This window comes from Streptomyces sp. NPDC107500 (assembly GCF_055582785.1).
Genome location: NZ_JBVJPF010000003.1, coordinates 1 through 57,671, shown reverse-complemented (window position 1 = coordinate 57,671; position 57,671 = coordinate 1). Strand labels below are relative to the sequence as shown.

At 70.5% G+C, this 57,671-nt stretch carries 46 protein-coding genes and 1 pseudogene (1 of these 47 running past the window's edge); 21 read left to right on the top strand and 26 right to left on the bottom strand.

Annotation, left to right across the window (positions count from 1 at the left end; all coding sequences use genetic code 11):
- Together scy and mce are read right to left on the bottom strand one after the other, a co-directional pair.
- A protein-coding gene (gene scy, locus ACZ67M_RS11830) for a polarized growth protein Scy (protein ID WP_469850755.1) crosses the window boundary here: on the bottom strand, positions 1-2,575 show its 5' portion. The gene continues 1,340 nt to the left of window position 1, outside the view; the window shows 2,575 of its 3,915 coding nt (coding positions 1-2,575); it begins with the start codon at positions 2,573-2,575; the stop codon falls past the left edge of the window.
- A gap of 233 nt (positions 2,576-2,808) precedes the next feature.
- Positions 2,809-3,249 (bottom strand): methylmalonyl-CoA epimerase, encoded by a 441-nt coding sequence (gene mce / locus ACZ67M_RS11825; RefSeq protein WP_361351535.1) that lies wholly within the window; start codon positions 3,247-3,249, stop codon positions 2,809-2,811.
- Positions 3,250-3,398: 149 nt separating this feature from the next.
- On the opposite strand from mce, the gene ACZ67M_RS11820 reads away from it, so the two are divergent.
- From ACZ67M_RS11820 to ACZ67M_RS11810, 3 genes are all read left to right on the top strand, one after another.
- On the top strand, positions 3,399-4,604 hold the full coding sequence (locus tag ACZ67M_RS11820; protein WP_125494641.1) for an acetyl-CoA C-acetyltransferase: 1,206 nt from the start codon (positions 3,399-3,401) through the stop codon (positions 4,602-4,604).
- Positions 4,605-4,675: 71 nt separating this feature from the next.
- Positions 4,676-5,632, top strand: coding sequence for a methylmalonyl Co-A mutase-associated GTPase MeaB (gene meaB / locus ACZ67M_RS11815; protein ID WP_125494640.1), 957 nt, complete (start codon positions 4,676-4,678; stop codon positions 5,630-5,632).
- A gap of 190 nt (positions 5,633-5,822) precedes the next feature.
- On the top strand, positions 5,823-7,133 hold the full coding sequence (locus ACZ67M_RS11810) for an MFS transporter (RefSeq protein ID WP_469850753.1): 1,311 nt from the start codon (positions 5,823-5,825) through the stop codon (positions 7,131-7,133).
- Here ACZ67M_RS11810 and ACZ67M_RS11805 read toward each other — a convergent pair.
- Complete coding sequence (locus ACZ67M_RS11805; protein WP_469850751.1) at positions 7,054-7,782, bottom strand: PepSY domain-containing protein; 729 nt, start codon at positions 7,780-7,782, stop codon at positions 7,054-7,056. The genes ACZ67M_RS11810 and ACZ67M_RS11805 overlap by 80 nt on opposite strands.
- 126 nt (positions 7,783-7,908) lie before the next feature.
- Here ACZ67M_RS11805 and ACZ67M_RS11800 point away from each other — a divergent pair, with 126 nt between their 5' ends.
- Positions 7,909-8,577, top strand: coding sequence for a response regulator transcription factor (locus ACZ67M_RS11800; RefSeq protein ID WP_392010761.1), 669 nt, complete (start codon positions 7,909-7,911; stop codon positions 8,575-8,577).
- Positions 8,574-10,016, top strand: a complete 1,443-nt coding sequence (locus ACZ67M_RS11795) for a sensor histidine kinase (protein WP_469850749.1) — start codon at positions 8,574-8,576, stop codon at positions 10,014-10,016. The genes ACZ67M_RS11800 and ACZ67M_RS11795 overlap by 4 nt, the downstream gene beginning before the upstream one ends.
- Before the next feature lie 13 nt (positions 10,017-10,029).
- On the opposite strand, the gene ACZ67M_RS11790 is transcribed toward ACZ67M_RS11795, so the two are convergent.
- From ACZ67M_RS11790 to ACZ67M_RS11775, 4 genes are all read right to left on the bottom strand, one after another.
- Positions 10,030-10,506, bottom strand: coding sequence for a MarR family winged helix-turn-helix transcriptional regulator (locus ACZ67M_RS11790; RefSeq protein WP_125493318.1), 477 nt, complete (start codon positions 10,504-10,506; stop codon positions 10,030-10,032).
- A gap of 101 nt (positions 10,507-10,607) precedes the next feature.
- A complete protein-coding gene (locus ACZ67M_RS11785; RefSeq protein WP_361351515.1) occupies positions 10,608-11,384 on the bottom strand; it encodes an AIM24 family protein in 777 nt (258 codons plus the stop codon).
- Positions 11,381-12,031 (bottom strand): AIM24 family protein, encoded by a 651-nt coding sequence (locus ACZ67M_RS11780; RefSeq protein WP_122616282.1) that lies wholly within the window; start codon positions 12,029-12,031, stop codon positions 11,381-11,383. The genes ACZ67M_RS11785 and ACZ67M_RS11780 overlap by 4 nt, the downstream gene beginning before the upstream one ends.
- A 2-nt stretch (positions 12,032-12,033) precedes the next feature.
- Entirely contained in the window at positions 12,034-12,666 is a 633-nt protein-coding gene (locus ACZ67M_RS11775) for an AIM24 family protein (RefSeq protein WP_469850748.1), read from the bottom strand.
- Positions 12,667-12,837: 171 nt separating this feature from the next.
- Between ACZ67M_RS11775 and ACZ67M_RS11770 the strand changes: the two genes are divergently transcribed.
- The 5 genes from ACZ67M_RS11770 to ACZ67M_RS11750 all read left to right on the top strand — a co-directional run bounded on the left by ACZ67M_RS11770 (position 12,838) and on the right by ACZ67M_RS11750 (position 16,279).
- Positions 12,838-13,182 (top strand): DUF3817 domain-containing protein, encoded by a 345-nt coding sequence (locus ACZ67M_RS11770; protein ID WP_307015159.1) that lies wholly within the window; start codon positions 12,838-12,840, stop codon positions 13,180-13,182.
- Positions 13,179-13,472, top strand: a complete 294-nt coding sequence (locus ACZ67M_RS11765; RefSeq protein WP_114529225.1) for an MTH1187 family thiamine-binding protein — start codon at positions 13,179-13,181, stop codon at positions 13,470-13,472. The genes ACZ67M_RS11770 and ACZ67M_RS11765 overlap by 4 nt, the downstream gene beginning before the upstream one ends.
- A 77-nt stretch (positions 13,473-13,549) precedes the next feature.
- On the top strand, positions 13,550-14,059 hold the full coding sequence (locus ACZ67M_RS11760) for a MarR family winged helix-turn-helix transcriptional regulator (RefSeq protein ID WP_361351511.1): 510 nt from the start codon (positions 13,550-13,552) through the stop codon (positions 14,057-14,059).
- Between the two features lie 106 nt (positions 14,060-14,165).
- Positions 14,166-14,504: a DUF3817 domain-containing protein gene (locus tag ACZ67M_RS11755; RefSeq protein WP_163015798.1), complete on the top strand. Its 339-nt coding sequence runs from the start codon at positions 14,166-14,168 to the stop codon at positions 14,502-14,504.
- A gap of 74 nt (positions 14,505-14,578) precedes the next feature.
- Positions 14,579-16,279, top strand: a complete 1,701-nt coding sequence (locus ACZ67M_RS11750) for an acyl-CoA mutase large subunit family protein (RefSeq protein WP_125493326.1) — start codon at positions 14,579-14,581, stop codon at positions 16,277-16,279.
- A gap of 497 nt (positions 16,280-16,776) precedes the next feature.
- Here the strand turns inward: ACZ67M_RS11750 and ACZ67M_RS11745 are convergent, their stop codons facing one another.
- Positions 16,777-17,076, bottom strand: coding sequence for a hypothetical protein (locus ACZ67M_RS11745; protein ID WP_469850746.1), 300 nt, complete (start codon positions 17,074-17,076; stop codon positions 16,777-16,779).
- Between the two features lie 196 nt (positions 17,077-17,272).
- Positions 17,273-22,777: a DUF6531 domain-containing protein gene (locus ACZ67M_RS11740; protein ID WP_469850745.1), complete on the bottom strand. Its 5,505-nt coding sequence runs from the start codon at positions 22,775-22,777 to the stop codon at positions 17,273-17,275.
- A gap of 954 nt (positions 22,778-23,731) precedes the next feature.
- Here ACZ67M_RS11740 and ACZ67M_RS11735 point away from each other — a divergent pair.
- Complete coding sequence (locus tag ACZ67M_RS11735) at positions 23,732-23,965, top strand: hypothetical protein (protein ID WP_469850744.1); 234 nt, start codon at positions 23,732-23,734, stop codon at positions 23,963-23,965.
- 165 nt (positions 23,966-24,130) lie between these two features.
- On the opposite strand, the gene ACZ67M_RS11730 is transcribed toward ACZ67M_RS11735, so the two are convergent.
- Both ACZ67M_RS11730 and ACZ67M_RS11725 read right to left on the bottom strand, forming a co-directional pair.
- Positions 24,131-24,535, bottom strand: coding sequence for a hypothetical protein (locus tag ACZ67M_RS11730; protein ID WP_469850743.1), 405 nt, complete (start codon positions 24,533-24,535; stop codon positions 24,131-24,133).
- Between the two features lie 418 nt (positions 24,536-24,953).
- Complete coding sequence (locus tag ACZ67M_RS11725) at positions 24,954-25,586, bottom strand: TetR/AcrR family transcriptional regulator (RefSeq protein WP_469850742.1); 633 nt, start codon at positions 25,584-25,586, stop codon at positions 24,954-24,956.
- A 247-nt stretch (positions 25,587-25,833) separates the two neighbouring features.
- Here ACZ67M_RS11725 and ACZ67M_RS11720 point away from each other — a divergent pair, with 247 nt between their 5' ends.
- The 4 genes from ACZ67M_RS11720 (at position 25,834) to ACZ67M_RS11705 (ending at position 30,227) form a co-directional block, all read left to right on the top strand.
- Entirely contained in the window at positions 25,834-26,811 is a 978-nt protein-coding gene (locus tag ACZ67M_RS11720; protein WP_361351505.1) for a tetratricopeptide repeat protein, read from the top strand.
- Positions 26,812-27,429: 618 nt separating this feature from the next.
- Complete coding sequence (locus tag ACZ67M_RS11715) at positions 27,430-28,062, top strand: DUF6230 family protein (RefSeq protein ID WP_352158034.1); 633 nt, start codon at positions 27,430-27,432, stop codon at positions 28,060-28,062.
- 121 nt (positions 28,063-28,183) lie between these two features.
- Complete coding sequence (locus tag ACZ67M_RS11710; protein WP_376304444.1) at positions 28,184-28,822, top strand: DUF6114 domain-containing protein; 639 nt, start codon at positions 28,184-28,186, stop codon at positions 28,820-28,822.
- Positions 28,812-30,227, top strand: coding sequence for a hypothetical protein (locus tag ACZ67M_RS11705; protein WP_469850740.1), 1,416 nt, complete (start codon positions 28,812-28,814; stop codon positions 30,225-30,227). The genes ACZ67M_RS11710 and ACZ67M_RS11705 overlap by 11 nt, the downstream gene beginning before the upstream one ends.
- A gap of 99 nt (positions 30,228-30,326) precedes the next feature.
- Here the strand turns inward: ACZ67M_RS11705 and pyk are convergent, their stop codons facing one another.
- From pyk to pta, 3 genes are all read right to left on the bottom strand, one after another.
- On the bottom strand, positions 30,327-31,757 hold the full coding sequence (gene pyk, locus ACZ67M_RS11700; RefSeq protein WP_234960925.1) for a pyruvate kinase: 1,431 nt from the start codon (positions 31,755-31,757) through the stop codon (positions 30,327-30,329).
- A 74-nt stretch (positions 31,758-31,831) separates the two neighbouring features.
- Positions 31,832-33,064 (bottom strand): acetate kinase, encoded by a 1,233-nt coding sequence (locus ACZ67M_RS11695; RefSeq protein ID WP_469850738.1) that lies wholly within the window; start codon positions 33,062-33,064, stop codon positions 31,832-31,834.
- Positions 33,061-35,154, bottom strand: a complete 2,094-nt coding sequence (pta, locus tag ACZ67M_RS11690; RefSeq protein WP_469850737.1) for a phosphate acetyltransferase — start codon at positions 35,152-35,154, stop codon at positions 33,061-33,063. Before pta ends, ACZ67M_RS11695 begins: the two co-directional genes overlap by 4 nt.
- A 197-nt stretch (positions 35,155-35,351) precedes the next feature.
- On the opposite strand from pta, the gene ACZ67M_RS11685 reads away from it, so the two are divergent.
- Positions 35,352-36,377: an ATP-dependent 6-phosphofructokinase gene (locus ACZ67M_RS11685; RefSeq protein ID WP_064729906.1), complete on the top strand. Its 1,026-nt coding sequence runs from the start codon at positions 35,352-35,354 to the stop codon at positions 36,375-36,377.
- Positions 36,378-36,436: 59 nt separating this feature from the next.
- Here the strand turns inward: ACZ67M_RS11685 and ACZ67M_RS11680 are convergent, their stop codons facing one another.
- The 6 genes from ACZ67M_RS11680 to ACZ67M_RS11655 all read right to left on the bottom strand — a co-directional run bounded on the left by ACZ67M_RS11680 (position 36,437) and on the right by ACZ67M_RS11655 (position 43,480).
- Positions 36,437-37,150: a helix-turn-helix domain-containing protein gene (locus ACZ67M_RS11680; protein ID WP_469850736.1), complete on the bottom strand. Its 714-nt coding sequence runs from the start codon at positions 37,148-37,150 to the stop codon at positions 36,437-36,439.
- 98 nt (positions 37,151-37,248) lie between these two features.
- The gene (locus ACZ67M_RS11675; protein ID WP_469850735.1) at positions 37,249-38,088 is read right to left on the bottom strand and encodes a carbohydrate ABC transporter permease; all 840 of its coding nucleotides are present in this window, start codon (positions 38,086-38,088) and stop codon (positions 37,249-37,251) included.
- 14 nt (positions 38,089-38,102) lie between these two features.
- Positions 38,103-39,065, bottom strand: coding sequence for a carbohydrate ABC transporter permease (locus ACZ67M_RS11670; RefSeq protein WP_469850733.1), 963 nt, complete (start codon positions 39,063-39,065; stop codon positions 38,103-38,105).
- On the bottom strand, positions 39,062-40,432 hold the full coding sequence (locus tag ACZ67M_RS11665) for an extracellular solute-binding protein (protein ID WP_361351484.1): 1,371 nt from the start codon (positions 40,430-40,432) through the stop codon (positions 39,062-39,064). The genes ACZ67M_RS11670 and ACZ67M_RS11665 overlap by 4 nt, the downstream gene beginning before the upstream one ends.
- A 77-nt stretch (positions 40,433-40,509) precedes the next feature.
- Positions 40,510-42,456 (bottom strand): tetratricopeptide repeat protein, encoded by a 1,947-nt coding sequence (locus ACZ67M_RS11660; protein WP_469850732.1) that lies wholly within the window; start codon positions 42,454-42,456, stop codon positions 40,510-40,512.
- Between the two features lie 148 nt (positions 42,457-42,604).
- Entirely contained in the window at positions 42,605-43,480 is an 876-nt protein-coding gene (locus tag ACZ67M_RS11655) for a 5'-methylthioadenosine/S-adenosylhomocysteine nucleosidase (RefSeq protein ID WP_469850730.1), read from the bottom strand.
- A 27-nt stretch (positions 43,481-43,507) separates the two neighbouring features.
- Between ACZ67M_RS11655 and ACZ67M_RS11650 the strand changes: the two genes are divergently transcribed.
- Complete coding sequence (locus tag ACZ67M_RS11650) at positions 43,508-44,047, top strand: hypothetical protein (RefSeq protein WP_385803081.1); 540 nt, start codon at positions 43,508-43,510, stop codon at positions 44,045-44,047.
- A gap of 31 nt (positions 44,048-44,078) precedes the next feature.
- Here the strand turns inward: ACZ67M_RS11650 and ACZ67M_RS11645 are convergent, their stop codons facing one another.
- Positions 44,079-44,765 carry a response regulator gene (locus tag ACZ67M_RS11645; protein ID WP_385803079.1) on the bottom strand — a complete coding sequence of 229 codons (687 nt, stop codon included), beginning with the start codon at positions 44,763-44,765 and terminating at the stop codon, positions 44,079-44,081.
- Positions 44,762-46,432 carry a sensor histidine kinase gene (locus ACZ67M_RS11640; protein ID WP_467319166.1) on the bottom strand — a complete coding sequence of 557 codons (1,671 nt, stop codon included), beginning with the start codon at positions 46,430-46,432 and terminating at the stop codon, positions 44,762-44,764. Before ACZ67M_RS11640 ends, ACZ67M_RS11645 begins: the two co-directional genes overlap by 4 nt.
- A gap of 154 nt (positions 46,433-46,586) precedes the next feature.
- Between ACZ67M_RS11640 and ACZ67M_RS11635 the strand changes: the two genes are divergently transcribed.
- The 4 genes from ACZ67M_RS11635 (at position 46,587) to ACZ67M_RS11620 (ending at position 51,249) form a co-directional block, all read left to right on the top strand.
- A complete protein-coding gene (locus ACZ67M_RS11635) occupies positions 46,587-47,981 on the top strand; it encodes a cation:dicarboxylate symporter family transporter (RefSeq protein ID WP_469850726.1) in 1,395 nt (464 codons plus the stop codon).
- A gap of 143 nt (positions 47,982-48,124) precedes the next feature.
- The gene (locus tag ACZ67M_RS11630; RefSeq protein ID WP_361351461.1) at positions 48,125-48,523 is read left to right on the top strand and encodes a MerR family transcriptional regulator; all 399 of its coding nucleotides are present in this window, start codon (positions 48,125-48,127) and stop codon (positions 48,521-48,523) included.
- 11 nt (positions 48,524-48,534) lie between these two features.
- Positions 48,535-48,849: a thioredoxin family protein gene (locus tag ACZ67M_RS11625; RefSeq protein WP_122616377.1), complete on the top strand. Its 315-nt coding sequence runs from the start codon at positions 48,535-48,537 to the stop codon at positions 48,847-48,849.
- 177 nt (positions 48,850-49,026) lie between these two features.
- Positions 49,027-51,249 carry a HelD family protein gene (locus ACZ67M_RS11620; protein WP_469850724.1) on the top strand — a complete coding sequence of 741 codons (2,223 nt, stop codon included), beginning with the start codon at positions 49,027-49,029 and terminating at the stop codon, positions 51,247-51,249.
- A 48-nt stretch (positions 51,250-51,297) separates the two neighbouring features.
- Here the strand turns inward: ACZ67M_RS11620 and glgB are convergent, their stop codons facing one another.
- The 4 genes and pseudogenes from glgB to ACZ67M_RS11600 form a co-directional block, all read right to left on the bottom strand.
- Positions 51,298-53,829 (bottom strand): 1,4-alpha-glucan branching enzyme, encoded by a 2,532-nt coding sequence (gene glgB, locus ACZ67M_RS11615; protein WP_469850722.1) that lies wholly within the window; start codon positions 53,827-53,829, stop codon positions 51,298-51,300.
- Positions 53,830-53,870: 41 nt separating this feature from the next.
- A complete protein-coding gene (locus ACZ67M_RS11610) occupies positions 53,871-55,265 on the bottom strand; it encodes a maltokinase N-terminal cap-like domain-containing protein (protein ID WP_361351455.1) in 1,395 nt (464 codons plus the stop codon).
- 88 nt (positions 55,266-55,353) lie between these two features.
- A complete protein-coding gene (gene treS, locus ACZ67M_RS11605) occupies positions 55,354-57,072 on the bottom strand; it encodes a maltose alpha-D-glucosyltransferase (RefSeq protein WP_376362108.1) in 1,719 nt (572 codons plus the stop codon).
- Positions 57,069-57,671, bottom strand: a pseudogene (locus tag ACZ67M_RS11600) (alpha-1,4-glucan--maltose-1-phosphate maltosyltransferase); the annotation flags it as partial. The pseudogene ACZ67M_RS11600 and the gene treS, both read right to left, overlap by 4 nt.

The window sequence follows — 57,671 nt, the reverse complement described above, 5'->3', positions numbered from 1 at the left end:
ACACCGTCCGCTCGGCCAGCGTCTTGGCGGCCTCGGTCTCCTCGCGTGCCTCGCGCCGCAGCCGTCCGGCGTCCTCGGCGGCCCGCTCACGCTCGGCGTGGGCGTCGGCGCGGACCCGGTCCGCCTCCTGCTCGGCCTCGTGCCGGGTGCGCTCCGCCGCGTGCTCGGCGGCGCTGCGCAGTCCGGTGATCTCCTCCTGGGCCTGCTCGTGCAGCCCGGCGACGGAGTCCCGCACCTGCTGCGCGTGCTGCTCGGCGGCCGACACCATCTCGGTCGCGCGCCGGTCGGCCTCCTCGACCAGCCGGACCGCCTCGGTCTGCGCCTCCTCCACGCGGTTGCGCGCCGAGGCCAGCAGCTCCTCGCTCTGCTCGCGGGCCCGCTCGCGCTCCTGGTCGGCCTCCTGCCGGGCGGACCCGAGCAGTTCCTCCGCCTCGCGGCGGCGCCGGGCGGCCTCCTCCTGGGCGGCGCCCAGCGCCTCCGACGCCTCGGCGGCGATGCGCTCGGCGGCGGTCTGCGCCTCCGCGCGCACCCGGTCGGCGCTCTCCTGCGCCTCCGACTTCAGCCGCTCGGCCTCGGCGGCCGCCTCCGACCGCAGCCGTACGGCGACGGACTCGCCCTCCGCGCGGGAGGCGGACGCGTCGGCGGCGGCCTCGGTGCGCAGTCGCTCGGCCTCCGTCTCGGCCTGCTGCTGGAGCGTACGGATCCGCTCCGCGGCCTCGGTGCGCAGCCGTTCGCTCTCCTCGGCGGCCTCCCGGCGCAGCCGCGCACCCTCCTCGCGGGCCTCGGTCAGCGCCTCCTCGGCGGCCGTGCGGTGCTCCTCGGCCTCCGTGTGCAGCCGCGTCAGGTCCTCGGCGGCCTCCGCCCTGCGGGCCTCGACGGCGCGCTCGGTCTCCTCGCGCAGCTCGCGGGCGGCCCGCTCGGCCTCCGCCTGGAGCTCCTCGGCGCGCTCGGCGGCCTCCGTGCGGTGCCGCTCGGCCTCCGCGCGGGTGCGCTCCAGGGTCTCCTCGGCCTGCCGGCGCAGGGTGGTGGCCCGCTCGATGGCCTCGGTGCGGACCTTCTCGCTGTCCGTCGTCGCGGTCTGCCGCAGTTCGTCCGCGTCCGCCTTCGCCTTGGCGAGCAGCTCCTCGGCGGTCTTCGCCGCCTCCTCGATCTGCGCCACGGCCTCCTTGCGGGCCTCGGCGCGGATCTTCTCGCCCTCGGCGACCGCGTCGGCGCGCAGCTGCTCGGCCTCGCCGCGCAGCCGGCGCGCCTCCTCCTGAAGCTCGACCGTCTTGGCGCGGTACTCCTTGGTGTCGTCCTTCGCGGCGCCCTTGAGTTCCGTGGCGATGTCGTGCGCCTCGGCGCGCAGCCGGTCCGCCTCGGCCTCGGCCTCGGTGCGGATCCGCTCGGCCTCCTCGGTGGCGGCCTTCGTGGTCCGCCTGGCGTCCTCGGACGCCTTGTTCAGCACGTCCTCGGCGGTCTTGGCCGCCTTCGACAGCTGGGTGGCCGACTCCTCGGCGGTGAGCGTACGGGCCTTCTCGGCGGCCTCGGCGACGATCCGCTCGGCCTCGGCGCGGGCGTCCGCGACCAGCTGCTCGGCCTCGGACTTGGTGTTCTCGGCGTCCTTGGTGGCCTCGCCGACCAGCCGGGCGACCTGCTCCTTGGCGGTGCGGGTGCGCTGCTCGTTGGTGGCCTCGGCGCCGGCCAGCGCCTTGGCGGCGGCCTCCTTCGCCTCGGCGACGACCTTCTCGGCCTCGGTCTGCGCCTTGCGCAGCGCCTCCTCGGCCTCCGCCATGCGCCGCTCGGCGGTCCGGCTCAGCTCCTGCGACTGGCGCCGCGCGGACTCCGACTCGTCGGCGGTGGAGGTGCGCAGCTGCTCGGCGTGGTCGGTGGCCTCCTGGGCCTGCGTGGAGGCGGCGTTCAGCAGCCGCTCCGCGTCGGTGCGGGCGCGGCGCAGCAGCTGCTCGGCCTCGGCGCGGGCGCTCTCGGCGTCGTCGGTCAGCCGCTGCCGGGCCTCGGAGGTCAGCCGCTCGGCCTCGGCGCGGGCGCTGGCCAGGGACTGCTCGGCCTCGGTGCGGGACTCGTCGAGGAGGCGGCGGGCCTGCTGCTCGGTACGGGCGCGCAGCTGCTCGGCCCAGGCCACATTCTCGTTGACGTGCGACTCGACGGTCTGCCGGCGCTCGGCCAGCTCCTGGTCCAGCTGCTGGCGGCGGGTGACCGCCTCCTGGTGCAGCTCCGCCTGGAGCCGGGCGGCCTGCTCGGCGTGCTCCTGGAGGATGCGCTGGGTCTGCGCCCTGGCCTGGCTCAGTTCCCGCTCGGCGTCCGAGCGCAGCTGGTCGGCCTGCGTCTGCGCGTTGCGGAGCAACTGCTCGGCCTGGTACCCGATGTCACCGCCGTCGAAGGCGGGCCGGGACATGATGGTGCGCCGCGCCTCGTGCAACTTGGCGCGCAGCACCTCGACCTGGTAGCCGAGGTCCTCGGCGTGCTGGATCGCCTTTTCCCGCTCGGTCTTCAGCCGCTTCATCTCGGCCTCGAACCGAGAGAGGTGGTCGACGTCAGCCGCCGGCTCTCGCTCCTGGCTCTCGTAGCCCCGCACTGCGCGGTCCCATCCGTCCCCTGGTCGCAAATCTTCCCGACTGAGCTCCGTCCGTCCGACGGACGGGGCCCCCGGGGAATGGTGTCAGATCAACGGCGGGGCATGTGCCGCTGCCCCGTCGCCCGCCCCCCGAAACACGACCCCGGCGATCCCGCCGTCGCCGACGACAGGACCGGGTCACCCTGGATTGAGCGGCGACCGCACCCAACCCTACCGGCCCCTATGTACGGGAGTCAGTGCTCAGGTGACTCAACGGCCGCCGAAGTGACCAGTTCTGTCAGTACGCCATGGCAGTCCTTGGGGTGCAGGAAGGTGATCCGCGACCCCATGGAACCCCGCCGCGGCTCGTCGTACAGAACGCGTACGCCCTTCTCCCGGATGTCCGCGGCGTCCGCGTCGACATCCGCCGTACCGAAGGCGATGTGGTGGACGCCCTCGCCGTTCTTCGCGAGCCACTTGCCGACCGCGGAGTCCTCGCGGGTGGGCTCGAGAAGCTGGAGGTACGACGCGCCGCCGTCCGACGTATCGTTGATCTTGAGCATGGCCTCGCGGACACCCTGCTCCTCGTTGACCTCGGTGTGGAACACCTCGAAGCCGTAGGTGGCACGGTAGAACTCGACGGTGGAGTCGAGGTCGTGGCAGGCGATTCCGATGTGGTCGATTCGCGTCAGCATGGAACCAGTGCAGCGCTCCGGAGGTGGTTACGCAACGTGCGCGCGATCACACCGACCGCCGGGTGACGGGCGGGATACCGCTCAGTACATTCGAGTAAACCCTCGTTCACTCCTCGGCCTGTGCGGGCCGGAAAAGGGGATCGCAGCTCATGTCTTCTGCAACGAACGGCACGACCTCCGTCATCGTCGCGGGTGCCCGCACCCCGATGGGACGGCTGCTCGGCTCGCTGAAGTCCTTCTCCGGGGCCGACCTCGGTGGTTTCGCGATCAAGGCGGCCCTGGAACGCGCGGGCGTCACCGGTGACCAGGTCCAGTACGTGATCATGGGCCAGGTGCTCCAGGCCGGTGCCGGGCAGATTCCCGCCCGCCAGGCCGCCGTCAAGGCCGGCATCCCCATGAACGTCCCGGCGCTCACGATCAACAAGGTGTGCCTCTCCGGCCTCGACGCCATCGCCCTCGCCGACCAGCTCATTCGCGCAGGTGAATTCGACGTGGTCGTGGCCGGCGGCCAGGAGTCCATGACCAACGCCCCGCACCTGCTGCCGAAGTCCCGCGAGGGCTACAAGTACGGCGCGGTCCAGATGATCGACGCCATGGCGTACGACGGCCTGACCGACTCCTTCGAGAACATCGCCATGGGCGAGTCCACCGAGAAGCACAACACCCGCCTCGGCATCGAGCGCGGCCCCCAGGACGAGATCGCGGCCCTGTCCCACCAGCGCGCCGCCGCCGCCCAGAAGAACGGCGTGTACGACGCCGAGATCACCCCGGTCGAGATCCCGCAGCGCAAGGGCGACCCGGTGGTGTTCAGCAAGGACGAGGGCATCCGCGGCGACACCACCGCGGAGTCGCTGGGCAAGCTCCGGCCGGCGTTCTCCAAGGAGGGCACGATCACCGCGGGCTCCTCCTCGCAGATCTCCGACGGCGCCGCGGCCGTGGTCGTGATGAGCAGGGCCAAGGCCGAGGAGCTGGGCCTGGAGTGGATCGCCGAGATCGGCGCGCACGGCAACGTCGCCGGGCCGGACAACTCTTTGCAGTCGCAGCCCTCCAACGCCATCCGGCACGCGTTGAAGAAGGAGGGCCTGGAGGTCGGCGACCTCGACCTGATCGAGATCAACGAGGCGTTCGCGGCCGTCGCCGTGCAGTCAATGAAGGACCTCGGTGTGTCCACCGAAAAGGTGAACGTCAACGGTGGGGCCATCGCGCTGGGCCACCCGATCGGCATGTCCGGCGCCCGGCTGGTGCTGCACCTGGCCCTGGAGCTGGGCCGGCGCGGCGGCGGGGTCGGCGCGGCGGCCCTGTGCGGCGGCGGCGGCCAGGGCGACGCGCTGATCATCCGGGTTCCGAAGGCCTGAGCGCCCGTACGGCGTCTCAGGAACGCAGTCAAGGCAGTCAAGGCAGTCGGACGGAGCTGAACGGAGCTGTGATGCAGGACGTCTCCTCACTGGTGGCCCAGGCCAGGGAAGGCCGACCGCGGGCCGTGGCCAGGCTGATCTCTCTGGTGGAGGGGGCGTCCCCGCAGCTCAGGGAGGTCATGGAGACGCTCGCGCCGCTGACGGGCCAGGCCTACGTGGTCGGTCTGACCGGTTCGCCGGGCGTCGGCAAGTCCACCTCCACCTCGGCCCTGGTGACGGCGTACCGCAAGCAGGGCAGGCGGGTCGGCGTCCTCGCCGTCGACCCCTCCTCCCCGTTCTCCGGCGGGGCGCTGCTCGGCGACCGCGTCCGGATGTCCGAGCACGCCTCCGACCCCGGCGTCTACATCCGCTCCATGGCGACCCGCGGCCACCTCGGCGGCCTCGCCTGGGCGGCCCCGCAGGCGATCCGCGTCCTGGACGCGGCGGGCTGCGACGTGATCCTGGTGGAGACGGTCGGCGTCGGCCAGTCGGAGGTCGAGATCGCCTCCCAGGCCGACACCTCGGTCGTCCTCCTCGCCCCCGGCATGGGCGACGGCATCCAGGCGGCCAAGGCCGGAATCCTGGAGATCGGCGACGTCTACGTCGTGAACAAGGCCGACCGGGACGGCGCCGACGCCACCGCCCGCGAGCTGAACCACATGCTGGGCCTCGGCGAGGCCCGCGCCGCCGGCGACTGGCGTCCGCCCATCGTCAAGACGGTCGCCGCCCGCGGCGAGGGCGTCGACGAGGTGGTCGAGGCCCTGGAGAAGCACCGCGCGTGGATGGAGGAGCGGGACGTCCTCGCCGAACGCCGTCGCGCCCGCGCCGCCCGCGAGGTCGAGACCATCGCCGTCACCACCCTGCGCGAACGCATCGGCGACCTGCACGGCGACCGCCGCCTCGGCGCCCTCGCGGAACGGATCGTGGCGGGCGAACTCGACCCGTACCGCGCGGCGGACGAACTGGTGACGGGGCTGACGAACGGCTGACGTCCGGCTCAGGCGTCAGGCGTCCGGCACCCGACGTCCGAAAATGGCCGCGCGCGCCCGGAGCCGCGCTGCTACCTTGACCCGCATGTTCCTCCTCTTGGCATAGGGCCCGCCCCGCACGCGACCGCCGCATCCGGCCGTCGCGCGCCTCGGCGTCCCCTCGTTGCCTCCCTGTAGAGGAACCCTTCGCGTGTCCACGCCCTTTCCGCGGCCCTCGTACGCCGCCGTGCTCCGTGTCCCCCATGCCCGCCGTACCTTCGCGGCCGCCCTCGTCGGCCGGCTCTCGTACGGCACGGTCTCCCTCTCCCTGATGCTCGCCCTGACCCGGTCCACCGGGTCGTATGCCGTGGCCGGCCTGGTCATGGCGCTCTTCGGCGCGACGAGCGTCCTCCTGTCCCCCTACCGCGCCGGCCTGGTCGACCGGCACGGTCCGCGCCGGGCCCTGCTCCCCATGGCCCTGCTGTACGCCGCCCTGCTCTGCGTGACGGCGGCGGCCTGCTGGCGCCCGGGTGTGCCCGCGGCCGTGCTCGCCGCGACCGCCGCGTTCGCGGGTGCCTGCACACCGCCGCTCGGGCCCTCGATGCGGGCGGTGTGGGCCGACATGCTCCCCGACCGCGCCATGCTGCAACGCGCCTACAGCCTGGACGGAGTCGCCGAGGAACTGCTCTTCGTCTCCGGACCGCTGCTGGTCGGCGTGGTGGTCGGCGTCGCCCCGCCGGCCGTCGGCGTCGTGCTGAGCGCGGTGCTGGTGGCGGTGGGCACCCTCGGTTTCGTCACGTCGCCGGCGGCGGACCGCCCGCGGGCGGTGGAGCGGGCGAAGGACGCGACGCCTCCCCGGCACGGGCGAGGCGGAGCCGGACAGGGGCGGGCCCTGCTGCAACCGGTCCTCGTCGCCGCGGGGGTCGGCGTCTCGGTGAGCGCCGTCGACCTCCTCGCCGTCGCCTACGCGGTCCAGCGCGACCTCGGGGGCTCCACCGTCGCCTGGGTCCTCGCGGCACTGTCGGCGGGCAGCGCGGTCGGCGGACTGCTGAACGGCGCCGTCACCTGGACCTCGTCCGCCCGCGCCCGGCTGCCGTTCCTCGCGGCCGGTCTCGGCGTGAGCCTGGCCGCCGCCGGCCTCGCCCCGGGCGTCGGCACGCTGGTCGCGGCCGTCGCCTGCGCGGGGCTCTTCGTGGCACCGGCGCTCACGACGGCGTACCTGATCGCCGACGAGAGCGCCGCGCCCGGCTTCCGGACCCGGGCGGGCGCCTGGTGCAACACGGCCGTGAACGCCGGCATGTCCGCCGGCGCCGCCGCGGTGGGCCTGCTGGTGGAACGGCTGCCGCTGCCGGTGTGCTTCGCGGTGGCGGGCGCGGTCGCGGTGGCGGCGGCGCTGGTGCCGGGGCGCCGCCGCGGCGCGTCCGCGGGGTCGGCCGGACCGGTCAGTCGTCGTCCGAGCCCGAGTCGTCCGGACCCGAGTCGTCCGAGCCGGAACCGTCCGAGTCCGAGCGGTCGGCCGTGACCTTGCCGGTCTTCAGGTCGACCCGCCAGTCCTGCTCGCCCTTGCCGTCGGCACGGGTCTCGACCTCCCAGGCGGCCGGGCCGTCGTCGCCGTCGTCGTCCAGGTCCACGGAGGTCACCGTGGACTTGCCGGCCGCGGCCCGCGCCGCCTCGGCCGCGCTGACGGAGGTGCCCTCGAGGGCGGCCCGCGCCTCGGCCGTGTCGTCCTCGTCGGTGTCCTTGTGGGAGCCGAGGACCTTGCCGGAGGCCGGGTCGATCCGGACGCTGTGCCAGGTGCCGTCGCCGGAGAGGACGTCGACCTCCCAGGCGGCGCGCTCACCGCGGTCGTCGCCGTCGTCGTCCGCGTCGTCGTCCTCGTCGTCCAGGTCGGCGGAGACGGCGGTGCCCGGTGTGTCCCGCAGGGCGGCGGCGATGGCGTCGGCCGCCGTCACCTTGGCGGCGGACGCGCGGGCGGCGTCGTCGCGGTCGTCGGCCGAGTCGTCGTCGTGGTCGTCGGACTCGTCCCGGACGCCACCGTCGTCCGACACGCTCACGTCCGCCCGGGGCGTCGCGCTCCGGCCGTCGTCGCCCGTGGTCGCGAGGGCCGTCGCCGTACCCCCTCCGATCAGTGCGGCGGCGGTGACGGCGGCGATGACGATGTTGCGCCTCATGCTGGTTCCTCCCGAGTCGTCCAGAGTGCTGTCGTTTTCCGACCTCTGTACTGTCGCGGACCGACGCTGAGCCGAAGCTGAAGCCTCCTGAAGGGATCTTCAGCCTGGTTTTGCCACTCTTTACCCATGCGCCTGTTGATCGTGGAGGACGAGAAGCGGTTGGCCCTGTCGCTCGCGAGGGGCCTCACCGCCGAGGGATACGCCGTGGACGTCGTCCACGACGGCATGGAGGGCCTGCACCGGGCCGGCGAGGGCGACTACGACCTCGTCATCCTCGACATCATGCTGCCCGGCCTCAACGGCTACCGGGTCTGCGCCGCCCTGCGCGCCGCCGGCCACGAGGTGCCGATCCTGATGCTCACCGCCAAGGACGGCGAGTACGACGAGGCGGAGGGCCTGGACACGGGCGCGGACGACTACCTCACCAAGCCCTTCTCGTACGTCGTCCTGGTCGCCCGCGTGAAGGCGCTGCTGCGGCGTCGCGCGCAGGGCGGCGGGGCCTCGCCCGTGCACGTGCACGGCGACCTGAAGGTCGACACCGCCGCCCGCCGGGTCTTCCTCGGCGAGGACGAGGTCACCCTCACCGCGAAGGAGTTCGCGGTCCTGGAGCAGCTCGTGGTGCGGGCCGGGCAGGTCGTGTCCAAGGCGGAGATCCTGGAGCACGTCTGGGACTTCGCCTACGAGGGCGACCCGAACATCGTCGAGGTGTACGTCAGCGCCCTGCGGCGCAAGCTGCGCGCCGGGCTCATCCGGACCGTGCGCGGCGCCGGGTACCGCCTGGACGGCGGGCGATGAGCCGCCTCTTCGGCTCGGTCCGCGCCCGCGCCACGCTCGCCGCGACCCTGGTGGTCGCCGTCGCCCTGGTCGCGGCCGGCGCCGCCGTCCTGCTCTCCCTGCGCTCCAACCTGCTCGGCGAGGCCGGTACCCAGGCCGAACGCTCCGCGCGGGACGTCGCCACCGAGCTGGCGGTCGGGACGCCGTACGCCGACCTGTCGCTGGACGTGGACGACCGCCCGGTGCAGGTGGTCGACGAGGACGGCACGCTGGTAGCCGCCAGTGACGACCTGGAGCGGATCACCGGCACCGGCGTCGAGACGGTCGAGCCGCGGCCGGCCGCCTCGCCCGACGGCACCGGCGACGCCGGCGACACGGATGACGCGGACGACGATGACGACGCGGGCGAGCCGCTCGAAGCGGGGGAGATCGGCGAACGGACCACCGTCAGCGACGGTTCGGCGACCATCGACGGCGACACCGAGGACTACCGCTTCGCCGCCGTCCCCGTGAAGACCGAGGACCGGGGCCGCCTCACCGTCTACGCCGGCGCCCCGCTCTCCGCCGAGCACGGCGCCGTGAACACCGCGCTGACCGTCATGCTGATCGGCTTCCCGGTGCTGCTCGCGGTCGTCGGGTGGGTGACCTGGCTGGTGACCCGGCGCGCGCTGCGTCCGGTGGAGGGCATCCGGCGGGAGATGGCCGCGATCACCGCCAGCGAGGACCTGGCCCGGCGCGTCCCGGTGCCCGGCACCCACGACGAGGTGGCCAGGCTCGCCTCGACCACCAACGAGACGCTGGCCGCGCTGCAGACCTCCGTGGAGCGGCAGCGGCGGTTCGTCGCCGACGCCTCGCACGAGCTGCGCAGCCCGATCGCCTCGCTGCGCACCCAGCTGGAGGTGGCCGCCGCCCATCCCGAGCTGCTGGACCTGGACGGCGCGGTGGAGGACACCGTACGGCTCCAGCACCTCGCCGCCGACCTGTTGCTGCTGGCCCGGCTGGACGCGGGGGAGCGGCCCGCCGACGCGCGGGTCGACCTCGCGGCGCTGGCGCGGGAGGAGGCCGGGGGACGGGCCGGGGTGAGCGTGCGGGAGGACGCCGGTGCCGCCGGCGGGGTGTCGGTGGCCGGCTCGCGCGGGCAGCTGGGCCGGGTGCTGGCCAATCTGCTCGACAACGCCCAGCGGCACGCCCGCTCGGCGGTGGAGGTGTCCGTGCGCAGGGACGGCGACCTGGCCGTGGTCGGGGTGGCCGACGACGGGGAGGGGGTGCCGGAGGCCGACCGGGAGCGGATCTTCGAACGGTTCGTACGGCTCGACGCCGCCCGCAGCCGCGACGACGGCGGGGCGGGTCTCGGGCTGGCCATCGCCCGCGACGTCGCCGTGCGGCACGGCGGCACGCTCACCGTGCACGACGCGCCGGCAGGCGGAGCCCTGTTCGAGCTCCGCCTGCCGGCCGCCTAGATCAGGGCCTGGATCAGGAACGTCCGCGCTGTCCGCGCAGGTGCTCCGCGATGGGTTTGAGTGCCTTGTCCAGTTCGGTCAGGGTCTCGGGGGCCAGCAAATCGATGAAATGCCTGCGGACGGAGGCCACGTGGTGCGGCGCGACCTTCCGCATCGTCTCCAAGCCGTGCTCGGTGAGGACGGCGTAGAGGCCGCGGCGGTCGGACTCGCAGTTCTCCCTGCGCACCAGGTCCGCGTTCTCCATGCGGGTGATCTGGTGGGAGAGGCGGCTCTTGGACTGCATCGTGGCGGTGGCCAGGTCGCTCATCCGCATGCGGTCGCCCTCCGACTCGGAGAGGTTCACCAGGATCTCGTAGTCGTTCATTGTCAGGCCGAACGGCTGCAGGTCCTTCTCTAGCTGGTGCGTCAACAGCCTGTTGACCTCCAGGTGGGTGCGCCAAGCACACTGCTCCGTATCGGTCAGCCAGCGGGTGGCCGTCTCGGTCTCCATGAATGAAGTCTACCTAAAAAGTTGAAAGGCGAACTAGTGAGGGGTTTTCCGTGACGGTGACGGTGCGCACGCGTTCGATGTCACACTCCGCAGATTACCGCTCACAGCCCGAAGCGGCGCTGGAGGTCCCCCAGCTGTCCGGGAAGCCCCGGTACCCCGGAACGCCCTCCATGCGCTCCCGTCGGCCCGCCGCCGGGCACCCCCGCCTGCTGCGGCGGAGCTCCCGTGGCCTGCTCCGCCATCAGCGCCTCGCTCGACTGGAGGAGCACCGTCCCCGCTCCCACGAACTCGAACTGGTGCTCCTCTCCGGAGGCCCCGCCGAGCCCCGTCATCGCACGTAGGCCGCCCATCAGGCCGGTCATGTACCCGTGGTCGTAGTGGTGGCACGGGGACGGGCAGTCGGCCCAGCCGACCAGGGCCTGCGGGTCGACCCGGATCGGCGGTTCCATGAACACCACCGGACCGTTCGACGCGGCCACGAACTTTCCGGTTCCGATCAGCGTCAGAAAACCCGGCACGATCGACTGCTTCAGCGCGAGACTTGGCTGAAAAGCGAGCAGGTTGCCGGAGCGAATGGTCAGGTTGCCGTCCTCGAGGTCGTACGAATTCACGTCGAAGGCCCGGTCGGCGAGGAGCATCTTGCCCGAACCCTCGGCCACGACCCAGTCGCTCGCGTGCAGTGGCGAATGGAACGACGTACGCACCAGACGGTCCAGCCGGCCGTGCCCGACGCCGTTGAAATCGATCGTCCCGTAGTAGGCGATCATCTTCCCCTTCTGAAGGAACCACTGACCGCCCTTCAGCTCCACGCAGAAGGTGTACGCGTTCACGTTGTCGTCGGCCGGCAGGGTCGACGGGTCGTGGTGGACCGTGCTCACAGCTTCTCCTCCGACGCCTGGACGAACACCGTGCCGCTGCCGCTCAGCTCCAGCTGGAACGCCTCGCCCGAGCCGCGCCCCACCATGTCCCGCCAGCCCATGGCGGTGGACAGCTTGTTGCGCACGTCGCCGTGGTGGGCGACGTACGCCTGGGGGTCGACGCGCACCGGCCGCTGCGGGGTGATCGGGACCTCGAAGACGCCGCCGTGGGCCATCACCGCGACCGAGCCGTGGCCCTTCAGCGTCGTGGTGAACAGCCCCTGCCCGCTGACCTGCCCGCGCACCATGCCCATGACGCCGCCCTGGGAGCCCAGGAACACCGTGCCCTGCTCCAGGGTGCCCTCGAAGGCGAGGAGGCGGTCCGCCTCGACGTACAGGGTGTCGCCGGCGAGGTTGATCACCTGGACGTGGTGACCGCCGTGCCCGAAGAGGACCGTGCCGCTGCCCTCCACGGTCATCAGCGGGGTGTCCTCGTTCGCCACCCGGCGGCCGATCATCGACATGACGCCGCCCTGGCCGCCCCGCAGATTGGGGGTGAAGGACACCTCGCCCCGGTACGCGAGCATGGCACCGCGCTGACTGAACAGCCGCTGCCCGGGCGCCACGGTGGCCTGCACCATCTTGTGGTTGATCTCCTGGAAGGCCATCGTCAGACATCCCCCGCGATCGTGTTCCGCTCGCTCGGCTGCACGTACACCAGTCCGTCGCCCTCGAAGCGGATCTGGAACGCCTCGCCGCCGCCCTCCCCGAGCAGGGTGCGGAAGGTCACACCCGACTGGAAGGACTGCCGCAGGTTCCCCTGGTGCGCCACGTACGCCCCCGGGTCGACGGTCAGCGGGTACTGCGCGCTGACCCGCAGCGCCACCGCCGGGCCGTCCGACATGATCGCCACCTGCCCGTGCCCCTCGACGGTCGTGGTGAACAGCCCGTTGCCCTGTGAGGCGCCGCGCGTCCCCGTGAAGCTGGTGCCGGTGCGCAGTCCGGCGTCCGCCGCCAGGAAATTGCTCGACTCGACGTACAGCTTGTCGCCCTGGAGACCCACGAGGTTGATCTCCGAGGCCCGGTCCGCGAACCAGCAGGTGCCCTGCCCCCTCACCTCCATCACCGTCATCTGCTCGCCGGTGATCCGCCGGGTCACCATCCCCCGGATGCCCTCACCGCCACCGCTCAGCTTCCTGAAGGCCATCTCCCCGTCGTACGCGACCATCGAGCCGTTCTTCGCCTTCACGGCGTCTCCGGTCATGTCGACGGCGAGTACCTTGCTTCCTTGAAGTCGGAACATCGCCACAAATGTGAAGGTAGCCCGCCGGGCGGGTGCGCCGACAGGGATCGACCCCCTCACTCGGGCGCGTCGGGGGGTTTGCCACAATGGCCGTGCGCTTGTGCGTGCGTTCACAAACCGCCGCCCGGCGGTGCGCCCGAGTACCGACTCCTCTCCCACCGAAGGTGACCCGTGGACCTCAAGACCGCCTCCGCCCTCCGCCGCCTCCGCCTGGTCTCGGGCCCCGAGGCGATCTCCTTCCTGCTCCTGCTCGTCTGCTCGGTGCTGAAGCGGACCACCGACTTCAACGCGGTGCCCGTGATGGGCGCGGTCCACGGCATCCTCTTCGTCCTCTACGTGCTCTTCTGGGCGGACGCCTGGAACCGCGCCAAGTGGCCGCTGAAGACCGCCGCCCTCTACTTCGTCCTCTCCGTCCTGCCCACCGGCGGCTTCTTCGCGGAGCGCATGCTCAAGCGTGAGGCCGAGAGCGCGGTCATCGCCTCCCGCGCCCGCCAGGAAGGGATCGTCGGCGCATGATCGTCGCCTTCTCCGTGACGCCGCTCGGCGTCGGCGAGGACGTCGGGGAGTACGTCGCCGACGCCGTCCGGGTGGTCCGCGAGTCGGGGCTGCCGAACCGCACCGACGCGATGTTCACCTCCGTCGAGGGCGAGTGGGACGAGGTCATGGACGTGGTCCGGCGCGCCGTCGCGGCCGTCGAGGCGCGGGCGCCGCGCGTATCCCTGGTCCTCAAGGCGGACATCCGCCCCGGCGTGACGGACGGCCTCACGTCGAAGGTCGACACGGTGGAGCGGCACCTCGCCGAGTAGCCGTCCGCCGCGGGCGGTGGTATCGAAGAGCGAGACGGGGCTGACCGGCATATGACCGGCCGGTAAGGTCTGGTGCCGTGTCCAAGCCCCTCAGTCTCTCCTTCGACCCCATCGCCCGTGCCGACGAACTCTGGAAGCAGCGCTGGGGCGGCGTGCCCTCGATGTCCGCGATCACCTCGATCATGCGGGCCCACCAGATCCTGCTGGCCGAGGTCGACGCCGTGGTCAAGCCGTACGGGCTGACCTTCGCGCGCTACGAGGCGCTGGTGCTGCTCACCTTCTCCCAGTCGGGCGAACTGCCGATGTCCAAGATCGGTGAGCGCCTGATGGTGCACCCCACGTCCGTGACGAACACCGTCGACCGGCTGGTGAGGTCCGGCCTGGTGGACAAGCGCCCCAACCCCAACGACGGCCGGGGCACCCTGGCCTCCATCACCGGCCGGGGCCGCGAGGTGGTCGAGTCCGCCACCCGTGACCTCATGGCGATGGACTTCGGCCTGGGCGCGTACGACGCCGAGGAGTGCGGCGAGATCTTCGCGATGCTCCGCCCGCTGCGGGTCGCCGCCGGGGACTTCGCCGAGGACTGAGGCGGGGTCCGGGACGAGGGTCCGGGGCGAGGTTCCGGGACACGGTCCGGGCGAGTCGCCGGGGCCGCCCGAAGATCGCGCGAAACGGGCGGTTACGCTCGGACGCATGAAAAAGAGCGTGCTGACCCGCTACCGGGTCATGGCGTACGTCACCGGTGTGCTGTTGATCGCGCTGTGCCTTGGCATGATCGCCAAGTACGCCCTGAAGATGGACGGCGCCGCGGACTTCACCCAGGTCGTCAGCATCGCCCACGGCTGGCTGTACGTCGTCTACCTCATCTTCGCCTTCGACCTGGGGTCCAAGGCGAAGTGGCCGGTGAAGAAGCAGCTCTGGGTGCTGCTCGCCGGGACCGTTCCGACGGCCGCCTTCTTCGTGGAGCGCCGGATCAGCCGGGAGCTGGACGCCAAGGTCGCCGGGGCCGAGCCGGTGGCCGCCAAGGCCTGAGCCCACCGCCGCGCGGACACCCGTGCGGCGGTCTCCCATCGACATTTACTTGGACGTCCTAGTAAATTGGGAGCATGGACGCTCACGCCATAGAGGAAGGCCGCCTTCGCTGGCAGGCCCGGTACGACGCGGCGCGCAAGCGCGACGCGGACTTCACCACGCTCTCCGGCGACCCGGTGGAGCCGGTCTACGGGCCCCGGCCCGGGGACGAGTACGAGGGGTTCGAGCGGATCGGCTGGCCGGGGGAGTACCCCTTCACCCGGGGCCTGCACGCGACCGGCTACCGGGGGCGTACATGGACCATCCGGCAGTTCGCCGGGTTCGGCAACGCCGAGCAGACCAACGAGCGCTACAAGATGATCCTCCGCAACGGCGGAGGCGGGCTCTCCGTCGCCTTCGACATGCCGACGCTGATGGGCCGCGACTCCGACGACCCGCGCTCGCTCGGCGAGGTCGGGCACTGCGGGGTGGCCATCGACTCGGCCGCCGACATGGAGGTCCTCTTCAAGGACATCCCGCTCGGCGACGTGACGACCTCCATGACGATCAGCGGGCCCGCCGTGCCCGCGTTCTGCATGTACCTGGTCGCCGCCGAACGGCAGGGCGTGGACGCGTCCGTCCTCAACGGCACGCTCCAGACCGACATCTTCAAGGAGTACATCGCGCAGAAGGAGTGGCTCTTCCAGCCGGAGCCGCACCTGCGCCTCATCGGTGACCTGATGGAGCACTGCGCGGCCGGCATCCCTGCCTACAAGCCGCTCTCCGTCTCCGGGTACCACATCCGCGAGGCCGGGGCGACGGCGGCGCAGGAGCTGGCGTACACCCTGGCGGACGGCTTCGGGTACGTGGAGCTGGGGCTGTCGCGCGGGCTGGACGTCGACGTCTTCGCCCCCGGCCTCTCCTTCTTCTTCGACGCGCACCTCGACTTCTTCGAGGAGATCGCCAAGTTCCGCGCGGCCCGGCGCATCTGGGCCCGCTGGATGCGGGACGTGTACGGCGCGAAGACCGACAAGGCGCAGTGGCTGCGCTTCCACACCCAGACCGCCGGTGTCTCGCTGACCGCCCAGCAGCCGTACAACAACGTGGTGCGTACGGCCGTGGAGGCGCTCGCGGCGGTGCTCGGCGGCACCAACTCCCTGCACACCAACGCGCTCGACGAGACCCTCGCCCTGCCCAGTGAGCAGGCCGCCGAGATCGCCCTGCGCACGCAGCAGGTGCTGATGGAGGAGACCGGCGTCGCCAACGTCGCCGACCCGCTGGGCGGTTCCTGGTTCATCGAGCAGTTGACGGACCGGATCGAGGCCGACGCCGAGAAGATCTTCGAGCAGATCAAGGAGCGGGGGCTCAGGGCGCACCCGGACGGGCAGCACCCCATCGGGCCGATCACCTCCGGCATCCTGCGGGGCATCGAGGACGGGTGGTTCACCGGCGAGATCGCCGAGTCCGCCTTCCGGTACCAGCAGGCGCTGGAGAAGGACGAGAAGAAGGTCGTCGGCGTCAACGTGCACACCGGTTCCGTCACGGGTGACCTGGAGATCCTGCGGGTCAGCCACGAGGTGGAGCGGGAGCAGGTGCGGGTGCTCGGCGAGCGCAAGGCCCGCCGGGACGACGCGGCGGTGCGCAGCGCCCTGGAGGCGATGCTGGGCGCCGCCCGGTCCGGGGCCAACATGATCGGGCCGATGCTGGACGCGGTGCGCGCGGAGGCGACGCTCGGGGAGATCTGCGGCGTGCTGCGGGACGAGTGGGGGGTGTACACGGAGCCGGCGGGGTTCTAGCGATCTGGTGGTTCGGAGGTGCGTGAGCGTGGTGGCAATCGTGGTGGAGGATCTGGGCGGTGCCCGGAAAGGCGCTCGAAAGTCGGAAAGAACGCCCACCTAATTCCGCAGGCCTGAGTTCGCAGCGAAAGCAGGGCTGCTCGAATTCGGATAGCTGCAGACTTTCGACGCGCTCAGAACCTCTCCGTCAGAAGGCCTTCGTTTCGCACGCTGAACGCTGCTCCGAGTCCCTGTGACACGTTCCCGCCTGGCGCGTCTGATCGTGGACGAGCGATAGCCGCTCGCCCGAGCGCTACGACATGTCCTGACCTACCGCTTTGCAGTGAGCCAGGACGGTGCCGAGGGGCCTTACCGGATCCCGGCCCGGGTCCCGCAGCCACAGGTCCGCAAGATCGTGCACCTGGGCTGGAAAGCAGCAACGGGACCCGGTCCAGATCGCCGGACGGCTGGGCATGGCCGACTCGACGGAGGCAACGTCCAATCGGAGTGAGTATTAGTCACCAAAGGTCAGGGGACAAGTTGGCCGCAGCGATTCGACGAAATGCCTGAAGCCGAACCGCCTCGTCGTCAATCAGTGCCAAGATCTCAAAGGCGTACGAGGCGGAGTCGATGTTTCGACCTGATGCGATTTCTTCGTAGAGAACCCAAGAGCCTCTCTTGGTCACATCAAGGCACCTGTCCGCAACGTCATCCTGTTCTCCGTTGACCAATGTGGCCAAGACGATGAAAAGCTGACGTCGATGTTCGTCATGATCTCCGCCTGCCAGAGCCGCCATGACCATGGACGCGGTGGCCACAGCCGGCTGCATCAAATTGGACTGGACATATGCATGCCCTTCAGCCCATCCCTTTCCCGTTCGGTCAGGCGGGGGATTCCGCAGAGCATTTTGGAAATCCGTCGGAATGTGACTGGCGCTCTGGCCACACCCGCAAGCCATTTCGGACCACTTGTGCAATGTGATCTCAATGGCCAACATGTCGAATTCTTGCACTCTAACGCAACCCTTCCCAGCGGCCACCTGGCTCAGCTTTCGCCCCTGGAATGAACTGAGAGGGATCGTAATCACGCTGGCAGCCCACGCATACATCTTTTGGTCGGGCAGTTTTGACTCCGTTCACCTTCTCCACCGTTTTGGCGTTGGTGAAGATGATCTTCGATGCGTCGCCGCCCAGGGCAAAGCATACGTTGCCTTCGGCGCAGTAGCCGTACCAGTTGGGGTATCCACCTGACGACGCGAGTGCTATCTGCCCCGTTTCGGTGTTATATCCGCCTACGTACGTACGTGAATTCGTCCGGCTGGTGTAGTTGTTTACTGCGAAGTCGTCGACCATGGCTTCTGCTTGGGCAAGTTGCCCATCATGCGTCCACCCTTGCGGGGCGTCGTACACCTCTACTGCAGGGGCAGGCTTCCTCGCACCCGTGTGTCCCCGAATTGACGGCTGCTGAGGGAGGTCGAGGGTCAGACCGGGCGACTTCGGGCCGAAGAACTTTCCCTTCAGTGCCCTCCACGCCGGCCCCACCAGGGCGTTGAGTCCGCCGGTGGCGGCCCCGATGAGGAGGTCTGTTGGTGTGGTGGGCTGGCACAGGGCTGTGTTGATGGCCCAGGTGAGGCCCGCACCGATGGCTGCGTCGGTGACGACGGCGACACCGAGGGCTCGTCCGCCTTGGAGGCCGAGCTGGGTGGCGAGGGCGGTGCCGGCGGGAGCGAGGAAGCCTCCGACTGCTCCGACAGCTGCGCCTTGTGCGGTGGAGGCGGCGAAGTCGCCCCAGTCGAAGTCGTCGCGGTGGGTGAGGGCGTAGACGCTGCCGCTGAGGACGGCTCCGATGCCGGCGCCGATGCACATCGGGCACTGGCCGGTGGGGTCGGAGAGGTTGGCCGGGTCGTTCTCGGCGTAGTTGTACGACGACTGGTTGGGGTTGTCCGCGGCTGCCGAGATCGGGTCTTGTGTGGTGAAGCGCCGCTGTTCAGCATCGTAGGAGCGGGCGCGGAGCTGGAGGCGGTCGGGGAGGTAGGGGTCTGTGTACTGGCCGGTGTAGCCGTAGGGGCTGGTCTGGCCGCCGGTGATGGTGGCCTTGCCGGTTGGCTGGCCCCAGGGGCTGTAGGTGTAGCGGTAGTTGTCCTTGCCAGCGGCGTCGTAGACGGTACTGACGGAGTTCTGGCGGTCCTGGGTGAAGTAGTAGGTGCCGGCGGTGCGGTCCATGGAGCGGGCCGTGCCATCGGGGTCGTAGTGGTAGTCCGCGACGGCGGCGCCTGAAGCGTTGGTGTCGGTGGCTATCTGCGGCAGGGCGTTGTTGATGTCCCACAGCGAGGTACCGGCGAGGGTGTTGTTCTTCTTGACGCTGGTGCGGTTGCCGTCGGCGTCGTGGGTGAAGGCGTAGTTGCTGGTGCCGATGGTGGCGGTTTTGAGGCGGCCGGCGGGGTCGTATGTGTAGGTACCGTCGTCGTCCTTGGTCTGGTTGCCGTCGGCGTCGTAGGTGTAGCTGGTGGTGGCCGAGCCGGTGGTGGTCGCGGACAGCTGGTCGCCGGCGTCGTACCCGTACGTGGTGGACTTGCCGGCTTCGGCGGCGGTCTTGAGGTTGCCGACCTTGTCGTAGGTGTAGGTGCTGCCCGTGATTCCGGTCAGGCAGGAGGTGGCCGCGGTGTCGGTGCAGGTGCGGGTCATGCGGCCCGCGTCGTCGTAGGCGTAGCGGGTCGCCTTGCCGGTGGCGGGCGTCTCGGCGATCAAACGGTTGTTGTCGTCGTAGGTGAAGGTGTTGGCGAGGGTCGGGGTGGTCAGTGAGGCCAGGCGGCCGGCTTCGTCGTAGGTGCGGGTCTCGGCGCGGGCCGTGGTGGTGGGCAGGGTGACGGTGGCGAGGTTGCCGGCCTTGTCGTAGGCGTAGGAGACGGCCTTGCTGTTGGTCGTCTGGGTCTTGGTCCGGCCGGTCTTGTCGTAGGTGTAGCTGGTGGTGCGGCCGTCGGGGTAGGCGCGTGACTTGAGGGTGTCGTCGGTGTTCCAGCGGTAGGTGAACGGCTTGCTCGCACCCGGCGCGCTGATCGTCTCGATCTTGTCGTCGTTGTCGTAGGTCAGGTTGCGGGTGCCGGTGGCGTCCGTGACCTGCTTGATGCGGCTCGCGTCGTCGTAGACGTAGGTCTGTGCCGGGGTGCCGTCGGAGTAGCTGACCTTTGTCGGCAGGTTGCGGGCGTCGGCAGTGGTGGTGATCGTCTGCGCGCGGGCGTTGGTGTGCTTGGTGCGGTTGCCGTCGAGGTCGTATTCGTAGGAGACGGTCTTGCCGAGCGGGTTCTTGACTGACGTCAGCTGGCCTTCGGCGTTGTAGCCGTAGGTGCTGGTGTGGGTGTTGGCGTCGGTGCTGGTCTGAAGGAAGCCGGCGGCGTCGTAGGTGAAAGTGGTGGCGCCCTTGTCCGGTGCGGTGACCTTCTTGGGACGGTTGAGCTCGTCGTACTCGTAGACGGTCTGCTTATCGCGGGCGTCGGTGACCGTCGCGACGTTGCCGACCGCGTCATGGCTGACGGTGCGCTGGTGGCCAAGCGGGTCGGTGACGGAGGCCGGGCGGCCGGCCGGGTCGTAGCGGAAGGACCAGGTGTACTTGGCCGGGTCGGCGCCGGTGACGTTGCCGCGCGGGTCGACGAGCGTTGCGAGCTGCCCGTCGTCGTTGTAGCCGTAGGTGGTCCGCTCGGCCTCCGGAGAGACCTCGGCCGAGAGGTGACCGTCGTCGTTGTACTCGTAGCGGGTGACGTAGCCGGCCCACGTCTTGGAGGTTTCCAGGCGTCCGGCGTCGTCGTAGGCGAGCGTCATGCCGTGGCCGAGGCCATCGGTGGTCTTCTCGACGTTGCCGTTGTCGTCGTAGGTGACGCTGCGGGTGTGGCTGAGCGGGTCGGTGACCGACAGCGGACGGTTCTCGGCGTCCCAGGTAAACGCTGTGGTCTTGCCCTGGGGGTCGGTGACGGTCTTGCGGTTGCCGACCTTGTCGTAGCCGAACGTCCACGTGTACTGCTTCGCGTCCGCACCGGTGGCGTTGCCCCGGGCGGAGATGACCTGGGTCTGGTTGCCGGCCTTGTCGTACCCGTAGGTGACGGTCGCGCCGCGGCGGTTGGTCTCCTTGGCCAGGCGGCCGGCCGGGTCATAGCCCAGGACGGTCTTCTTCTGTGCGGGGTCGGTAACCGTGGTCAGCCGGTCGGCGTCGTTGTAGCCGTAGGTGGTGGTGCGCTCTGCGGCGTCGGTGACCGTGCTGAGGTTGCCGACCTCGTCATAGTCGAAGGCCGTGGTGTTGCCGCGGGCGTCGGTGACGGTCTTGATGCGGTTGGCGGCGTCGTAGGTGTAAGCGGTCGTGTACTTTGCCGGGTCCGCGCCGCCGACGTTGCCGCGCGGGTCGACGACCGTCTTCACCTGCCCGGACGGGAAGTAGGTGTAGGTGGCCTTATTGCCCTTCGGCGTGGTGACCGTGGTCAGGTTGCCGTCGGTGTCGTAATCGTAGGACGTGGTCTTGCCGCTCGGCGTCGTGACCGTTTCCAGCAGGCCGGTGGCGGCGTCGTAGCCGTATGACGTGACCTTGCCCAACGGGTCCTCGGCCGTGGCGACCTGGTTCGCTGCGTTGTAGCCGAAGCTGTACTCGTCGTACTCGCCGCCCTCGTACGTCTTCACGTTTCCGTTGGCGTCATACGCCCACGACTCGCTTGCGGCGGAGTTGGAACGGCCCGTCAGCCTGCCCGACGTGTCGTAGTCGTACTGGGTCTCCCGGATCTCCGCGTCGACGGTGCTGGTGCGGTTGAAGAACTTGTCGTAGCGGTAGTAGCTCTTGCCGTTGAGCGGGTCGATCTGCGTGAACAGGACGTTCTTGTAATAGACGTCCGTCCACACGCCGCCGTCCGGCGCGGTGACATCGACCTGGTCGAAGGCCCCGTTCTTGGTGTAGGAGAACGTGGTCTCGTGCTCAAGGGCGTCGGTCTGGGTGGTCACCCGGCCCTGTGCGTCGTAGACGTTGAAGGTGATCTGCTTGCCGCGGGCGTCGGTGACCTTGTTGACGCGCCCCGCGGTGTCGTACCCGTACGTTTCTGTCTCGCCGTCCAGCGCGGCCACGCCGGTCAGCCGGTCGCCGGTGTAGCTGTAGTCGACGATCCGGCCGTCCGCGAGCGTCACCTTGTCCAGCCGGTCGCCGGCGTACGCAAGGATCGCCTTGCGGCCGGCCGCGTCCGTGATCGCCGTGGGCTTGCCACTGGTGTACGCCAGGGTGAGGCCCCGGCCGGTGCGGTCCTTCAGCTCCGTCAGTTGGCCGGTGCCGCTGAAGCTGTAGGTGGCGTGGTCGGCGGTGGTCAGCTTGTAGCCGGTGCCGTCGGTGGCCAGCGTGGAACGTGCCTGTGCGGGAGCGGTGAACTTGCCCCCCGATGCCTTGGTGTAGTTGTGCCGGGTCCCGCCTTCACCGATCAGGACGGCGTTGCCGTCGGAGGCGATCTGCAGGCGTGTCTCCCACGGGAGCTGCCAGCCCTTGCCCAGGGCGCCCGTGGAGGTGTTGTCGTCGGAGGAGTAGACACGTTCCACCGAGAACGGCACTCCCGGTGCCGGGACCTGGGCGTCGGTGTAGGCCTCGGTGAACGCACCTGTGGCGGTGTTGACCGGGTCGGCGCGCATCACGGTCGTGCCGGTCGCGTCGCTGGCGTCGCCGCACACTGCAGCACATGCGGCGCCGTCCGGCAGAGACGGCACGATGTAGAACATGTTGTAAGAGCCGCAGGACTCGGTGTCCGTGGGGTCGTCAGTGACGGTCGTGCAGGCCCAGACGGTGTAGCTCGGGACCGGCTTCGTGCACTCAGTCGTCGGCACGGTGAAGGTCGCGTTGACCTCGGGGAACACCTTGTCGGTATTCAGGGTGGGTGCCTGGACGGTCTGCCCGAAATCGAACCACTGCACGTCGTCGCTGTTCAGGCGGCAGCCGTAGTAGTCCACCTTCCAGCGCACCTTCACCGGATGCACCTCGTCATCGGCGCCACCGGACTGCCAGATCGCAGCCTTCACCTGAAGCGGCTCGCCCGGCACAGCCGCGCCGATGTGGTTGCCCAGCACCGAGAGCCAGCCACCCTGCTGGGCCGCCGCGTTCCCGAATGGGTCCGTACTCACCTGGTACAGGGCACCGCTGTTGTACGAAGCAGCGGCCGCAGCCTCACTGGTGGTCGAGAGCGAGGCCTGGCTGACATGGTGGGCGGAGGAGGGAGGCGTTGCGGGCGTCTTGGGGCCTGCGGCACGCAGCTTCTGCTCATTCGCCTTCAGTAGCCTGATCTGGTCTGTCGTAGCCGGCTTGCTCCTCGTCGTCGGCAGCGCATGAGGCTTGACAGGCTTCGCCTTGCCCCTCGTCTGCTCACGCCGTTGCTGCGGTGTTACCGGCTCCTGATGCGCAACCGGCTGCGGCCCCCCGTAGGTGTAGGCCTCGACGCCTCTATCGCCTTCGCCGCCCGAGACCTTGACGAGCCAGCCGCCGCCCGCAACTACGGACAGCACCACCAGCACGACCAACACCCGCACACGTCTGGACACAGACGCCAGCACTCCCCCACCCCATTCATTTCATGCACATAAGGAATCGAACCTTGCACAAGGTCAAGATCCTGAGGGACTTTCAGCCGCGCGATCAAGGGTTCCGCCGTAGGCTGACCGATTGTCATGCCCTCGCCCGGCTCGTTGGCTGCGCGCAACTCGTCTGTTGGTGGGCGAGGTTCAGTCGAAACACTTGCCCAGCGAGTCGCGGACACCCAAAGCTGGCTGGCTTGAATCACTCCTTCGAGCCACGACCCCGAACGCAGTGGTGGCCCACCCTTCAGGGAGGGTGGGCCAACCTTCAAGCTCCGGGCAGCAGCCCCCGCGACGTCCCGTACTCCTATCGGATCTTGCTCGGCACTTGCAGCGGGCCAGCCTGGAGCCTCTCGGCTGCAGCTGAATCATGGGTGCCAAGGACCTCGCGGTGTCGGGTTCATGGGTACGGTGGCTCGGGTCGGTGCCCGTCTGAGGGTAGTAGCCACCGGCAACCACTGCACTTGCCGAATTCCTGCGCTTCGGTCGGGAAGTGGCACCACTCTCGGTACTCACCGACGGCAATGGAATCTTCGGTTCAACCGTCACCTGGTCCTTGCTCGCGCCCACACTGGTGACAGTTGCCCTCGGGAGGGGGATCTCCCCTTGATTGATCGCCCATCACCGTCGGCGGCAGGCAGCCCGTACCGGACAGTCTCTACATACCCCTCGCGGTGGTCACGAGCGCGTGTGCGATACCGCTCTGTCTGGGGGGCGACTCGCAGCGCGAACAGCGCGCTTTCTGGAAGCCGGTCGGAGGCTGAGCTGCACGCATGGCCGAGCCGGTTTGCCCCACCGGCACTCATCGGGGAGGGAGACGGCCGGTGTGTTTGGTCAAGGTCCAAGGCCAATAGGTTCATGCGGTCAAGGGCGGGCTGAGCCGTAGGGGTGTGCATGAGTGATACTCAGGTGACGATCAAGCTCACGAGTGATGCGGCACTGGTGCTGTCGCACTGGCTCGAGAAGCTCCAGATGACGGACCTCAACCGCGTTGTCGACGACCCGGCGGTCTGGGCGCCGATCCATCGGATTGCCGGAACGCTCAAGAAGGCGCCTCCTGGGCTGTTCGCGCCTGACTGCGACCAGCGGCTTGAGGCGGCTCGGCAGCGGCTTCGGCCGGAGGACTGATCGAACAGTCTGGACTCCTCACTGGTCGTAGCGCGCGAAGACGTCGGTTGTGGACCAAGCGTTGTTCGCGGTGGCAGGTCAGACCTGCTTCACCGACCAGCCACCTGCGTTTGGCGGCCCCGAATTGCAGGTTTGCGGGGCCGCCACATCATCCTATGAGGTCCATCAAGCGACGACGTCGATGTATGTCGCGCTTCCGTTGCTGCCGTTGGACTTGACCGGGACGACGTACATGCGGACGGTCTTGCCCTCGGTAAGGTCGCCAGTCTTCCAAGGGGTGCAGTACCCGGCAGTGTGGCCGTTGGTGTTGACGCGTCTGTCGATAACGCCGTCGTAGTTGTAGTCGAGAGAGGTCTCGACTGCCCAGCCGTCCGACTTGGTGTCACAGGCTCTGATGGAGTCGCCAGGGATGGAGCCGGAGGGATCCGCGTTCCAGGTGCCGCTCCCCCCGCCGTTGGAAGCGTAGATGGTCACCGACCCTGCCCAAGCCTGCCCTTGCAGGCCGACGGCTAGGCCGATTGCGCAGGCACCGGTGACGAGTGCTCGGATTGCGCTCTTCTGAATCTTCATGCTGTTACCTCCCCTAGCCGAGGCCTTGCGCCTCTGGCATGTGCAGAGCAATATGCCATACTTTGATCAACTTTGGGAGTTCTATAGCTCTTTCTGAGATCTCGCCCGCCGTTAGTCGCCCCCGGATTGTCAGACAGCTGCGGCGCGTTGGTAGGCCCTGGCTAATGAGAGCCTTCGGGGTTGCGCCAGTTGATTGTTCCGCAGTTTTCTGACTCTTGGCCGACAAGATCCGTTCTGTGCCTGGCCCCGTTGGCGCATGCGGTCGTATTCGCGGCGGCCGGCGGACGAGAAATCGCAGATCCGGGCTCTTCAGTGGAGCTTGTTGGTGCTGCGTATGGTCAAGGCCGCCGACCGGATCCCCGACCTCGTCGGCCTCAACGGCTCACGCATCTTCGAGCCGGGGCTCTGAGTGTGCGGTCTATGCCCGCGAGTCTGCCGGGGCACCGGCGAGCCCCCACAGCAGGACCTGTGTGAAGCCCCGTACCCAGTCGCCGTCCGCCGGTTCCGCGCTGACCAGGGTGCGGTGCACCACCGCGCCCGCGACCACGTCGAAGATGAGGTCGGCGGTGCGGGCGGCCTCGGCCGGGTCGGTCTCGGCGGGCAGCTCGCCGCGGGCCTGGGCGCGCGCCCTGCCCTCCAGGACCAGGCGCTTCTGGCGTTCCACGATCGACGTGCGGATGCGCTCGCGCAGCGCGTCGTCCCGGGTCGACTCGGCGACCACCGCCATCAGGCCGCTCTTGGCCTCCGGACGGGCCAGGATCGCCGCGAACTGGAGCACCACGCCCTCGATGTCGGCGGCCAGTGAGCCGCGGTCGGGGAGCCGTAGCTCGTCGAACAGCTCGGCCACCGCGTCGACCACCAGCTCGTTCTTGCCCGCCCAGCGGCGGTAGAGCGTCGTCTTGGCAACCCCGGCCCGGCCCGCGACGTCTCCGAGGGTGAGTCTGGACCAGCCCAGGTCGACCAGGGCCTCCCGCGTCGCGGCCAGGATCGCGGTGTCCGCCGCGGCACTGCGCGGGCGCCCGGCACGGCCGGCGTGGGTGCTGCTCTGCATTCCCCGACCATAGATGCCCGGCCACCATCGGCGGGTTCCGTGTGGCCGTGAGGGAGATCACCGGGGCGGGGTGTTCCGACGGCCCCTCCCGGTATTACGCTACGACTCGTAGCGAAAGCACGGGTACGCCCGTGCCCCAGCGACAACCACGGGCGTGGGGTGGGGACCCGGCGCCGAACAGCACACATCCGGGCGGGCTTTCGACCCGCTTTTCACACGCGCGCGCGGTACGGGGGAGGATAGGCCCATGCAGCCACGGAACATGTCCATGAGCGGGGTCGTCGACCTCGCCGCGGTGAAGGCGGCCCAGGAGGCCAAGACGAAGGCGGAGCAGGCTCGCGCCGAGGCCGCCCGGCACGGCGGGACGGGGGCGGTCTCGCCGGCCGACCTCGTCATCGACGTCGACGAGGCCGGTTTCGAGAGCGATGTCCTGCAGCGGTCCACCGAGGTCCCGGTCGTCATCGACTTCTGGGCCGAGTGGTGCGAGCCCTGCAAGCAGCTCAGCCCGGTCCTCGAACGGCTCGCCGTCGAGTACGGCGGGCGTTTCCTCCTCGCCAAGATCGATGTCGACGCCAACCAGATGCTGATGCAGCAGTTCGGCGTCCAGGGCATCCCGGCCGTGTTCGCGGTCGTGGCCGGGCAGGCGCTGCCGCTCTTCCAGGGTGCCGCGGGCGAGGCGCAGATCCGCCAGACCCTGGACCAGTTGGTGCAGGTCGCCGAGGAGCGCTTCGGTCTGACCGGTCTCGTCGTCGACCCCGAGGCCGAGCCGGGTGCCGAGCGGCCCGCCGCCGAGGAGCGCCCCGCGGGACCGCACGACGCGGCACTCGAGGCCGCCGTGCAGGCGCTGGACGCGGGCGACCTGGGCGGTGCCGTCCAGTCGTACAGGAACGTGCTGGCCGAGGACCCGGGCAACACCGAGGCCAAACTCGGTCTCGCGCAGGCCGAGTTGCTCCAGCGGGTGCAGAACGCCGACCCGCAGAAGGTCCGCCAGGAGGCGGCCGACAAGCCCGGCGACGCCGAGGCGCAGATCGCCGCCGCCGACCTGGACCTGGTGGGCGGTCACGTGGAGGACGCCTTCGGCCGTCTCATCGACGCGGTGCGGGTCACGGCCGGCGACGACCGCAACGCCGTACGTGTGCGGCTGCTGGAGCTGTTCGAGGTGGTCGGCGCCGACGATCCGCGGGTCACCGCGGCCCGCAGGGCACTGGCTCGCGCCCTCTTCTAGAGGTGTCCACCGGAGTGTTGCCGGTGTGAAGGAGCTGTCGACCAGGCGTCAATGCGGCCGCGCTTTGCCAAAACTTGGCAATCGCGGCCGCTGTTACTGCCAGTAAGCCAGCGGCGTCGATCTGTCGGACTCTGTCCATCGATCAATTGTTTTGTTCCGCCCCTGTGGCACACCCAGCGTCGCCGTCCGGGCCCGGTGCGTCGCCCCGTGGTTATCCGGCCGTTACTAGCGAGTAACGAACCCCCTTGTGTCGGCGGCGAGAATGCACCACGATCGGCGACGCTCGGTCCATTCCCGTACCCCGAAAGCCAGTCGGGTCGCGGGGGTTCCTGGGTCCCCACCGAGCAGGGCCGGCGGCAGTGGAGCCGGCTCTTGGACAGGGGGGTCTTCGCTCACCCGGCGAAGCCTGTCCAGCAGGGTTGTGCGTGATGCGTGTCAGGCGCGACCAGTGGTTGTCGCTCGGGGGTGATCGCCGGTGTCTCGGTCGCGTGGTACGCGTCGTCGAGTTCGGGCGCTCTCCTTCCCGAGGACGTAGCACTTCTCCCATCCCTGCCAGACCGGGCCGCCGAACCGGCGGCCGGCCGAGGCCAGGAGATGTACGTCCGAGAAGGAGGAAATATGGAGTCCCAGGTGCGTGGCGGGACCAGATGGAAGCGGTTCGCTGTGGTGATGGTGCCCAGCGTTGCCGCCACGGCTGCGATAGGCGTCGCGCTCGCGCAGGGCGCTCTCGCCGCGTCGTTCAGCGTTTCCGGCCAGTCGTTCAAGGTGACGGCGGACCAGCTCGACGGCACGGGCTTCTCCCAGTACGGGGCGATCGACTCGGGTTACACGCTGAAGGGCGAGAAGACGGCTCACCCCGTCGCGGTCTCGGCGTTCAAGTCCGCGTCGATCAAGAACATGTGCCAGTCCGTGGTCACCCCGGACATCCCGTTGATCGGTTCCGTCAGCCTGATGCTGAAGGCCGGCGGCGGTAAGCAGGCGGTCGAGGCCGAGAACCTGTACATCGACGTCGAGAACCTCGAGGCCGATGCCACGTTCCGCGGCATCGACATCGGTGTGGCTGCCAAGGACGCCAACAAGGGTCCCGGCATCAAGAAGGGCGACACCGCGAACCCGAATGGATTCGCGCAGCAGGCAGACTCGGCCACGCTGAAGAACGTGAAGCAGACGGCGTGGGCGACCACCGCCGGAACCTTCAAGCTCAGCGGTCTGAAGATGTCGCTGTCCAAGGGTGTCAAGGAGTGCTACTAAGCACCCCTTGACGGGCGGGGGAGCCTGTGGCGCCCCCGCCCGTCCACTCTCCCTCCGGCCGCGCCCTCGCGCGCGGACCGCATCTCCACCACAGCAAAGCCGTACCAGGGAGCTGTTTTCCATGAGCGCCGAGACTCCTGCCGCAGCCGGCCAGTTCACCCGCCGGAGGCTGCAGTTCCGTGCCTGGCGAGGCGGGCGGCCGTTCTGGGCCGGCCTGTTCATCGCGCTCGGCGGTATCCCGATCGCCTACTTCCCGTACGCGAACCTCCAGATCGGTCACCTGACCCTTGCGATGGCCACCACCGCGGGTTCCGGGTCCCTGATCATCGGCGTGCTGCTGGTCGTCCTGGGCATCAGCCTGTGGTTCCAGAAGCACGTCCGGGTTTTCGCGGGTGTGGCGGCGATCCTGCTGGCCCTGGTCTCCATTCCCGTGTCCAACCTCGGCGGCTTCCTCATCGGCTTCCTGCTCGCGCTGGTCGGCGGGGCCATGGCCGTGTCGTGGGTGCCGGGCGAACCGCCGCAGGACGAGCGGCCGGTGGACGGCAGGAGCACCGGCGACGCACCCGAGGGCGCGGTTCCCGGCACCGCTCTTCCCGGCATCCCGGCCCCCGGCGCGACGGCGTCCGACGCCGCGGTGCCGCGGCAGCGGGAGGGCACGGAGGACGGGAGCCCCACCCAGACCTACGAGGCACTGGGGGCGCACGATCTGTCAGGAACGAGCCCGGCCAACGGGGCGAACGGGAGGCACAGTGCCGGCTGACGAGGTGACCCGCGGGACTGACGTGGAGTCGTCCCGTGCGAGAACCGGGCCGCGCCACGCGGCACCCAAGAAGCCGTTGTTCACCAGGTTCCACATGCCGGCCGGCAAGGCGATAGCCATCGCGGCGATGCCCACGGCCGTGCTCATGGGGATGGGGTTCACGCCGACGCTCGCCCTCGCCGACGGCAACGACGCGGCGCCCCCCTCCAACAGCCTGACGGCCGACGAGTACAAGGACTGCGTGGCGGCCCTGGAGGACGCCGAGAAGGACACGTCCGCGTCGCCCACCCCGTCGCCCTCGGCGACGGACGGGAAGACCGACGAGAAGGGCGACAAGGAGGACGAGGGCGACACGAGGGAGCCCGACGCCTCGGACTCGGGCGCGGACAAGGGCGAGTCCTCTTCGTCGGATTCAGGTTCCGACGACAAGGACGGCCAGGGCGACGAGGCCGGCAAGGACGACAAGTCCCAGCCCGCCCCGAGCCCCTCCGCGTCGCAGAGCGAGGAGTCGGCCGGCGATGACGCCCCGGCGCCCGCACCCTCCGAGTCGGAGGGCAAGGGCGGGCTGCTGGACGGCATCGGCGACGCCATAGAGGGCATCTTCACCGGCGGCAAGAAGGCCGAGGAGACCCCCAGCCCCGAGGCGACCCCCTCCGAGACCCCGTCCGCGTCCGAGGAGGCCGGCGACGACGCCTCCGACACCGTGAAGGACACGACCGACAAGGTCACCGACACGGCGAAGGACACCGTCGAGGGCGCGACCGACGCGGCGTCGAAGGCGGCCGAGGACACCGGCAAGTCGGTGGACGAGGCGGCCGAGAAGGCGAAGGAGGAGGCCGAGAAGGCCAAGGAGGCCGCCGAGAAGGCGAAGGAGGAGGCCGCCGCCTCACCCACGCCCAGTGCCTCCGAGAGCGCCGGTGTGGACGCCGACGACTGCCCCGTCGCCACCGACGACGAGGGCGGCGTCGACAACAAGGTGCCGCTGCCCGACGACCCCTGGTACCTCAACGCCAGCTCGCTGCTGCTGAAGGGCGCCTCCTACAAGGGCGTCGTCGAGGTGAGGACGGCCAACGGCACCACCAAGAAGGTGCTGAAGTACGTCATATCCAACGGCACCGACATCGGCGACCTGCACCAGACGGTCAAGGACAAGCAGGCCGGCAAGACGCACCACGTCCAGGCGGCCGAGGGCTCGACGTCCACGATCCGCGACGGCGAGACGGTGATGTACACCGAGAGCATCTCGGGCAACCTGCTCGGGCTGATCCCGATCACCTTCGACCCGGAGAACCCGCCGCCGCTGGACATCCCGCTGATCTACTTCACCAAGGTGACGGTCGTCCAGGCCGGTCAGTTCGGCGGCACGCTCCACGTCCCGGGCCTGCACCAGTACGTGACCGGCTGAGCGCGCCCACGAGCCCGTTCGGGAGCCGCGGAACCGCAGAGGGCGCCCCCTGTTCGCAGGGGGCGCCCTCAGCGCCGTACGGAGGCCGTGCGCGCTGTCTCAGCCGCGCCGCGTCTCGCCCAGGTGCAGGACGCGGACCATGTTGGTGGTGCCGGGGACGCCGGGGGGCGAACCGGCGGTGATCACGACGATGTCGCCGTCGCTGAACAGGCCGAGCCGGGCCGTCTCCTGGTCCACCAGGTCGACCATCTCGTCGGTGCTGTTCACGAACGGCACCACGTGCGGCTCCACGCCCCAGCTGAGCGCCAGCTGGTTGCGGGTCGACTCGTCGGTGGTGAAGGCGAGCACGGGCTGGGCCGCGCGGTAGCGGGACAGGCGGCGGGCGGTGTCGCCGGACTGGGTGAAGGCCACCAGGCCCTTGCCGCCCAGGAAGTCGGCGATCTCGGCGGCGGCACGGGCCACCGAACCGCCCTGCGTGCGCGGCTTCTTGCCCGGCACCAGCGGCTGGAGGCCCTTGGAGAGCAGCTCCTGCTCGGCGGCGGTGACGATCTTCGACATCGTCTTGACCGTCTCGATGGGGTACGCGCCCACCGACGACTCCGCGGACAGCATGACCGCGTCCGCGCCGTCCAGGATCGCGTTGGCCACGTCGGAGGCCTCGGCGCGGGTCGGCCGGGAGTTGGTGATCATCGACTCCATCATCTGGGTCGCCACGATCACCGGCTTGGCGTTGCGCCGGCACAGCTCGATCAGGCGCTTCTGCACCATGGGGACCTTCTCGAGCGGGTACTCGACGGCCAGGTCGCCACGGGCGACCATGACGGCGTCGAAGGCCGCGACGACGCCCTCCATGTTCTCCACCGCCTGCGGCTTCTCCACCTTGGCGATGACGGGGACGCGGCGGCCCTCCTCGTCCATCACGCGGTGCACGTCGTCGACGTCCTTGGCGTCCCGGACGAAGGAGAGGGCGACCAGGTCGCAGCCCATGCGGAGGGCGAACCGGAGGTCCTCCACGTCCTTCTCGCTCAGCGCGGGCACGTTGACCGCGGCGCCGGGCAGGTTGATGCCCTTGTGGTCGGAGATGACGCCGCCCTCGATGACGATCGTCTTCACCCGCGGGCCCTCGACCTCGGTGACCTTCAGCTCGACGTTGCCGTCGTTGATGAGCACCTGGTCGCCCTTGGTGACGTCGCCGGGCAGGCCCTTGTACGTCGTGCCGCAGATCGTCCTGTCGCCCGGCACGTCCTCGGTGGTGATGGTGAACTCGTCACCGCGCACCAGCTCGACGGGGCCCTCCGCGAAGGTCTCCAGGCGGATCTTCGGGCCCTGGAGGTCGGCGAGGACACCGATGGCCCTTCCGGTCTCCTTGGCGGCGGCCCGCAGGCGGTCGTACCGCCCCTGGTGCTCGGCGTGAGTGCCGTGGCTGAAGTTGAAGCGGGCCACGTTCATGCCGGCTTCGATCAGCGTGACGAGCTGCTCGTGGGAGTCGACCGCGGGGCCGAGAGTACAGACGATTTTCGAACGGCGCATGGGTGCCATCCTATCGGTTTGTTTCGGCGCGGAATATTCCGTCTGGCGGAAAATACAAAAGGGCGGGATGCCGCTCAGGTGAGATTCTCAGAACCCGCCGAACCACCTGAACCAATTACCAGCGCGTAGGTCTGCGTCGCGATCTCCATTTCCTCATCGGTCGGTACGACGGCCACCGCCACCCGCGCGTCCGCGGGCGAGATCAGCCGCGCCCCGTCGCCGCGTACGGCGTTCAGCCCGCCGTCGACCGCCAGGCCCAGCCCCTCCAGGCCCGCCACGGCGGCCTCCCGCACCGGCGCCGCGTTCTCGCCGACCCCGGCCGTGTAGGCCACCGCGTCCACCCGTCCGAGAACGGCGTAATAGGCGCCGATGTACTTCTTCAGCCGGTGAATGTAGATGTCGAAGGCCAGCCGGGCCCGCTCGTCGCCGGCGTCGACGCGGCGGCGGATCTCCCGCATGTCGTTGTCACCGCACAACCCGATCAGACCGCTCCTCTTGTTGAGGAGAGTGTCGATCTCGTCGGCGGACATTTCGCCTACGCGCATCAAATGGAAGATGACGGCCGGGTCCATGTCTCCCGAGCGCGTACCCATCACCAGCCCCTCCAAAGGCGTCAGCCCCATGGACGTGTCCACGCACCGCCCGCCCCGCACCGCCGAGGCCGACGCCCCGTTGCCCAGGTGCAGCACGATCACGTTCACGTCCTCGGACGCCCGGCCGAGCAGCCGCGCGGTCTCCCGGGAGACGTACGCGTGCGAGGTGCCGTGGAAGCCGTAGCGGCGGATGCGGTGCGCGTCGGCGGTCTCCACGTCGATCGCGTAGCGCGCCGCGGACTCCGGCATCGTGGTGTGGAAGGCGGTGTCGAAGACGGCGACCTGGGGCAGGTCGGGGCGGAGCGCCTGCGCGGTGCGGATGCCGGTGAGGTTGGCCGGGTTGTGCAGCGGGGCGACCGGGATCAGCCGCTCGATCTCGGCGAGCACGGCGTCGTCGATCACGGTCGGCTCGGTGAACCGCCGGCCCCCGTGCACCACGCGGTGGCCGATCGCGGCCAGCTCCGGCGAGTCCAGACCGAGGCCGTCCTTGGCCAGCTCGGCGGCCACGGCCTTCAGCGCGGACTCGTGGTCGGGGATGGAGCCGCCCCACTCACGGCTCTCGCCGCCGGCCGGCGTGTGCTTGAGGCGGGAGGTGTCCTCGCCGATCCGCTCGACGAGGCCCACGGCCAGCCGGTCGCCGCCGCGCATGTCCAGCAGCTGGTACTTGACCGACGACGAGCCGGAGTTGAGGACGAGGACACGCGTGGGACTCACTGGTCGGAAGCCTTCTCGGTGGGGGACTGCTGGGCCTGGATCGCCGTGATGGCGACGGTGTTGACGATGTCCTGCACGAGCGCGCCCCGGGACAGGTCGTTGACCGGCTTGCGCAGACCCTGGAGCACCGGGCCCACCGCGATGGCGCCGGCCGAGCGCTGCACGGCCTTGTAGGTGTTGTTGCCGGTGTTCAGGTCGGGGAAGATCAGAACGCTGGCCTGCCCGGCGACCTCCGAGTCCGGCAGCTTGGTCGCGGCCACCGAGGGCTCCACCGCGGCGTCGTACTGGATCGGGCCCTCGATCTTGAGGTCCGGACGGCGGGCGCGGACCAGTTCCGTCGCCGCGCGCACCTTGTCGACGTCGGCGCCGGACCCGGAGGTGCCCGTCGAGTAGGACAGCATCGCGATGCGCGGCTCCACCCCGAACCGGGCCGCCGTGGCCGCCGACTGGATCGCGATGTCGGCGAGCTGCTCCGCGTTCGGATCCGGGTTGACCGCGCAGTCGCCGTAGGCCAGGACCTTGTCGGCCAGGCACATGAAGAAGACGGACGAGACGATGGAGGCGTCCGGCTTGGTCTTGATGATCTCGAACGCGGGCCGGATCGTCGCCGCCGTGGAGTGCACCGACCCCGACACCATGCCGTCCGCGAACCCTTCCTGCACCATCAGCGTGCCGAAGTAGTTCACGTCCGACACCACGTCGTACGCCAGCTCCACGGTCACGCCCTTGTGGGCGCGCAGTTCGGCGTACTTCTCGGCGAAGGAGTCCCGCAGTTCGGAGACCGCGGGGTCGGTCAGCTCGGCGCCCTCCAGGTCGATGCCCAGGTCGGCGGCCTTCTTGCGGATCTGCTCGACCGGGCCGAGCAGGGTCAGCTCGCACACGCCCCGGCGCAGCAGCACCTCCGCCGCGTGCAGCACCCGCTCCTCGGTGCCCTCCGGGAGGACGACCCGGCGCAGGTCGGAGCGGGCCTGCTCCAGCAGCTTGTGCTCGAACATCATCGGCGTGACCCGGTCGCTGCTCGGGGCGGAGACCCGGCTGCTCAGCTCGGCGGTGTCGACGTACCGCTCGAACAGGCCGAGGGCCGTCTCCGCCTTGCGCGGGGTGGCCGCGTTGAGCTTGCCCTCCAGGGAGAACAGCTGTTCGGCGGTGGGGAAGCTGTTGCCGGTCACCGAGAGCACCGGCGTACCGGGGGCGAGGCGGGCGGCGAGGGTGAGGATGCCGTCGCCGGGCACCTCGTCCAGGGTCAGCAGCAGGCCGGCTATCGGCGGGGTGCCCGCGCTGTGCGCGGCGAGGGAGCCGATCACCAGGTCGGCGCGGTCGCCCGGCGTGATGACCAGGCAGCCCGGGGTCAGCGCGGCCAGCAGGTTGGGCAGCATGGCCCCGCCGAAGACGAAGTCCAGCGCGTCCCGGGCGAGCCCGGAGTCGTCGCCGAGGACCACCTGGGCGCCGAGGGCGTGCGCGATCTGGGAGACGGTCGGCGCGGACAGCGCGGGCTCGTCCGGCACCACCCAGCACGGCACCGGCAGCCGGTTCGCCAGCCGCTCGGCGATCTCGTCCCGGTCCTCCCGGGCCACCCGGTTGGTCACCATGGCCAGGACGTCGCAGCCCAGGGTGTCGTAGGCGCGGAAGGCGTTGACGGTCTCGGCGAGCACGGACTCCGCGGTCTGCTTGCGGCCGCCCACGACCGGGACGACGGAGGCGCCGAACTCGTTGGCGAGCCGGGCGTTCATCGACAGCTCGTCCGGGAACTGGGTGTCGGCGAAGTCGGTGCCGAGGACGAGGACGACGTCGTAGTCCCGGGCGACCAGGTGGAAGCGGTCGACCAGCGCGGACACCAGCTCGTCGGTGCCCTGCTCGGCCTGGAGGGCGGACGCCTCCTGGTAGTCCATGCCGTAGACCGTCGCGGAGTCCTGGGAGAGCCGGTAGCGGGAGCGCAGCAGCTCGAAGAGGCGGTCCGGCCCGTCGTGCACCAGGGGGCGGAAGACGCCGACCCGGTCGACCTGCCGGGTCAGGAGTTCCATGACCCCCAGCTCGACGACCTGGCGGCCGTCCCCGCGGTCGATACCGGTCACGTACACGCTGCGCGTCACGCGTGCTCTCCGTTTCGTCTGGTGTCGGTCTGGCGGCGGCTGACCCGTGCACAAAAATCGCCCACCGGGGTGAGCGGAACCCTCTTGACAATACCTCTCTCAGTAGCTAAGGCGCCCGTCAGTGCCCTTCGCTCCCCGGGCCGTGGAACAATTGCATCGGCTCACCGGTGTCCACAGCGAGCAGGAGACACAGCACGATGCGTATCGGAGTTCTCACCGCAGGCGGCGACTGCCCCGGCCTGAACGCAGTGATCCGGTCGGTCGTGCACCGAGCGGTCGACAACTACGGCGACGAGGTCATCGGCTTCGAGGACGGCTACGCGGGCCTGCTGGACGGCCGTTACCGCACCCTCGACCTGAACGCGGTCAGCGGCATCCTGGCCCGCGGCGGCACCATCCTCGGCTCCTCCCGGCTGGAGCGCGACCGGCTCCGCGAGGCCTGCGAGAACGCCTCGGACATGATCCAGAACTTCGGCATCGACGCGCTGATCCCGATCGGCGGCGAGGGCACGCTGACCGCCGCCCGGATGCTCTCCGACGCCGGCCTGCCGGTGGTCGGCGTGCCGAAGACCATCGACAACGACATCTCCTCCACCGACCGCACCTTCGGCTTCGACACCGCCGTCGGGGTGGCCACCGAGGCCATGGACCGCCTCAAGACCACCGCCGAGTCCCACCAGCGCGTGATGGTCGTCGAGGTCATGGGCCGGCACGCGGGCTGGATCGCCCTGGAGTCCGGCATGGCCGCCGGCGCCCACGGCATCTGCCTGCCCGAGCGCCCCTTCGACCCCGCCGACCTGGTCAAGATGGTCGAGGAGCGGTTCTCCCGCGGCAAGAAGTTCGCCGTCGTCTGCGTCGCCGAGGGCGCCCACCCCGCCGAAGGCTCCATGGACTACGGCAAGGGCGCGATCGACAAGTTCGGCCACGAGCGGTTCCAGGGCATCGGCACCGCGCTGGCGTACGAGCTGGAGCGCCGGCTCGGCAAGGAGGCCAAGCCCGTCATCCTCGGCCACGTCCAGCGCGGCGGCGTGCCGACCGCGTACGACAGGGTGCTCGCCACCCGCTTCGGCTGGCACGCGGTGGAGGCGGCGCACCGCGGCGAGTTCGGCCACATGACCGCGCTGCGCGGCACGGACGTCGTGATGGTGCCGCTCGCGGAGGCCGTCACCGAGCTGAAGACGGTGCCGAAGGACCGGATGGACGAGGCGGAGTCGGTTTTCTAGGGCCTGTCCGGCAGGCCCTGGCCGCCAGCCCGGGCCGCCGCCGGGCCGCCCGCCGACCTTCACGGGTGTCTCTCGACCGCCGACCAGAAGTGCTCCACTATGCGGTCCAGGAAGTCGCGCCCCCCGGCGCCGGCGTCGCCGCTGCCCCCGCCCCAGCTGAGGGTGGAGGCCATGTGCCCCTGGTAGTCCTGGTGCAGCACCTGGAGGACGTTCTCCAGGACGCGCCGGTCCAGCGGGGCCAGTTTGGCGACCGGGCGCACATAGCCCTGCCAGCGGGTGCTCACGGCGCTGGTCAGCAGGTCGGCCAGCTTCTCCTCGCGGCCCGTGACGGTGACGAAGTCCGGCAGCGACAGCCCGAGCACGTCGGCCAGCTGGGCCGACTGGCGGTCGGTGCCGCGCCAGTCGTCGGTCTCCTCCATCCGCAGGTAGGCCGTGAGCGCGACCCCCACGGTCCGCGCCACGTCCTCCGGCGCGAGACCGCGGGCGACCCGGTGCTCGTGCAGGGTCTGCGGCCGGCCGATCAGCTCACCGGGGGAGCACCACAGCACCCCGGCGAGGGCGGTCAGCTCCGGGTTCCCGGGGGAGACCGTCCCCCGTTCCCAGGCGACGACGAGGTCGGGGGTGACGTACGGCAGTCCGTACGAGACCCGTATGTTGTGGGCGACGTGCTCGGGGCCCATGTTGAGGGCGGCACGCAGCCGGCGGGCGGCGAGGGCGTTGAACGGGGGGCCCGACTGGTTCGGGCCGGATGAGGGTCGGCGCACGCGCCACACCGTAGGGGTCCGGGGCCGGGCTGACTACGGGCTGTTCAGCCAGCGATACGGATTGTAGGAACGTACGGGGGCGCGCGGACCCGGACGCGCCCCCTCGCTCACCCCTTCACCGCCCCGCCCAGTGCGAACCCGCCGCCCAGCCGCCGGGAGATCAGCACGTACAGCAGCACGACCGGCGTCGAGTAGACGATCGAGAACGCCGCCAGCTGCCCGTACGCCACCATGCCCCGGTTGCCGAAGAAGTCGTTGATGCTGACCGAGGCGGGCATCTGGTCCGGGGAGAGCAGTAGCATGAAGGGGACGAAGAAGTTCCCCCACATCATCACGAACGAGAACACCGTCACCACCGCCACCCCCGGCCCCATCAGCGGCAGCACGATCCGCAGCAGCGACTGGAACGCGGACGCACCGTCCGTCCACGCCGCCTCCTCCAGCTCCTTCGGTACGCCGTCCATGAAGTTCTTCATCAGCCAGATGGCGAAGGGCAGCTGGGAGGCGGCGAAGAAGAAGATCGTCCCCTGCATGGTGTCGATCATGTTCACCCGCACGAAGAGCGCGTAGACCGGCACCATGATCGCCGTGATCGGCAGGCTGGTCGCGAACAGGATCGTCAGCAGGAAGGGCCGGTTGAGCCGGGACCGGAAACGGGAGAGCGGATACGCCGCGAGCGCCGCGCAGACCACCGTCAGCAGGGTCGCTCCGCCGCACAGGACCAGGCTGTTGAGCAGCGGGGTGAAGGTGATCTCCGGGGTGAGGATCGCGTCGAAGTTGTCCAGGGTCAGCCCGTCGGGGACCTTCACCCGCAGACCGGCGTCCGGGCCCAGGGCGGACAGCACCACCCAGGCCAGCGGCAGGACGAAGGCCGCCGCCACCACCAGCAGACCGGTGTCGGCGGCCAGCCTGCGCCGTGTGCGGCGCCTGGCGGGCGGGCGCGTCATGAGGGCCATCGGGATCAGACCTCCGTCCGGAGCAGGCGCAGGTACACGACCGAGAACAGCGAGTCGATCAGCAACAGCAGCAGCGCCACCGCCGTGCCGTAGCCGATCAGGCTGTTCTGGAAGGCCTGTTCGTACATGAACAGCGGCAGCGTCTGGCTCTTGCCGCTGGGACCGCCCCGGGTCATCACCCAGATCAGCCCGAAGACCGACAGCGTCTGGAGGGTGTTCAGCATGAGGTTGGTGGCGATGGAGCGCCGGATCATCGGCAGCGTCACGTGCCACATGCGGCGCCAGCCGCCCGCGCCGTCGACCTCGGCGGCCTCGGTGACCTCCTTGGGGATCTCGTTCAGGGCCGCCGAGTAGACCAGCATCGAGAACGCCGTGCCCCGCCACACGTTGGCGAAGGACACCGCCAGGATCGGCAGCGTGAACAGCCAGTTCTGGGAGGGCAGGTGGAGCCAGTCCAGGACGGCGTTGAGGGTGCCCTCGCGGCGGAAGAAGGCGTAGAGCAGGAAGCCGGCCACTACCTCCGGCAGCACCCAGGCGGTGACAACGATGCCACCGGTGAGTGTGCGGACCGGCTTCGAGGCCCGCTGCATCAGCGTGGCCAGTGCGAGCCCCATGGTGTTCTGACCGATCAGCGAGGACAGCACCGTGAACACCAGGGTCAGCCACACCGCGTTGAGGAACGCCTCGTCCTGGAACGCCCGCTTGAAGTTCTCGAGGCCGACGAAGGACTCCTCGGCCTGACCGGTGAGCTGGAGGTCGGTGAAGGCGATGACCACGCAGTAGGCGATCGGGCCGGCGAGGAAGAGCAGCAGCAGGACGACGGCGGGGGAGACGGGCAGGGCGCGCAGGAGGGAGCGGCGGGCGGTGACGGCCCGCCCGCCCCCGGCCTTCCCCGGGACGGGAGCGGGCGGGCCCGGCGGATCCTTGGTGACCTCCGGACCGGCGTGCCGCGGCGCGGCCGCGGTCACCTGCTCACCACCTGGTTGTCGGTGGCCTCCTTGAGCGCCTCGTCGTACCCGCGCGCCGCCTCCTCGACCGACAGGTCGCCGGTCGTCACGCCCTCCATCGCCTCCTGGATGGCCACCGACACCTTCGGGTACGCCGGGTAGGCGGGCCGGTAGTGGGTGCTCTCGACCAGGTCGGTGAAGAACTTGATGCCGGGCTGGGCGGCGGTGTACGCGGGATCGTTCGCGACGTCCTCGCGGACCGCGATGCCGGAGTTGGCGATGTACCACTTCTGGGCGTTGGCCTTGGTCTGCATCGTCTTGACGAAGTCGAAGGCGAGGTCCGGGTTGGCCGCCTTGGCCGGGATCGACCAGGCCCAGCCGCCGGACATGCTCACCTTGCCGGGGGCCTGGCCGTTCTGCGTCGGCATGGCCGCCAGGCCCAGCTCCTTCGACCACTCGGGCCACTCGTGCCCGCTGCCCTCCAGCCAGTCCTGCGGCAGCCAGGAGCCGTCCAGGGCGATGCCGAGCTTGCCCTGCGGCAGCAGCTCACCGCGGACGGCGGTGCCGAAGTTGGGGTCGAGCGCGTCGGAGACCTCGGGGCCGAGCTTCTCCTTGTACACGCTCTCGACGAAGGCGAGGGAGTCCTCGAACCCCTTCCCCGCCGTGATCCACTTCTTGCCGTCCTTGTCGTACAGCGGGTCCGTGCTCCCGTCGTTCGTGCCGTACAGCAGCATCTCGAAGCCCTGCATGGTGGCCGCTTCACCGGCCGGCTTGCCGGTGTACACGTTGATCGGGGTGACGCCGGGGACCTTCTCCTTGATGGCGCGGGCGGCGTCCAGTACCTCGGCCCACGTCTTCGGCTGCCAGTCGGCGGGCAGCCCGGCCTTGGCGAAGACGTCCTTGCTGAACCACAGCCCGCGGGTGTCGGTGCCGTCCGGGACGCCGTACGTCTTGCCGTCCTCGCCCGCGGTCGCCGCCTTGGCCGTGTCGATGAACTGGTCCCAGTCCTTCCACTTCTCCAGGTACGGGTCGAGGGGCTTCAAGTACCCGCTGGTGATGTCGGAGTTGATGAGGAAGGTGTCCTCGTAGACGAGGTCCGGCGCGGTCTTGGGGGAGCGGAGCATCTGCTGGAGCTTGGTGTAGTACTCCGCGTCCGGGGCCTTGATGGGGACGAGTTCGACCTTCTTCCCCGGGTTGGCCTTCTCGAACTGCTTCTTGATGTCGGCGAGATACGTGTCCATCACCTTGATGGAGTTGTCCGTCGACTGTTTGAAGGAGACCTTCACCGTGTCCGGATCGCTGCCGGAGCCGCTTCCGCAGGCGGCGAGCGCCGTGGAGGTGAGCGCGGTGAGGGTGAACAGAGCGGTGAACCGGAAGCTGGGACGCACGGGCACGACCTCCTACGGGCACGACACTGTGGCCGGGACGGCTGCTCGGCGAACGTAAGAGGAGTGGTCTAGTCAGGTCAATGCTCCTGCGAGTGGGGATTCCGCGAAGCGCGGGCGCGGACTTGGTCTGCTTCGGTGAGGGCGTCCGCGCGGGTGTAGGCGTCCGAGGCCAGGAGGTAGGCGGCGCGGGCCTCGACGGGGCGGTGGGCGGCCTCGTGAGCGAGGGCGAGGTTGAGGAGGGTCTGCCCCTCGCCGTACCAGTCCTCGAACTCCCGGCAGATCTCGAGGTCCTTCTCGCACGCCTCGATCGCCTCGTCCAGCCGGCCCACCTTGCGCAGGGCGAGGCCGAGGTTGTTCCAGGCCATACCCTCGCCATGGCGATCCCCGGCGGCTTGGTACAGGTCGCGGGCGCGGAGGTGGGCCTCGATCGCCTCCTCCGCTCGCCCCAGCTCGTCCAGGGCATTGCCGAGGTTGTTCCACGCGATGGCCTCGCTGTGGGGATTCTCAGCGGCTTGGTGCAGGTCGCGGGCGCGGAGGTGGGCCTCGATCGCCTCCTCCGCCCTGCCCGCCTGCTGAAGTGCGATCCCCCAGTTGTTCCACGCGATGGCCTCGCCGCGGAGGTCTCCGGCAGCCCGGTACAGGTCGCGGGCGCTGTTGTGGGCCTCGATCGCTTCCACGTCGCGGCCCGCCCGCCGCAGGGCGAGCCCCAGGTGGTCCCACGCGATGGCCTCGCCCAACCCGTTTCCGACGAGGCGCGCGGAGTCCCGCGCGGTTTCCGCGACGGCGATCCAGTCATCGAAGTACCGCCGCCAGGCGAGGTACTCCCCGAGGCACGGCGCCAGCCGCACAGTTCCGTTCGCGAACCGCTCCTCCCACCCCCATCCCACGATCGCGACCAGACTCGCCCGTTCCGAGTCCATCCATGCCAGAGCCTGTTCCCGGTCTTCGAACCACTCCGGCTCCGCCGCTCCCGGCAGCCACCGCAACCGGTCGTCGGCCGCATTCGCCCACCGCGAGTAGAACTCCAGCACCCGATCCCGCGCCGCGTCACCCTCCTCGCGCAACCTCGCGTCCGCCGCCACCACACCTGCGCCGAATCCGCGCACCAGGTCGTGCAACCGCCAGCGCATGTCGCAGGCCGTCCCGTTGTTGACCAGCGGGATGACGAGATGTCTGGCTGCCAGGTGCTCCAGAAGTGACAGCACGCTCTCGGTGTCGAGGTCGGCAAGGGCGGTGACCGCCCGTGTGCTGGTATCAGCCCCCGGCGCGAGGCACAGCAGGCGCAACAGCCGGGCCTGATCGGGCGGCAACCGGCGATAGGAGGTCTCCAGAACGGGCCGTAGGACGAGCGGGCGTCCAAAGAGGTCGGTTCCGGGGCTGCCGTGGTCGAGGACGGCCGTCGCGTCCCCGGCCTCCCGGATCTCAGCCACCAGAGACGCGATGTCCCGACGGCGACGCCGACGCAGCACCCCCGCCGCGATCTGGAGGGCAAGCGGCAGGTGGCCGCACAGATCCGCCAGTTCACGCAGGGCGCCGGGTTCACGCACCGGACGTGCGTCCCGTTCGTCGGTGTCGTGCAGGGCGCGAGTCACGAGGGCGACGGATTCGTCCGGATCGAGTTTTTCCAGGTCGATCACGCGTAGCGGAAGGGCGTCCGGACGGTCCCGGGAGGTGATGAGCACCCGGTGATGGTCCGTGCCGGGCAGCAGCGGGAGGTACTGGGCGGAATCCGAGGCGTTGTCCAGGATCAGCAGCATCCGGTCCCGTCGTTCGACGAGCAGCGCGCGGTACGCGTCGTACTGGCGGTCCGTCGTCGGGGGCAGCTCCCCGTCCCGTACGCCGAGCGCGTCGAGCAGCGCCAGTACCGCCTGATCCGCGGTGACCGGAGTCTCGTCGTACCCGCGCAGGTCCACGAAGAGCGTCCCGCCCGGGAACCAGCCCCGCGCCAGGGCCCGGTGCGCGGCCTCCACCGCCAGCGCGGTCTTGCCGACGCCGCCCATCCCCGTGACGGCGAAGATGAGCACGGGCAGTGCCGCGGTGTCGTCCTCGCCGGGGGAGAGGTGCGGCAGCAGGCGGTCCAGCTCCGCCGACCGGCCGGTGAAGCCCAGCGGGCGGGGCGGGAGCGTGGCGGTCGCCCGGGGGACCGGGCCGTGGGTGGGGACCCTGCCGCTCCTACCGTCCTCCGTCCCGCTTGCCGGTGACGGGCCCGTGAAAGGTGCCGCCCCGGAAGTCGATGTGGTCGCCGCCGTACGTCGCCGTGCCGTCGCCGCGTTGTTGGGGACCCTCCTCGGAGTCGGAGGCGCCGGAGGGGGAAGCTTCGCGGGGCCGGTGCTTGCGGAGTACCGCCGTCGTCACCGTCGCGGCCTGCGCGGCGGCGCGCTGCTGCGAACCCGAGGCGTCGGCCCTGTGCTTGCCGGCGTCGGCCCGGTCGCTGATGCCCCGGACCACCAGGGCGGGCAGCTGGCCGTTCAGGTGGGCCGCCCGGAGCGCCCCGGATCCCTCCATCTCGATCGCGCCCGCGTCGTTGTAGTTCCCGCGGATGAACCGGGCGATCTCGGACTCGGCGTCCGCCAGGACGACGTCACCCGTGGCGATCGGCATGAAGTGGGCCCGTACGTCGGGCATGTCCCGTACGGCGGAACGGGCCGCCTGCTCCAGCGCGTGCGAGCCCGGCAGTGCCTTCGGCCGGACCAGGAAACCTTCCGGCGTCTGCTTGCCCCCGTGGATCTCGTAGATCTGCGTGCCCACGACGACGTCGCCGATCTCGACGTCGTCCTTCAGGCCGCCGGCGACTCCGACGAAGAACACGGCCTCGGGGCGCAGCCAGTTGATGAGCTGGGTGGTGAGTGCGGCGGCCTGCTCGGCGCCCATGCCCAGTTCGGCGAGGGCGACGTGCCAGGAGGTGCCCGGCAGCCGTCCCCGTTCGACGCGGGTCCCGTCCCGGTGCACCAGCTCCTCCCGCTCCTCGACGTGCGCGCGGACGGCGGCGTATTCGAGGGGGAGTGCGGTCAGCACCAGAGCGGTGGGCTGGATGTCCGGCATAGTCATAAGTTACCGCTGGGAGAAGGGGTTCGAGTGCCGGAACAGGACGTCACGGCCGGGCAGTTGCTGCTCGCCGAGTACGAGAGCGTGAAGAGCGAGCAGAGGGCGAGGATCGGGTTCCGGGACAACCTCCTCTACGTGACACTCGCGGTCGTGGCGGCCGTCATCGCCGCGACGGCCCAGGCGAAGCAGCCGTCGATGCTCCTGGCGCTGCCGCCGGTGTGCGTCGTCCTCGGATGGACCTACCTCGTCAACGACGAGAAGATCTCGGCGATCGGGCTCTACGTCCGGGACGATCTGGGCCCCCGGCTGGCCGCCCTCGCGGCACACGGGGCCGGTTTCACGACCTTCGGGTGGGAGGCGTACCACCGCGGCGACACCCGGCGCCGGTCCCGCAAGGCGATACAGACCGTGATCGACCTGACGGCGTTCTGCGCGGTACCGCTGGCCGCGCTGACCGTCTACTGGTCAAACGGGGACGTCAGGGGCCTGCTCGTCTGGCTCTCGGCACTGGAGGCGCTCGCGGTGGCGGGTCTCGCCTCGCAGGTGGTGCGGTACGCGAGGGCGGCGTGAGCGTGAGCGGGGGACGTCGGCGGCCGGGCCGCTACCGGCCCCGTACCCACCGATAGACCAACTCCGGCCGCCCCACCTGCCCGTACTGCGGGCTCCGCCCCGCACGGCCCGCGTCCACCAGGTGTTCCAGGTAACGCCGGGCCGTGATCCGGGAGATGCCCACCGCCTCGGCGACCCCGGCCGCCGTCAGGCCCTCCTCCGAGCCGCGCAGGGCGCCCGTGACGCGTTCCAGGGTCGGTCCGCTCAGGCCCTTCGGCAGGGCGGCCGGGCCGGGGGCGCGGAGGGTGGCGAGGGCGCGGTCGACCTCGTCCTGGCCGCTCGCCTCGCCGGCCGTGCCGCGGAACTCCGCGTACCGGACGAGCCGGTCGCGCAGGGTGGCGAAGGTGAACGGCTTCAGCACGTACTGGACGACGCCCAGCGACACGCCCTCCCGCACGACCGTCAGGTCCCGCGCCGACGTCACCGCTATCACGTCGGTGTGATGTCCGGCCGCCCGCAGCGAACGGGCCAGCTGGAGGCCGTGCACGTCCGGCAGGTGGAGGTCCAGCAGGAGCAGGTCGACCGGCGTGCGGTCCAGCAGGCGCCTGGCCTCCGCGCCGGTGTGCGCCTTGCCGACGGCCACGAACCCCGGCACCCGGCCGACGTACATCACGTGCGCGTCGGCGGCGACCGGGTCGTCCTCGACGACCAGGACCCGGATGGGCTGCTCCCCGGTCATGCGGAGCCTCCCGAGTCCGGTCTGCCCGCCACGGTGGCCGGCGTCGCCGTGCCGCTCCCGGCATCGCCCAGCGGCAGCCGCGCCTCGAAGCGGGCGCCGCCGCCCTCGGCCTCCGCGACCGTGAGGGTGCCGCCGTGCCGTCGTACCGCCTGGCGGACCAGGGCCAGGCCCAGACCCCGGCCGCCGCCCTCCCCGGACGGCTTCGTGGAGAAGCCCCGCTGGAAGACCAGGTCGGCATGGGCGGGGTCGACCCCGGCGCCCGTGTCCGACACCCGCATCACCAGCTCGAAACCGTCGCCCGCCGCCTCGGTGTACGCCGCCACCGTCACCCGCGAGGGCACCGCGCCCTGCGCCGCGTCCACCGCGTTGTCCACCAGGTTGCCCAGGATCGTCACCAGGTCCCTGGCGGGCAGCGACGGCGGCAGCAGACCGTCGTCCAGCCGGCTCTCCCGCGACACCACCAGCTCCACTCCCCGCTCGTTCGCCTGCGCCGTCTTGCCCAGCAGCAGCGCCGCCAGCACCGGCTCGCCGACCGCCGCCACCACCTGGTCGGTGAGCGCCTGGGCCAGCTCCAGCTCGGCCGTCGCGAACTCCACGGCCTCCTCCGCGCGCCCCAGCTCGATCAGCGAGACGACGGTGTGCAGCCGGTTCGCGGCCTCGTGCGCCTGCGAGCGCAGCGCCTGCGTGAACCCGCGCTCGGAGTCCAGCTCACCCGTCAGCGACTGAAGCTCGGTCACGTCCCGCAGCGTCACCACCGTGCCCCGCCGCTCACCGCCGGAGACCGGCGAGGTGTTGACGACCAGCACCCGCTCGGCCGCCAGGTGCACCTCGTCCACCCGGGGCTCCGACGCCAGCAGCGCCCCCGTCAGCTGCGCCGGCAGCCCGAGGTCCGCCACCGAGGCGCCCACCACGTCACCGGTCACGCCCAGCAGCTCCCGTCCACCGTCGTTGATCAGCGCGACCCGGTACTGCCCGTCCAGCATCAGCAGCCCTTCGCGCACCGCGTGCAGCGCGGCCTGATGGTAGTCGTGCATCCGGCTCAGCTCGTCCGCGTTCATGCCGTGCGTGTGCCGGCGCAGCCGCGCGTTGATCACGTAGGTGCCGACCGCGCCGAGCAGCAGCGCCCCGGCCGCCACCCCCGACAGGGCGGTGAGCTGCTCCTGCGCCCGCTTGCTGATCTCCTCCACCTTGATCCCGGCGCTGACCAGTCCGACCACCCGGTCCCCGTCCAGGACCGGCGTGACCGCCCGCACCGAGGGCCCGAGCGTGCCGGTGTAGGTCTCCGTGAAGGTCTCGCCCCGCTGCGCGCGCTCGATGTGCCCCTGGAAGGGGTGGCCGATTTGCGCCGGGTCGGGATGGGTCCAGCGGATGCCGTACGGATCCATGATCGTCACGAAGTCCACGTCCGTGTCCCGCATGACCCGCACCGCGTACGGCTGGAGCCGCGCCGTCGGATCCGGGGTGCCGATCGCCGCCACCACGGACGGCGAGTCCGCGATGGCCAGCGACACCGCCCTGGCCTGCCGCCCGGCCGCGTCCTCGGCCTGCCCCCGGTCGCTGATGTAGGTGAACAGCGCGTACCCGACCACGACGACCGCTATCAGGACGGCCTGCATGGCGAAGAGCTGCCCGGCCAGGCTGCGGGGTCGCGGGACGTGGAGGTGCATGCCGTCAGTCTCCCTCCTGGCTGGATTGTGAACTCAATGAACGCAAGGGTGACCGCCCTCACACGCCGGGAGATAGTCACCGCATCCCCGATACACACCCCCGGACGTGAGCCGCACGCCGGTGATGCCGACGACGTCGTCAAGGAGGGCCGCCGTGACCAGCAAAGCCGCTACGGCACCTGCCGCACCCAAAGCCAAGCGGGACCGCACGCACTATCTCTACATCGCGGTGATCATCGCGGTCGCCCTCGGTATCGCGGTGGGTCTGATCGCTCCGGACTTCGCCACCGAGCTGAAGCCCCTGGGCACCGGCTTCGTGAACCTGATCAAGATGATGATCTCGCCGATCATCTTCTGCACGATCGTGCTGGGCATCGGATCGGTGCGCAAGGCCGCCAAGGTCGGCGCGGTCGGCGGGATCGCGCTGGTCTACTTCCTGGTGATGTCGCTGGTGGCGCTCGCCATCGGCCTGATCGTCGGCAACATCCTCGACCCGGGCACGGGCCTCGCGGTGACCGACGCCGTCAAGGAGACCGGCCAGGCGCAGGTCGACGCGGAGGCCAAGGGCACCGTCGACTTCCTGATGGGCATCATCCCGACCACCATCGTCTCCGCGTTCACCGCCGGCGAGGTGCTCCAGACGCTGCTGATCGCCCTGCTGTGCGGCTTCGCCCTTCAGGCCATGGGATCCGCCGGGCAGCCCGTCCTGCGCGGCATCGAGCACATCCAGCGGCTGGTCTTCCGCGTCCTGGCCATGATCATGTGGGCCGCCCCGGTCGGCGCCTTCGGTGCCATCGCGGCCGTCACCGGATCGGCCGGCGTCGAGGCTCTGAAGAGCCTGGCCGTGCTGATGCTCGGCTTCTACGTGACCTGCTTCCTCTTCCTCTTCCTCGTGCTGGGCGCGATGCTGCGCCTGATCGCCGGGGTGAACGTCCTCTCGCTCTTCAAGTACCTGGGCCGCGAGTTCCTGCTGATCCTGTCCACCTCCTCCTCGGAGTCGGCGCTGCCGCGCCTGATCGCGAAGATGGAGCACCTGGGCGTCAGCAAGCCGGTGGTCGGCATCACCGTCCCGACCGGCTACTCCTTCAACCTCGACGGCACCATGATCTACATGACCATGGCCTCGCTGTTCATCGCCGACGCCATGGGTACGCCGATGTCCATCGGCGAGCAGATCCCGCTGCTGCTCTTCCTGCTGGTGGCCTCCAAGGGCGCCGCCGGTGTCTCCGGCGCCGGTCTCGCCACGCTGGCCGGCGGCCTCCAGTCGCACAAGCCCGCCCTGGTGGACGGCATCGGCCTGATTGTGGGCATCGACCGCTTCATGAGCGAGGCCCGCGCCCTGACCAACTTCGGCGGCAACGCCGTGGCCACGGTCCTGATCGGCACCTGGACCAAGGAGATCGACAAGGAGCGGATGAGCGAGGTGCTCGCCGGCCGGGCCCCCTTCGACGAGAAGACCCTGCTGGACGACCACCACGGCGCCGACGACGCCGGCGACGCACCGGACCTGCCCGAGCAGGGCGGCGAGAAGGAGCTGGCGCGGGCCTGACCCCGAGGCCCGGCCCGCACGCTCCGGGCGGCTGAGGTGCTCCCCCCGTTGCTCAGCCGCCCGGTCACCCCGCAAGAGGCCCCGCGCCCCCCGGCGCCGGGGCCTCTTGCCTTGACGTCCGGGTCAACGCCTACGTTCGTGGCATGCGAATCGGCGAACTGGCCGCACGGGCCGGGACCACGACGCGGACGCTGCGGTACTACGAGTCGCGCGGACTGCTGCCCGCGCGGCGCACCGGCAACGGTTACCGGACGTACGACGAGGACGACCTGAGGCTGCTGCGGCAGATCAGGACGCTCCAGGACTTCGGGTTCGACCTGGAGGAGACCCGCCCGTTCGTGGAGTGCCTGCGCGCCGGGCACCCCGAGGGCGACTCGTGCCCGGCGTCCCTCGTGGTCTACCGGCGCAAGCTGGCGCAGCTGGACGCGCTGATCGACCAGCTCACGTCGGTGCGGGCGCAGGTGGGCGCGCAGCTGGCGCGTGCCGAGGCGGCGGTTCCGGGGGGTCCGGAGCCCAAGTGCGAACTGGGAGGACACGCATGACGAGCGACGGGGTGCCCGAGGTGACGGACGCGGAGTTCGGCAGTGAGGTGCTGGGCAGTGAGCTGCCGGTGCTGGTGGAGTTCACCGCGGACTGGTGCCCGCCGTGCCGGCAGATGGCGCCGGTGCTCAGCGCCGTGGCCGAGGAGGAGGGCGACCGGCTCCGCGTGGTGCAGCTGAACGTGGACCGCAATCCGGCGACGACGAACGCGTACAAGGTGCTGTCGATGCCGACCTTCATGGTGTTCCGCGGGGGCGAGCCGGTGAAGTCGATGGTGGGCTCGCGGCCCAAGCGGCGGCTGCTGGCGGAACTGGCCGACGTGCTCTGACCGGGCCCGACCCGCACGCGCCACGAGAAATCCCCCGAGCAATTGCGCTCGGGGGATTTCTCTGCGTATATTCGGGGATTCGTGACTTCAAGGAAATGAGGTCATGAAGAAGTTCAGTGAGCACAGTATATCCGGGCGGGAGTGGAATTGTCAAACACCGAATTTCCGGACGATGAATTGCGACACGAGCAGGAATTCGTCGACGGACTCTACGCGCGCGTGGACGCGCTGCGCGGCGACACCGAGGTCTCGGTCACGGACGCACTCGCGCAGGGCAACACCCCTCAGCAGGCCAGGCTGGAGCGGGACATCCTGGTGGCCGAGCGCTCCGGGCTGCTCGCCGCGCTCAACGCGGTGGACGGCTCCCTCTGCTTCGGCCGGATCGACCTCGCCTCCGGGGACGTCCACCACATCGGCCGCATCGGGCTCCGCGCCGACGACGCCGAACGCACCCCGGTCCTGATCGACTGGCGGGCCGACGTCGCCCGCCCCTTCTACCTGGCGACCGGCCACACCCCGATGGGCCTGCGCCGCCGCCGGCACCTCGCCACCGAGGGCCGCCGGGTCGCCGCCCTGCACGACGAGATCCTGGACCTCGGCGACGAGACGCGGACCGGTCACGAGGACCCGTCCGGCGACGCCGTGCTGCTCGCGGCGCTGAACTCCGCGCGCACCGGCCGCATGGGCGACATCGTGCAGACCATCCAGGCCGACCAGGACCGCATCATCCGCGCCCCGCACCGGGGTGTGCTGGTCGTGGAGGGCGGCCCCGGCACCGGCAAGACCGCCGTCGCCCTGCACCGGGCCGCCTACCTCCTCTACGAGCACCGCGAACTGCTCGCCAAGCGCGCCGTCCTCATCGTCGGGCCCAACCCCGCCTTCCTCGGCTACATCGGAGAGGTGCTGCCCTCCCTGGGCGAGACCGGCGTCCTGCTGTCGACGGTCGGCGAGCTGTACCCGGGCGTGCGGGCCACGGCGACGGACACCCCTCGGGCGGCGGCGGTGAAGGGCCGCGCGGACATGGCCGACGTGCTCGCCGAGGTGGTCCGGGACCGGCAGGCGCTGCCCGACCCGGTGATCGCGATCGAGCACGACCGCGAGATCCTGATGCTCGACGACGACCTGGTGAACGTCGCCCGGGAGCGCACCCGCGCCGCGCGGCTGCCGCACAACGCGGCCCGCGAGCACTTCGAGGGCCACATCCTCAACACCCTGACCGACATGGTCGCCGAACGCATCGGCACCGACCCCTACGACGGCTCCAACCTCCTCGACCCCAGCGACATCACCCAGATCCGCGACGAACTCGCCGAGAACCCCGAGGTCTGGTCGGCCATCGACCAGCTGTGGCCGCGCCTGACCCCGCGCCGCCTGGTCGCCGACTTCCTCGCCGCCCCCGAGCCGTTCCTGTCCGCCGAGGACGCGGCCGCCGTCCGCCGCCCGGTCACCCGGCACTGGACCGTCGCCGACGTGCCGCTGCTGGACGAGGCCGCGGAACTGCTCGGTGTGGACGACCGGGTGGCCCGCTCCCGCGCCGAGCGCGAGCGGGCGGAGCAGATCGCCTACGCGCAGGGCGTGCTGGACGTGTCGTACGCGTCCCGGACCTACGAGTTCGAGGACAAGCACGAGGACGACGCCGAGGTCCTGTCCGCGCACGACATCATCGACGCCGAACGGTTCGCCGAGCGCCAGGAGGAGGACGACCACCGCAGCGCCGCCGAACGCGCGGCGGCCGACCGCACCTGGGCGTTCGGGCACATCATCGTCGACGAGGCGCAGGAGCTGTCGCCGATGGCGTGGCGGCTGCTGATGCGGCGCTGCCCGACCCGCTCGATGACCCTGGTCGGCGACCCGGCACAGACCGCGGAGGAGGCCGGGGTCGGTTCCTGGTCGAAGATCCTCGCCCCCTACGTCGAGGACCGCTGGGAGCACACCCGGCTGGGCGTCAACTACCGCACCCCGGCCGAGATCATGGACGTGGCGGCGGCCGTCGTGCGGGCCGAGGACCCGGAGTTCGCGCCGCCGAGTTCGGTGCGCTCCACGGGCGTACGCCCCTGGGTCCGCGCCACCGCGGACCTCCCGGCCGCCGTCGCCGAGGCCGTCCGGGAGCTGACCCCCGAGGAGGGGCGCCTCGCCGTCATCGCCCCGCGCGAGCTGCACCGGGTTCTGGCCGCCCGGCTGGACGGCGTGACGCCGGGCGGCGAGCCGGACCTGACGCGGACGGTCGTCCTGCTCGACCCGCGCCAGTCCAAGGGCCTGGAGTTCGACTCCGTCCTCGTCGTCGAGCCGGGCCGCTACGGCACCAGCGACCTCTACGTGGCCCTCACCCGCGCCACCCAGCGGCTCGGCGTCCTGCACACCGGGCCGCTGCCGAAGGGGCTGGTGGACGCGGCCGGATAGGCGAGCGCGCGGGTGCCCCGGCCGCCGTCGGCGGCCGGGGCCCTGCCGTCACGCCGGACGCAGCCACACCGTCGCGAGCGGCGGCAGGGTCAGCCGCACGCTCGCCGGCCGGCCGTGCCAGCCCTGCGGCTCCGGCTTGACCGGGTCCGGGTTGCCCACGTCGCCGCCGCCGTAGCGCGCGGCGTCGGTGTTGAGCACCTCGTGCCAGGCGGGGACGTCGTCCGGGACGCCGAGACGGTAGTCGGCGCGGACGACCGGGGCGAAGTTCGACACGGCCAGCAGCGGGGTGCCGTCGGCGTCCAGCCGCAGGAACGCGAGCACGTTGTCCTCGGCGGCGTCCCCGACCACCCAGGCGAACCCGGACGGGTGGGTGTCGAGCCGCCACAGCGCGGGCGTGGTCCGGTAGACGGCGTTCAGGTCCCGCACCAGGTCCCGCACGCCCCGGTGGTCCGTGGCCGCCCCGTACTCCGGGTCGAGGAGCCACCAGTCGGGGCCGTGCGCCTCGGACCACTCGGCGCCCTGCGCGAACTCCTGCCCCATGAAGAGCAGTTGCTTGCCGGGGTGGGCCCACATGAAGGCCAGGTACGCCCGCTCGTTCGCGCGCTGCTGCCACCAGTCGCCGGGCATCTTCGACACCAGCGACCGCTTGCCGTGCACGACCTCGTCGTGGGATATCGGCAGCACGTAGTTCTCGCTGTACGCGTACACCATGGAGAAGGTCATCTCCCCGTGGTGGTACCTGCGGTGCACCGGTTCGTGGCTCATGTACTGGAGCGAGTCGTGCATCCAGCCCATGTTCCACTTCAGCCCGAACCCGAGCCCGCCGAAGCCGCTCGGCCCCTTGTGGTGGGTGGCCCGGGTGACCCCGTCCCAGGCCGTCGACTCCTCGGCGACGGTCACCACGCCCGGCACCCGCCGGTACACCGTGGCGTTCATCTCCTGGAGGAACGCCACCGCGTCCAGGTTCTCCCGGCCGCCCCGCGCGTTGGGCGTCCACTGCCCCGGCTCGCGCGAGTAGTCCAGGTAGAGCATCGAGGCGACCGCGTCCACCCGCAGTCCGTCGATGTGGAACTCCTCGCACCAGTACACGGCGTTGGCGACGAGGAAGTTGCGCACCTCGCGCCGCCCGAAGTCGAACTCCAGCGTCCCCCAGTCGGGGTGCGCCGCCCGCAGCGGGTCGGAGTGCTCGTACAGCGGGCGCCCGTCGAACTCGGCCAGCGCCCAGTCGTCGCGCGGGAAGTGCGCCGGCACCCAGTCCATCAGGACACCGATGCCGGCCTGGTGCAGCCGGTCGACCAGGTACTTGAAGTCGTCGGGGTCGCCGAGCCGGGCGGTGGGCGCGTAGAAGCCGGTGACCTGGTAGCCCCAGGAGCCGCCGAAGGGGTGCTCGGCGACCGGCATCAGCTCGACGTGCGTGAAGCCGAGGTCGGCGACGTACGCGGGGAGCTGTTCGGCCAGTTCCCGGTACGTCAGCCCCGGCCGCCAGGAGGCCAGGTGGACCTCGTACACCGACATCGGCGCCTCGTGCGCGGGCGCGTCGGCGCGGCGGGCCAGCCACTCCTCGTCGCCCCAGGTGTAGTCCGAGGTGTGGACGACGGACGAGGTGGCCGGCGGGACCTCCGTGGCGCGGGCCAGCGGATCGGCGCGGAAGGTGCGCGAGCCGTCGGCGCGGGTGATCTCGAACTTGTACAGCTCGCCCGCGCCGACGCCGGGCAGGAACAGCTCCCACACGCCGGTGGCGCCGAGCGAGCGCATGGGGTGGCCGGTGCCGTCCCAGAAGTTGAAGCCGCCGGCCACCCGGACCCCGCGCGCGTTCGGTGCCCACACCGTGAAGCGGGTGCCCGCGACGCCGTCGTGCGTCATCGGGTGCGCGCCGAGCGCCTGCCACAGCTGCTCGTGCCGGCCCTCGCCGATCAGGTGCAGGTCCAGCTCGCCCAGTGTGGGAAGGAAGCGGTACGGGTCCTCGACCTCCTGCACCGTCTCCTCGTACGCCACGCGCAGCCGGTGCAGGGGGACCTCCCGCAGGGGCAGCAGCCCGGAGAAGAAGCCGTCCCCGTCGTCGTGCAGTTCGACGCGCAGGTCGCCGGAGAGGACGGTCACCTCGCGGGCGTACGGCCGCAGGGCCCGGAAGGCGACCCCGCCGGGCACCCGGTGGGCGCCGAGCACGGAGTGGGGGTCGTGGTGCGTGCCGGCCAGCAGCCGCGCCCGGTCGCCGGCGTCCAGGGAGGGGGAGACGGCGATCTCGGCGGCGGGAGCGGTGGCCTTCCGGGCGGCGGGCTTCTTCGCGGCGGACTTCCTGGCGGACGGCTTCTTGGCGGTGGCCTTCTTCGCCACGGCTGTCTTCGTCACGGCCTTGTGTGCCACGGCCTTCTTCGCGGCGCTCTTCTTCGCGGCGCTCTTCGTCGTCGCGGTCTTCTTCACGCCGGCCTTCGCCGTCCCGGCCCCCTCGGTCGTCTTGGCCGTCTTCTTCGAGGGCGCCTTCTTCGCGGCGGCCTGCTTGCCGGTCGTCTTCTTCTCGGCCGCCTGCTTGGCGGCCGTCTTCTTCGGGTCGGGACCGCTGGACGAGGGGCGGGGCGTCACGGGTGGGCCTCCTGGGCGAGTGGGAGCAACGGCGGGGGGCGTCAGGCCGGTTCGGGTGCCGACAGGCGGCGGACCGCGGCCAGCGGCACCGGGAGCCAGTCGGGACGGTGCCGGGCCTCGTACAGGACCTCGTAGACCGCCTTGTCGGTCTCGTAGGCGCGCAGCAGCACCGGATCGGTGCGCGGGTCGCCGCCGCCGGCCTCCGCGTACCCGGTGCAGTAGGCCGCCCGGCAGCCCGCGGCCCACCCCGGCACCGGGGCCTCGGCCGAGTGCGCCGCGTAGTCGAAGGAGCGCAGCATCCCGGCGACGTCCCGCACCGTCGGCTGCGGCAGCCGGCGCTCGGCCAGCGGTTTCGCGGGCTCCCCCTCGAAGTCGATCAGCGACCACCGTCCGGTGGGCGAGCGCAGGCACTGGCCGAGGTGGAGGTCGCCGTGGACGCGCTGCGCGGTCCAGGTGCGGCCCTCGGCCGCCAGGTCGCCCAGCGCGGTGAAGGCGGTGCGCAGGGCGGGCGCGTACGGCCGCAGCAGGGGCACCGCCCGGGCGGCCTCCTCCAGCCGCGCGATCATGCCGTCGGCGAGCTGCCGCACCTGGGCGTGGCCGAGGGTGACGGTCGGCAGCGCGCGGGCCAGCGCGGTGTGCACCTCGGCGGTGGCCCGGCCGAGCGCCCGCGCCTCGGCGGCGAAGTCCTCGCCCTTGGCCAGTTCGCGCAGCGCCAGCTCCCAGCCGTCGGTCGCGCCCTGGAGGTACGGCTGGAGCACCCCCAGCACCCAGGTCCGGCCGTCCAGGTCGGCCGTCATCCAGCCCGCCGGGGCGGGCACCCGGGCGCTGCCCTCGCGGGCCAGCGCCAGCGGCAGCTCCAGGTCGGGGTTGACGCCGGGCACGATCCGGCGCAGCACCTTGAGAATGAACGTATCTCCAAACACGACCGACGAGTTCGACTGCTCGGCGGTCATCAGCCGCGGCACCAGGCCGGCGCGTATCTCCCGGCCCTCCTCCCGCTCGAAGCGGAGCCCGCCGATACGGGCCCCGGTGCGCATCGCCTCCAGGAGCACCTCGGCGGGCCGGGTGTCGTACAGGGCGTCGTAGGCGGTGCGGCCTGCCGACGGGCCCTCGGTCACGTGTCCGATCAGTGCGGGCGCCAGCCGGGGCGGCAGCGCCTCGCGCGTGCCTATGAGCAGCTGGTAGCAGTCGCCGGGTTCCTCGGGCGCGCCCGCGGCCGGGGCGGACTGCTGGTGGGCGCGGACCAGCACGTGGTGGAGGCCGAGCCGGGAGTCGGCGGGGAGCAGGTCGGTGGCGGCGACCAGCGAGAACCCGGTGACCGCGCGGCCCTTGCCGGCGAACCAGCGCTGCCGTGGCAGCCACTCCCGCAGAAGTGGATCGAGAGACGCTAGGAGGCCCGGCGGGCTCGTGACGGTACGTGTGACGGCTTCCGGCATGGCGTAGCGTCCTTTCCCCGGATCGTCGGGGTGTTACTGATGCGTGCCCCGGGCGGGGCGGTGGAAACCGTCCCGCCCGGGGGCTCAGTCAGACGGCGTCCTTGCGGAGCCGGAACCAGTAGAAGCCGTGGCCTCCGAGGGTCAGCAGGTACGGCAGGTCGCCGACCGCGGGGAAGCGGACTCCGCCGAACAGCTCGACCGGGTGGCGTCCCCCGAAAGCGCTGAGGTCGAGTTCGGTGGGCTGCGCGAACCGCGAGAAGTTGTGGACGCACAGCACCAGGTCGTCCTCCCCGTCCCCATTCGGGGGGGCCTCCCGCAGAAAGGCCAGGACGGCCGGGTTGGAGGAGGGCAGTTCGGTGTAGGTGCCCAGCCCGAAGGCGGGGTTCTGCTTGCGGATCTCGATCATGCGCCGTGTCCAGTGCAGCAGGGACGAGGGCGAGGCCATCGACGCCTCGACGTTCGTCACCTGGTAGCCGTGGACCGGGTCCATGATCGTCGGCAGGAACAGCCGGCCCGGGTCGCACGACGAGAAGCCGGCGTTGCGGTCCGGCGTCCACTGCATCGGGGTGCGCACCGCGTCGCGGTCGCCGAGCCAGATGTTGTCGCCCATGCCGATCTCGTCGCCGTAGTAGAGGATCGGCGAGCCGGGCAGGGAGAGCAGCAGCGCGGTGAACAGCTCGATCTGGTCGCGGTCGTTGTCCAGGAGCGGGGCCAGGCGGCGCCGGATGCCGATGTTGGCGCGCATCCGCGGGTCCTTGGCGTACTCCGCGTACATGTAGTCGCGCTCTTCGTCGGTGACCATTTCCAGGGTCAGCTCGTCGTGGTTGCGCAGGAAGATGCCCCACTGGCAGCCGGACGGGATCGCGGGGGTCTTGGCGAGGATCTCCGAGACCGGGTAGCGCGACTCCCTTCTGACCGCCATGAAGATGCGGGGCATGACCGGGAAGTGGAAGGCCATGTGGCACTCGTCGCCGCCCGCGGAGTAGTCGCCGAAGTAGTCGACGACGTCCTCGGGCCACTGGTTGGCCTCCGCCAGCACCACCGTGTCCGGGTACTGCGCGTCGATCTCCTTGCGCACCCGCTTCAGGAACTCGTGGGTGCGCGGCAGGTTCTCGCAGTTGGTGCCTTCCTCGGCGTACAGGTACGGCACCGCGTCCAGCCGGAACCCGTCGATGCCCAGGTCCAGCCAGAACTTCAGCCCGGAGATCATCTCCTCCTGCACGGCCGGGTTCTCGTAGTTGAGGTCCGGCTGGTGGGAGAAGAACCGGTGCCAGAAGTACTGCTTGCGCACCGGGTCGTACGTCCAGTTGGAGGCCTCGGTGTCGACGAAGATGATGCGGGCGTCGGCGTACTGGGTGTCGTCGTCGGCCCAGACGTAGTAGTCGCCGTAGGGGCCGTCGGGGTTCTTGCGGGACTCCTGGAACCACGGGTGCTGGTCGCTGGTGTGGTTCATGACGAAGTCGATGATGACGCGCATGCCGCGCTGGTGGGCGGCGTCCACGAACTCCACGAAGTCGGCGAGGTCGCCGAACTCGGGGAGCACGGCGGTGTAGTCGGAGACGTCGTAGCCGCCGTCGCGCAGGGGGGATTTGAAGAAGGGCGGGAGCCAGAGGCAGTCCACGCCCAGCCATTGCAGGTAGTCCAGCTTGGCGGTGAGGCCCTTGAGGTCGCCGACGCCGTCGCCGTTGCTGTCCTGGAAGGAGCGGACGAGGACCTCGTAGAAGACGGCTCGTTTGAACCAGTCCGGGTCGCGGTCCTTGGCCGGGGTGTCCTCGAAGGTGTCCGGCACGGGCTCGTTGACGATCATATGGTGGGTGACCCTCCGATCTGCGGGTGGGACGGTCGCAGAACCGTGCAGACGTGGGCGGGCGAACGGCCCGGCTCCAGGCGCACATAGTTGGCCCTGCCCCAGTGGTAGGTCTCGCCGGTCAGCTCGTCGCGCACCGGCACCGACTCGTGCCAGTCCAGGCCGAGTTGCGGCATGTCCAACGAGACCGTCGCCTCCTGGGTGTGGTGGGGGTCGAGGTTGGCGACCACCAGAACCGTGTTCGAGCCGTGCCGCTTCGAGTAGGCGATCACCTCCTCCTTGTCCGTGGGATGGAAGTGCAGATCGCGCAGTTGCCGGAGTGCCGGGTTCGCACGCCGGATGGTGTTGAGCTTGGTGACGAGGGGGGCGATGGTGCGGCCCTCGCGGGCGGCGGCGGCCCAGTCGCGGGGTTTGAGCTGGTACTTCTCGGAGTCGAGGTATTCCTCGCTGCCCTCGCGCAGGGGGGTGTGTTCGCACAGTTCGTAGCCGCTGTAGATGCCCCATGTGGGGGAGAGGGTGGCGGCGAGGACGGCGCGGACCTCGAAGGCGGGGCGGCCGCCGGTCTGGAGGTAGGCGTGCAGGATGTCGGGGGTGTTGGC

What these genes read in the sequence shown, in the direction of transcription:
- ACZ67M_RS11800 (WP_392010761.1), top strand. Translation starts at nt 7,909, where the DNA reads ATGCGCCTGTTGATCGTGGAGGACGAGAAGCGGTTGGCCCTGTCGCTC.
- ACZ67M_RS11755 (WP_163015798.1), top strand. Translation starts at nt 14,166, where the DNA reads ATGAAAAAGAGCGTGCTGACCCGCTACCGGGTCATGGCGTACGTCACC.
- ACZ67M_RS11685 (WP_064729906.1), top strand. Translation starts at nt 35,352, where the DNA reads ATGCGTATCGGAGTTCTCACCGCAGGCGGCGACTGCCCCGGCCTGAAC.
- ACZ67M_RS11640 (WP_467319166.1), bottom strand. Translation starts at nt 46,432, where the DNA reads ATGCACCTCCACGTCCCGCGACCCCGCAGCCTGGCCGGGCAGCTCTTC.
- ACZ67M_RS11750 (WP_125493326.1), top strand. Translation starts at nt 14,579, where the DNA reads ATGGACGCTCACGCCATAGAGGAAGGCCGCCTTCGCTGGCAGGCCCGG.
- ACZ67M_RS11790 (WP_125493318.1), bottom strand. Translation starts at nt 10,506, where the DNA reads ATGGAGACCGAGACGGCCACCCGCTGGCTGACCGATACGGAGCAGTGT.
- ACZ67M_RS11715 (WP_352158034.1), top strand. Translation starts at nt 27,430, where the DNA reads ATGGAGTCCCAGGTGCGTGGCGGGACCAGATGGAAGCGGTTCGCTGTG.
- ACZ67M_RS11735 (WP_469850744.1), top strand. Translation starts at nt 23,732, where the DNA reads ATGAGTGATACTCAGGTGACGATCAAGCTCACGAGTGATGCGGCACTG.
- ACZ67M_RS11765 (WP_114529225.1), top strand. Translation starts at nt 13,179, where the DNA reads ATGATCGTCGCCTTCTCCGTGACGCCGCTCGGCGTCGGCGAGGACGTC.
- ACZ67M_RS11630 (WP_361351461.1), top strand. Translation starts at nt 48,125, where the DNA reads ATGCGAATCGGCGAACTGGCCGCACGGGCCGGGACCACGACGCGGACG.
- ACZ67M_RS11725 (WP_469850742.1), bottom strand. Translation starts at nt 25,586, where the DNA reads ATGCAGAGCAGCACCCACGCCGGCCGTGCCGGGCGCCCGCGCAGTGCC.
- ACZ67M_RS11675 (WP_469850735.1), bottom strand. Translation starts at nt 38,088, where the DNA reads ATGACGCGCCCGCCCGCCAGGCGCCGCACACGGCGCAGGCTGGCCGCC.
- ACZ67M_RS11795 (WP_469850749.1), top strand. Translation starts at nt 8,574, where the DNA reads ATGAGCCGCCTCTTCGGCTCGGTCCGCGCCCGCGCCACGCTCGCCGCG.
- ACZ67M_RS11645 (WP_385803079.1), bottom strand. Translation starts at nt 44,765, where the DNA reads ATGACCGGGGAGCAGCCCATCCGGGTCCTGGTCGTCGAGGACGACCCG.
- ACZ67M_RS11775 (WP_469850748.1), bottom strand. Translation starts at nt 12,666, where the DNA reads ATGTTCCGACTTCAAGGAAGCAAGGTACTCGCCGTCGACATGACCGGA.
- ACZ67M_RS11805 (WP_469850751.1), bottom strand. Translation starts at nt 7,782, where the DNA reads ATGAGGCGCAACATCGTCATCGCCGCCGTCACCGCCGCCGCACTGATC.
- ACZ67M_RS11710 (WP_376304444.1), top strand. Translation starts at nt 28,184, where the DNA reads ATGAGCGCCGAGACTCCTGCCGCAGCCGGCCAGTTCACCCGCCGGAGG.
- treS (WP_376362108.1), bottom strand. Translation starts at nt 57,072, where the DNA reads ATGATCGTCAACGAGCCCGTGCCGGACACCTTCGAGGACACCCCGGCC.
- ACZ67M_RS11780 (WP_122616282.1), bottom strand. Translation starts at nt 12,031, where the DNA reads ATGGCCTTCCAGGAGATCAACCACAAGATGGTGCAGGCCACCGTGGCG.
- ACZ67M_RS11720 (WP_361351505.1), top strand. Translation starts at nt 25,834, where the DNA reads ATGCAGCCACGGAACATGTCCATGAGCGGGGTCGTCGACCTCGCCGCG.
- meaB (WP_125494640.1), top strand. Translation starts at nt 4,676, where the DNA reads ATGCAGGACGTCTCCTCACTGGTGGCCCAGGCCAGGGAAGGCCGACCG.
- ACZ67M_RS11610 (WP_361351455.1), bottom strand. Translation starts at nt 55,265, where the DNA reads ATGCCGGAAGCCGTCACACGTACCGTCACGAGCCCGCCGGGCCTCCTA.
- ACZ67M_RS11820 (WP_125494641.1), top strand. Translation starts at nt 3,399, where the DNA reads ATGTCTTCTGCAACGAACGGCACGACCTCCGTCATCGTCGCGGGTGCC.
- ACZ67M_RS11655 (WP_469850730.1), bottom strand. Translation starts at nt 43,480, where the DNA reads ATGACTATGCCGGACATCCAGCCCACCGCTCTGGTGCTGACCGCACTC.
- ACZ67M_RS11730 (WP_469850743.1), bottom strand. Translation starts at nt 24,535, where the DNA reads ATGAAGATTCAGAAGAGCGCAATCCGAGCACTCGTCACCGGTGCCTGC.
- mce (WP_361351535.1), bottom strand. Translation starts at nt 3,249, where the DNA reads ATGCTGACGCGAATCGACCACATCGGAATCGCCTGCCACGACCTCGAC.
- pyk (WP_234960925.1), bottom strand. Translation starts at nt 31,757, where the DNA reads ATGCGCCGTTCGAAAATCGTCTGTACTCTCGGCCCCGCGGTCGACTCC.